Here is a 57,671-nt window from a genome sequence, read left to right on the forward strand (position 1 = left end):
AGGCAACATGTTTTTTAATGTTACTGCCTTATCTATGCTTTTTAAATCTTTTATAGCGTCTTCGATTTTATCCATAGAAAATTCTTCCATTAAACGCACGTGTGGTGCAGATTTAATCCAAAAATAAGAAGATTTTACCTTATGGTTGTTATTTAAAAATACAAGTACAGGTGTGCCTGTTATATAAGAGAAAATCATACCATGCAAACGGTCTGTAACAATGAGTTCTGCTTTTCTAAAATCGTCCCAAATAGAATTTAGGGCACTTATTTTAGCAGTAAACGAAAGTTCTTTACCACCTATATGGGTGTCTCTTTCTTTAACAGAGGTAAATTGCGTATTAAAATAATTTTTTAATGTTTTTTCTTGGCTAGCATCTAGTTTTTTCTCTTTATCGTTTCGTAAGCATATTAAAACCCCTTTTCTGTTGTAAGTAGGCTCGGTTCTGTTAAGAGACAATACAATATCTGGAGTTAAAATGACTTTGTTTTTAGGGAAATGTTTTTTAAAATAATCGAATGTTTTATGTTCTCGCGCTATTAGAGTTAAATCTGGATGACTTGAATAGATTTTTACACATTTATTTAAGGCGTTTTGCCCTGCTTTTGATGTATTAAAATCTATGGTTTGAGGAAATGATATTATTTTATTTCCTTTTAAATTACTAATTACCGCTTGCCTAAAAGCTTCTATAAGTGGGTAGAGGTCCCCCATATTTCCGCCACCAACAGTGGTTACAATATCCCCTTTTTTAATCACTTTTTTTACTAAGGCTAAACCTTCTGTAGTCTGACTAATAGGGATTTCTGTAACAATGTAATCTGGAAAATGTTGTTTTAAATATTCGCTTTGCGCATAAGTAATAGCCACATCGCCTAGGTTACCATAGTCTGCAGCTAAAAAAATATAAATTTGCTTAGCTTCTAGATTATCTATTTTTAAAGAGAATTGTTCTATTTTTTTAAATTGATGGTAAAAAAGATGCATTTTTATTTTAGCATCAATAGATACCATTTTTTTGAGTGTTGAAATCATGACTTATTTATATTTTATGATATTAATTAATACTAATTAATTATAGCTTAAAATCTTTTCTTCAAAAGAGAATTTAAAATAACTAGAAAGTTATATTTAAATAAAAAGATTAAAACTTTCTTTTTGATACCACAAGAGTTTGAAAATTTATAATGTTTAAAGCAAAATTTATATAATTCATGGGTTCTTATTTTTTTTAATTCGCTTAGGGGATTTAAAACCTTAGTTTTGTTTTTGTAAATATTATTAAAAATCTGGAAAAGAGAGTGTTCTATGTAGTTTCGAGAGATTTCTAATAAATAAGCTGGTTCTAATAAATTAAATTTATTGTGAACAGCTAATCTTGATTCAAATTGGGAATAAAACTTAGGTAAAAGGTTATGTTTATAATTGGCTTGAGTTAGAGAGTTAGTGTTAAAAACATAATTATAAAAATGGTCATTTATACTGTAAAGTCTTTTTGCACTAAGCAAGCACCTTAAATTAAACTCAGAATCTTCACCCAACAAAATAGATGGGTTAAAGGTTAGGTGGTGTTTGCTTAAAAAGGCTCTTTTATAAAAATATGTGGTGCTAAACCAAAGTAATTTATTTTTAACAGTATCTCTTTTTAGTTTATCTAAAATATAATCTCTAGTTATGATTTTATTTTTAGGAAAAACTGAGTTTCTTTTTTCGCTTCTATCATTATAGATGTATTTATATCCAAAATTTAGCAAATCAATGTTCTGCTTTTCAGCTAACTTATAAAGAGTGTTACAGGTTTCTGCTTCTATATAGTCGTCGCTATCTAAAAAAAAGATATAATCGCCTTTAGCTTTATTTAAACCATAGTTTCGAGCGGAAGATAGACCTCCGTTTTCTTTGAAATAATATTTAAACCTTTCGTCTTTTTTGCTATAGATATGACATAAACTTTCAGAATCATCAACAGAACCATCATTAATTAGAATGAACTCAAGATCTTTGAGAGATTGGTTTTCTAAAGAGCTAAAACAACGTTCTAAAAAGCTATAAGAGTTGTATATTGGGATAATTATAGAAACTTTAGGATTCATTTTATTCAATATTTGCATTATAATAAATTAACCTTGAATATTTTATTATTTGGTTTAAACATTACCTGAAAATAATGTGCTTTAAAAGTTTATCTGCTAAAAAGATTTGTTTAGATTTTAATAAGCAAGATAAAATAAAACCTAACCCTTTTGATTTTCTATATAAATGATAGATAATATATTCATTTTCAATAAAAAAATCTTTTAATAAACTACTTGTTTTAGTTAGGTCATTCTTTTTTTTACCTGCATATATCGAATTTATAACTCTACCACAGACATAAATTAATTGTTTTTCTAAAATTTTTTTGTTTGCATCTGTGTTTTCAGGTACATACTCTAGTAGTTTTGATTTTATTTTATGGAATAGATATTTATCATTCTCAAAATTAAAATTGATTTTGCTTAACCCATTGGGTGTATCTCTATAATAATAGCCAACTTTATTAATGGTTTTTATAGAATTACAATATTTTAAATATGTTATATTGAATAAAGCATCTTCACCAAACGCTATTTTTGGGTCAAACTTAATATTATTATCACTAATAATCTTTCTTTTTAATAATTTAGACCAAGGAGCAGAATAATAAGGGTGTAAAGAGTAATTATTTAAAAAATTTATTTGATCCATTTCCGTATCTAAATAACTTATAATTTCATTGCTTTTATTATCATCAAACCTTACTACCTTTTGAAGGATGAAATCATTTTTATTATTGATGCTTTCACAAAAGTTTTTTAAGAAGTCTAAATGAATATAATCATCACTATCAACAAAAGTAATCCATTCTCCAGTCGCATTTTCTAAACCCAAATTACGGGCAGAACTTACTCCTCCATTTTTTTTATGATGAACTTTTACTCGGTTATCCTTAATATAACTGTCGCATATAGATCCACTTTTATCTTTTGAACCATCATTTATAAGTAAAACTTCAAAATCTGTAAAAGTTTGGTTTAATATACTTTTAAGACATTGTTCTATAAAATTCTGACTATTATAAACAGGGACAATTATTGATATTAAAGGCTTTTTCATATTAAACATTTAAACTCTTAACTAAAAAAGATGTAGATAGTTTCTTTTGTTCTTCTAATATTTTATTAACCTCATCATAATTTATTTTAGTATTTAAAAGGTTACTATTAACATCTTCCGCAGAAAGAACCAACCTATTTTCTAAATTAAATTTTTTCAATAAAGAAGAAAAACGTGTTACCCCTCGAGATTTATTTCCTATAGATATAAACTGTTTATTAAAAATAATACAGAATACGGTGCCATGAAAAGAATCTGTTACTACATATTTTGCATCATGAAACCCTTTTATCCATTCAAAAACAGAAGGATATTTATAGGTTTTTAGTTTTGAAATAGGCATTTTTGAAATGTTCTTACCATTTACAGTAAAAGGTTTTAATTTATAAAGTTTGGCTATTTGAGACGATACACTAAGTTTTAAATCGTTTTCATCTAAAAAGTATTCTAATAAAGTGCCTTTGCTATCTGGTGTGTTTTCTTGTTCTATTAATTCGATGTATTGAGCCTTGCTAATAAGCATTGTAGGATCTAAAACGTGTTCTGCATCAACTTCAAAAAGGTTTTTGGTTAAGTCTTGTGCAGAGTCTTCTCTAACTGAAATAGAATTAAATTTTTTTAATAAAGATTTTACCTCGTTAATTATACTATGGTCTTCCCATATGGCTTTTCCATAAGATGCTGCGTACGATATTTTCTTTATAGAAGTATTTGTTATAAAGTCTAGAAAGTAATTGTATTTTAAGTCGCTACTATATTCTAACCTCCAAACTTGGTCGCTACCAACTATTATGGCATTGAACCCCATATTGTTAAGCTCTTCTAGCTTTTCTGGAGTATTAATTATTTTAGTTTTTGGTTGTATATAGCGGTTATTAAAATCATGAACAGGAGCTTCAACTTTAGGTTGATATTTTTTAAGATGCGACTTTCCATTTATTAAATTATATATATATATTTTAATTTTTAAACTTAGCGATTGTTCAGACTGCTTATGCTTAATATCGATTAAATGGGCATCATGTCCTAAGTCTTTAAGATGTTTTTGAAGTGCATAGGCTTGTAATAGTCCACCATAATTTTTATGTAAGGGTAATGTTAAAATTCCTATTTTCATTTTTTTTGTTTTAGTTATGCTACGTGAATTTTTAAAAATATTATATATTGCATGGTATTTTTGTAAAAGTTTTACTTTATTCTTTTATTAATATTTTGATTAAAAGCATCGAAAGTTATTTTATGACATGTATTTTTTAATACAGAGAATTAAACTTGCTTAATAGTAGGATTATAGTAGCAGGAATAATTTTAAATCTTTTAACTTATCGTAACATTTTATTAATTCCATTAAAGTTTTTTTAATCCTAATTTTAATCTTAAGTTTTGAATTCTATGATACCATCTAGTCTTTCGTTTTAATCTTTTTTTATAAGGTAAAATCTCTAGATCAAATAGCTCAGATTTTTGGGTGTTTTTCCATATTTCTAAACTTGCCTTTCTTATTGTCATTCGAGCATTTTGAACAATTTTGAACTCCATAGGAATAGACTTTAACATTCGTTTTCTTTTATAAGGTAATATGGATTTTGATTTTTTTAATTTATTTAGTCGAAATGATTCTCCTAATTGCCTGTGCTTAAAACTTCCAGCTTGGGAAGCTTTAAAAGAATCTAGGCTTAAAGTAGTGACAGAAAGTTCCTTTTTTAAAATTCCTTCTTTAATTATTTGATCTGCAAATTGAGTTCGAGAAACTATTACACTGGTGCCTTTTCCATCTTTTGTATAAGGGTCTAACCAAGCATCTCCTAAAGATATATCTGCTAATTCTGTTGTTACATCATCACAAAAATCGCAAGCATTTGCTTTAAATAAACCAGTTCCCCACATATCACCAACAGTCTTCATTTTCATTTGGTAAAATTTATTTTCTTGATTAAAAGCTCCAAAAGAATAATCAACAGCATTAGAAGCAGGATCTTTAATTCTGTATTCTTGTTTTGAATAACTTCCCTCAATTCCAGATTTTTGAGCTAAGTAATCAGAGAAGAAACTACTTTTAAGACCACCACAAATAATACCAACTATAAATGGAATTTTTTCTTTGTACTCTGGTTTGTAATGCTGTTTTAAACGAATGGCTTTTGTAAAACAAGCAACGCCAGAAACAGCCACTTTACCGTCCTTTTGATCAATTTCTTTAAATAAATTTTCAAGTGTTACTGGAATATAGCGCGTTTTTGACACTTTTAGAATATGTTCAGCTTCATTGAACCATTGGTAAGCATAAGTTCCATTAACTTGTTTTACAACAAATATATGATTAACAATTTTTCGTCTTAATAATTGTTCAAATATATAGGTAGCAAGTCCTCCGGATGATGATTTTTCTCTATTGGCTTTTGAGTAACCAACATAAGTATTTTCGAACTTGCCTATTTTATCATCTATATTTTTGGCATCTTTCAAGAAAATGTTAGCCAAATGATCTTCGTCTCGTACGCTGTCTTCTGGCGAAGTATTGAAAGGACAAACTTTGATAGCTGTTTCATTAAAGGAATCATCTAATTTAGGCACTAAAAAACCATATTGATTCCAAATCATTTTGGATGATTTTGATTCAGAAACACAAATTCCACAACCAACACACAAATCATTGTTTACTATGTCTGCTATACTATTATTCATTTCTTCTTAGAATTTTACGTTTAAAATTAGTTTTTAAAAATTGTCTTTCCTCTTTATTCATACCTAGTGTAATAATAAAACTAATTGTAAGGATGGTAATAATTAGAGTTTTAAATATGAATAGAAAGAAATTAGTATTTTCTATTAAATATGAGCCAGAGGGATAAAGAATAAAAATTATACCCAAAACGACTAAGGCAATTCTTAAAATCACTTCTTTATAAAATGAAACAATCTTAACTTTCATTAAATTTTGAATAAAATACAGTCTAACGAATAATGAGATAATGGAAATACTAATAAAACTCCAATAAAAGCTATGAGGAGTATGTGTTGTTTTTAATATAATCCAAGCTATAGGCAAGTTTAGAAAAATTAAGCTACCTACTACAACTTGATATCTTTTAATTTTTCCTGTTGCTTGCAATCCACTCATAAGAGGATTAGAAATCGTTTCAATTAAAGAATAAACCAATGCTAACTTTATAAAATCAATAGCATAAAGAGGAACTTCTTTTAACCAAAGATTCATTACATAATCGATATTATAGAGAAAGGGTAATACCAGAATGAGCATTCCAAAAAATGAAAATTTTGCACTCTTATACATCAAGTTTAATGATGCTTGCGTATCTCCTACAGAATAATTTTTTACAATTTGAGGATTAACAGCTGTTTGAAAATTACTTACAAAACTCCCAATTATACCTTGCACCATCATAGTTAAACTGAATGCGGCATTCGCTACAGGACCAAAAAACAAATTTAGCAAAATATTACTCCCTTGGTTTCTTGCTACTGCAGCTATATTTCCAAATAAATTCCATCCAGAATAGCTAAGCAGTTCTCTATAGTAGGTTTTGTTATAATAGAATTTAAAAACTGATTCCTTGAATTTCTTTTTGCAATAAATCTTATAAGCCATTCTTATTATAAAGGACACACTAAAAATTAAAATTGCATAAAGCATCAAGCGGTCTGTATCTGATCGTACCAAAACTAAAACGACAATCAACTTTAAAATAGTTTCTAAAATACTTACATAAGCATATACTTTCATGTGCTCCCGTGCAACCAATAATGCGTTATAAGGCACTTGAATTATATTAAGTAAAAAAGTAAAAACAGAGAATTGATATACCCAATTGGCAGTAGCCATTCGTCCAGCAGGAATCTCTAATTTATAGTTTAGAAACCATAAACCTATGGTTTCAGCTAATAGTAAAACTATAAATGCAATTAAAAAATGAATGTTTAAAGTGGCATTAAACGTTTTTTGTAAGCGCACTAGGTCATTCCTACCAATATCAAATGAAAGATACCTTTGTGTAGCAGATGCCATTGCAGAGTTTAAAAAACCAAACATGGTTACTATACCTCCAACAAGACCATAAATTCCATAATCAACCACACCTAAAGCATCCAAAACCAGTCTGGAAGTATATAAACCAACGCCCATAGTCAAGAACATTCTGAAATACAGAAACATTGTGTTTTTTGCAATTGTTGTTGAGCTTGACATTTATTTATATTTGTTATTATAATTTACCATTAACACTCTCTTTTATAACACCTTTAACATCGTATAACACACCATTTTTATTTAATTTAGACGTTAAATCTAAACCTGTAAATTGTTTATGCGAAACTGCTAAAACAATGGCGTCAAATTTTTGGTTCGCATCAATATGCGATGTTGCTTGGATGTTGTACTCTTTTTTAACGTCATCAATATTTGCCCAAGGGTCTGTGACATGCACAGAAGTCCCGTAGCTTTCTAGATTCTGAATTAAATCTACAACCTTGGTATTTCTAACATCTGGACAGTTTTCTTTAAAGGTAATACCCAAAACAAGTATACGTGCCCCTTTTATTTGTATGTCTTTTTCAAGCATTAATTTTACCACTTGCGAGGCTACATATTGCCCCATACTATCGTTTACACGACGACCAGCTAAAATAATTTCTGGATGGTAGCCAACTTCTTGTGCTTTTTGTGCTAAGTAATACGGATCTACACCTATACAATGGCCACCAACTAAACCGGGCTTAAAAGGTAAAAAGTTCCATTTTGTACCTGCTGCTTTTAAAACTGCTTGTGTGTCTATATTTAACAAATTAAATATTTTAGCAAGCTCGTTAACAAAGGCTATATTAATATCGCGTTGCGAATTTTCTATAACTTTTGCTGCTTCGGCAACTTTTATAGAAGGAGCAAGGTAAGTGCCTGCGGTAATTACACTAGCGTATAGGTCGTTTATTTTTACACTAATTTCTGGTGTGGAGCCCGAGGTTATTTTTAATATTTTATCTATAGTATGTTCTTTATCTCCGGGATTAATACGCTCGGGAGAATAGCCAACAAAAAAGTCGGTATTAAATTTTAATTGGCTTGCTTTTTCTAAAATAGGCACGCAGTCTTCTTCTGTAGCTCCAGGATATACTGTAGATTCGTAAATAACGGTGTCTCCTTTTTTTAATACAGAGCCCACAGTATTACTTGAATTGTAAAGTGGTGTTAAATTAGGTCTGTTATTTTTATCGATGGGTGTAGGCACTGTTACTATGTAATAGTTACAGTCTTTAATATCGTCTAGATTAGAAGAACAAAATAAGCCTAAATTAGCATCGGGTGATGTTTTTATTACTTTTTTTAAAAGGTTGTCTTCTATTTCTAAAGTAACATCTTTGCCTTGTTGTAATTCTGATATACGTTTTTTATTAATATCAAAACCAACAACAGCATATTTTGTAGCGAATAGTCGGGCTAGTGGTAAGCCCACATAACCCAGACCTATAACCGCTATTTTATTTTTTAACATCATGTGTTATTGACCAATTGAAGCGTATTCAAAACCTATTTTTTCCATTTCAGCTTTGTCTAGTATGTTCCTACCATCAAAGATGAACGCCGGTTTTTTCATGTCATTGTAAATTCGTGTCCAATCGTATGTTTTAAACTCATCCCATTCTGTCATAATGGCAACAGCATGTGCATCTTTTAAAGCTTCGTATGGGGAGTCTGTTGCTTGTATAAGCTTACTGTTTTCTTCTTCAGAGCGTGTGTTAAGATAGTTTAAATCTGATTGCATTTTCTCGTTAGATACTTTAGGATCGAAAACAGATATATTTGCTTGCTCGTTTAATAAGTGATCTGCAACATAAATAGCAGCAGATTCTCTTGTATCGTTGGTGTCTTTTTTAAACGCCCAACCTAAGAAACCTATTTTTTTACCAGATACGGTATTGTAAAGTGTGCTAATTAAGTTATCTGCAAAACGTCTTTTTTGATGATCGTTTAATATAATAACTTGTTCCCAATAGTCTGCTACTGCTTGTAAATTATAGCTTCTTGCAATATAGACTAAATTAAGAATGTCTTTTTGAAAACAAGAACCTCCAAAACCTACAGACGATTTTAAAAACTTAGGACCAATTCTAGAATCCATACCAATAGCTTTTGCTACTTCATCAACATTGGCTTCTGTTTTTTCGCATAACTCAGAAATGGCATTAATAGAAGAGATACGTTGCGCTAAAAAGGCATTGGCAGTAAGTTTTGATAACTCTGACGACCAAACGTTGGTTCTTAAAATTTGAGATTGTGGTACCCAACTTCCGTATACATTAGCTAAACTCTCTATAGCTGCTTCAGATTCTCCACCAATTAAAACACGATCTGGATTTAATAAATCTTGTATTGCTGTACCTTCAGCTAAAAACTCAGGGTTTGATAAAATATCAAACTTAACACCGCTTCCTGTATTGTCTAAAATACTTTTTATAGCTTGTGCTGTTCTTACTGGAAGTGTCGATTTTTCGACTACAATTTTATCTGTTTTAGCAACCTTAGCAATATTTCTAGCACAAAGCTCTACATATTTTAAATCAGCTGCCATACCTTTACCTTTACCGTAGGTTTTAGTAGGTGTGTTTACAGATATAAATATCATTTCTGCCTCATCAATGGTTTTATCTATTTCTGTAGAAAAGAATAAGTTTTTACCTCGAGTCTCTTCAACAATTTCTGCTAAACCAGGTTCGTAAATAGGTAGCTTTGATACGTCTGGATCGTTCCAAGCATCAATTCTTGCTTGGTTAATATCTACAATGGTTACTTTAATGTTTGGGTTTTGTTTAGCTATTACAGCCATAGTTGGTCCTCCAACATAACCAGCTCCGATACAACAAATTTTTGTTACAGTCATTTTTATCGATTATAAATTTTTCCAATACCAAGTAATCGCTTCGTTTAAGCCATCTTTAATATTGTATTTTGGATTATAGTTTAATAATTTTTTTGCTTTATTTATAGAAGCGAGAGAGTGGGGGATATCTCCAGCTCTGTTTTCGCTATGTTTAATTTCTATTTTTTTAATATCTGCATTAAAGGGTATAAGGTTTTGCTTTATTAAGTTGGAAAGCTCTAGCAAGCTTGTTCTTTCTCCGTAAGCTACATTATAAACGGTGTTTAATGCGTTTTTATTTTTAGTAGTTAATGCCAAAATATTCATTTGGATTACATTATCTATATATGTAAAATCTCTAGAGTAGCTTCCGTCTCCATTTATAACAGGAGACTGGTTATTTATAAACTGTTTTACAAAAAGAGGAATTACTGCTGCGTAAGCTCCATGTGGGTCTTGGCGTTTTCCAAAAACATTAAAATAACGTAAGCCAATAGTATCTAATCCATAAGTTTTATTAAAAACATCGGCATATAGCTCATTAACATATTTAGTAATAGCATATGGAGATAAGGGTTTACCTATAACATCTTCGTTTTTTGGAAGTGCTTCATGATCTCCGTAAGTAGACGAGCTTGCTGCATAAATAAAACGCTTTATTTTGGCATCGCGCGCAGCAACTAGCATGTTTAAAAAACCAGAAACATTAACATCGTTTGTTGTTACTGGGTCTTTAATAGACCTAGGTACCGAGCCAAGAGCAGCCTGATGCAATATAAAATTAACACCTATACAAGCTTTGTGGCAATCTTCAATATTCCTAATATCTCCTTCGATAATTTTAAAATTTTCATCATTTAGAAAAGGCGCAATATTGTCGCGTTTTCCTGTCGAGAAATTATCAAGGCAAACAACTTCTAATCTATTTTTTAATAACGTTTCTATAAGGTTAGAGCCAATAAATCCTGCACCACCAGTTACTAAAATTTTATTGTTAGAGAGTGTTTTAACTTGGTCATTAGTCATTACTTGGGTTTGTTGTTAATAGCTTTGGCAAATATGTAAAAAAAATATTTAAACACAAGTTATTATTATACTAAATGGTCTTTTTAACGATTAAAATCAAAGCTCTAAAAAAAGAAAGATTTTAATCGGTAAAAAGTGATGTATATCTATAAAAACAGATTATTATTTGTAATAACCTTTGTACCAATCTACAAATGCTTTAACACCGCTAGCTATAGATGTGTTGGGCTTATAGTTATAGTCTCTAATTAAATCGTCTACATTAGCCCAAGTACGCTCTACGTCTCCTGGTTGAATAGGCATCATGTTTTTTTCTGCCTCTGTGCCTAGGTTTATTTCTATTTCCTTTATAAAATCTAAAAGTTTTACAGAATTGTTATTACCAATATTATAAACTTTGTATAAGTCGTTTTTTTCAATTCTTTCTTTGTTAGGATGTTCAAGAATTCTAACAACACCTTCAACAATATCGTCTATATATGTAAAATCACGTTCCATTTTTCCGTAATTAAATACTTTAATAGGTTTGTTGTTTACAATAGCATCTGTAAATAAAAACATAGCCATATCTGGTCTTCCCCAAGGCCCATAAACGGTAAAGAAACGAAGTCCTGTAGTTGGTATTTTAAATAGGTGGCTGTAGGTATGAGCCATTAATTCGTTGCTTTTTTTAGTTGCAGCGTAAAGGCTAATAGGGTTGTCTACATTATCTGAGGTTGAAAATGGTATTTTTTTGTTTAAACCATAAACACTAGAACTACTAGCATAAACTAGGTGTTTAATTTTGAAATTTCTACAGCATTCTAATAAGTTTAAAAAACCAACTAAATTAGAATCGACATAAGATTCTGGGTTTTCTAAACTGTAACGAACACCTGCTTGTGCAGCTAGGTTACAAACAACATCAAATTTTTCGTTTTCAAACAGTTTAGGTAGTTCTTCTCTGTTTTCTAAATTCATTCTAACAAACGAAAACGATAGGTCTTTTTTACTTTGGCAAGCTTTATTAAACTCAGACGCTTCATTGGTATCTATTCCTAATTCTTTTAATCTGTTATACTTTAAATTGACGTCGTAATAGTCGTTTATATTATCAAGACCAACAACGCTATGTCCGTTATTTAAAAGTACTTTTGATGTGTAAAAACCTATGAAGCCAGCAGCTCCTGTTACAAGTATTTTCATGATTATGTTTGGTTATGTTTATGTAAGACTAGTTTAATAATGAGTTTGAGAAATGAATAGTATTTGAGGCAAAGATTAAAAAATCAATTGATTGGAAGATTAAATTATGAATAAATATTACGTTTTTTATAGAAAAAGGTATTAAAAAGAAAAAAAATAATGATTTTTAGTTTAACAGCTTAAGTTTTTAAAAATAATAAAAATTTTTAAGGTAAAAACGAATTGGTAATAATTGTTAATTTGAAAAAAATTTAACTTATAAATTAAAAATATCTAAAAAAGAAGTTTTAAAATAATTTATTTGATAATTTAAATATAAAATGATGTTTGTTTTAGGTTTAATTAGGCTTTATTTTTGTTATTATATAAGTTGTGCTTAGGTGCTTTTAATAAAATCGCTTTAATTTGTAAAATATTGTTTTACAGTAATTTATATGTTTGGTTGACCGTAAAACGAAGCTTTATGTACTTTTTTTTATTTCTATGCGTTAGACGTGTAGTTAACCGATTTTAATCACTGTTTTAGCGAAATATCAAGATTCTTTAATTATTAATTTAAAACAATCACTAAATTTGCTTCAGAATTTAAAAAATTAAATTGATTAATAGCAAGAAATTAATTTAATACTATTGTTTTGTAAAGTGCTATCTTTTATTTCTCCCTCCGTTATAAAAGCTGCTTTCTAAATAAAATTTAACATGTATTAAATGTAAAAAATTTAATTTGATTTTTGTTAATTTCACTGCACAAAGGGGGAATTCACGATAAGAAAATTTAAAATAATAATTAATATAACGTAAGCGTTGTAAATTATATTTAATAAATATTTTATGTTAACTAAAACAAAAATATACTTATCATCACCACACATGGGTGGTTCTGAACAGGATTTTGTAAACGAGGCTTTCAGAACAAATTGGATAGCTCCATTAGGCCCAAATGTAAATGGGTTTGAAGACGATATTAAAAAATATATTGGAGGCGATAATTACCATGTTGCTGCATTAAGTTCTGGTACAGCAAGTATACATATAGCTTTAGAATTATTAGGAGTTTCTGCTGGAGACGAAGTACTATGTCAAAGTTTTACATTCTCTGCTTCTGCAAATCCTATTGTTTATTTAGGAGCTAAGCCTGTTTTTATTGATAGTGAAGTAGATACTTGGAACATGTGTCCTGAATTATTGGAAATAGCGATTAAAAATCGATTAGAAGCCAATAAAAAACCAAAAGCAATTGTTGCGGTACATTTATATGGAATGCCTTATAAAGCAGATGAAATTATTGCAATATCAAAAAAATACGATATTCCTGTAATAGAAGATAGTGCCGAAGCTCTTGGTAGTACTTATAAAGGAAGACATTGCGGAACATTATCTGACATAGGTATTTTTTCTTTTAATGGAAATAAAATAATTACAACATCTGGTGGAGGTGCTTTGGTTTCAAATAATGAAGATTACAAAAAGCAAGCTATACACCTTTCGACTCAAGCAAGAGATAATGCACCTCATTACGAACATTCTTCTGTAGGTTATAACTATAGAATGAGTAATGTTTTAGCAGGCATTGGAAGAGGACAAATGGAAGTTCTAGATGATAGAGTTCAGGCTAGAAGAGGTGTTTACGATTTCTATAAAGCCAATTTAGAAAAATTTGATGACATTGAGTTTTTGGAAGAACCAACAGGTTTTTACTCTAACAGATGGATTACTTGCATAAAAACAAAATCTTACGAACAACGAGAAAACATAAGATTAGAACTATTAAAAGACGATATAGAATCTAGACCTTTATGGAAACCTATGCATATGCAACCGGTTTTTAAAGATTGTTTATCGTTTACCAATGGTACTTCAGAAAAATTATTTGATATAGGTCTTTGCTTACCAAGCGGATCTAATTTAACACAAACAGATTTAGATAGAATTTTAAACGTAATTGCTAAAACCCCAAACTTATCATGATCAAGAATTACTTTTCGTTTTACTCTCAGAAATATGCTTCGAAATGGCTGGTATTAGGTATAGACCTAACTATAGTATTACTAACTTTTATTATGGCTTATTTAGTAAGGTTCAACTTTACTTTAGGCTTCGAATTAAATCAGTTTTTAGTACAAATCCCTTTTTTATTAACCATTACTTTATTTAGTTTTTTACTAGTTGGTTCTTATAAAAGTGTTATTAGACATACCGGATTTACAGATGTTGTAAACGTTTTTAAATCGGTATCGTTAATAGCTACTAGTAGTGTTTTATTTGTTTTATTAAACCAGTCTATTAATATACTACCAGGTTTTACTATTCCAATATCTATTATAGTAATTCATGCTTTGTTTAGTTTTGTAGCTTTAAGTGGTAGTCGTTTAATTTTTAAGTTTTCCTACAATAACTTAAAATGCAAATTATCTGCATCTAAAAATATTTTAATTTATGGAGCAGGAGAGTCTGGTATAATAACATATAATGCTTTATTAAGTAATACTAATACTAAATTTAATGTGGTTAGCTTTATTGATGATGACATTAAAAAGAAAGGAAAACACATTAATGGTGTAAAAATTATACCTTTTTCTAAAGTTACTACTGATTATATACAAGATAATTTTATTAAAGAAATTATTGTAGCATCTCAAACTATTGAAGCTAAGAACTTAATTGAGTTGGTTGATAGTTTAACAGATTTAAACGTAGAGATTAAAAAAGTTCCTGCCATTGAGAAATGGATTAATGGTGAATTAAATTCTAATCAAATTAAGCAATTCCAAGTTGAAGATTTATTAGGAAGAGCACCTATTCAAATAGATAATCCAAATTTATTAAATGAATTTAATGGAGAAACTGTTTTAGTAACAGGAGCTGCAGGGTCTATTGGAAGTGAGTTGGTTAAACAATTATCTAATTTTGATGTTAAAAAACTTATTCTAGTCGATCAAGCAGAGTCTGCTTTATACGATGTACAACAAGAATTAAAACAAAACGGTAAAAAGAACTATACTGCTATTGTTGCCGATATTCGTGATGGATTGAGAATAGATAGTATATTTCAAGATCATAAACCAACAATGGTTTTTCATGCTGCTGCTTATAAACACGTACCACTTATGGAAGCATCTCCATACGAGGCTATAAAAATAAATGTAAACGGAAGTAAGCTTTTAGCAGATACAGCTTCTAGGTATAACGTTAAAAAGTTTGTGTTTGTTTCTACAGATAAAGCTGTAAACCCTACAAGCGTTATGGGAGCAACTAAGCGTATGGCAGAAATGTATATTAGTTGTTTACAAAAAGAAAGTAAAACAAAGTTTATAACAACACGTTTTGGTAATGTATTAGGATCTAACGGGTCGGTTATTCCTTTGTTTAAAAAACAAATTGAGAATGGTAAGGCTTTAACGCTTACTCACAAAGAAATTACAAGATATTTTATGACTATACCTGAAGCTTCACAGCTTGTATTAGAAGCAGGAACGATGGGTAAAGGAGGTGAAATATTTATATTTGATATGGGTGAATCTGTTAAGATTTATGACCTAGCTAAAAATATGATTAAATTATCTGGATTAAGATTTCCAGAAGATATTGACATTAAAATTACAGGATTACGACCTGGAGAAAAGTTGTATGAAGAGTTGTTAGCTAATGGAGAAAATACACTGTCTACATATCATAAAAAAATAATGATAAGCAAAACTAGAGATTTAGATTATAAGCAAGTAAAATCTGAGATAGAAGAGCTTTGTATAACTAACCGTTTTCAAAACAACAATATTGTAATGAAAATGAAACGTTTAATTCCTGAATATAAATCTAATAATTCTGATTACGAGAAGTTTGATAAACGTGTACAAACGTATAAAAAAGCTAAAAACATAGCTGGTTCTAATAATAAGAGCAAGACATTAGGTAGCATATAATTTATATTTATTGTTTTTTTAGTAACTTCATCCCCAAACTAATTTTATAGAATGAAATTTCTCTTACCCAAAAGCAGAGCCTTTTGTATATGCATATTACTCTCAATAGTTTTAAGTTCGTGTTATACTAAAAAGGATATTGTTTATTTTCAAAATGCAAAAAACTTTGAAACTATTGTAGATACTGATAGTTTTAAGGCAAAATTAAAAATAGGCGATATTTTACAAATTTATGTGTCAACGATAAATCCAGAAGTTACTCGCCCTTATAATTTAGTTGCAGAAAGTGGAGGACAAGGTAATGGGCAACTTATCGATTATTTAATAGATGCAGAGGGAAATATAGATTATCCCGTTCTTGGAAAAATAAAGCTTTTAGGGTTAACAATAGATGAAGCTAAAAATTTATTTAAAACTAAGTTTTCTGAAGGTCAACTTCTTAAAGATCCTGTTATTTTAATTCGGTTACAAAATTTTAGAGTAACTATAAATGGTGCTGTAAATAGACCAGGTGTTTATAATGTTTCAGGAGAACGTGTTTCAATACTGGAGGCTTTAGGTTTAGCAGGAGATTTATCGATTAAAGGAAGACGTGATAATGTTCTTGTTATAAGAGATTTTAATGGAACTAAAACTTATACGCGTGTTGATTTGACAAATAAAGAGGTTTTTAACTCTCCTGTGTTTTATCTTACTCAAAACGATATTGTTTATGTAGAGCCTAACAATTCTTCAATTAGTAATGCTTCTGGAGATTCTCGTGTTGGAACTATTATAAGTATTACTTCATTTATTTTGACAACAAGTCTTATCTTTTTAACAAGAAACTAGTATTATTTTATTATGAATAGCGTTAACGAAGTATCCTCAAGATTTGATTTAAAGAAGGTTATTCTTGTATACATAAAGCAATGGAAATGGTTTATAGCTAGCATTCTGCTTTTTCTATCTTTGGCTTATGTCTTAATTAGATATGCTACTCCACAATATGAAGCCATAGCAAATATAATGCTAATTAGTGAGTCTGATAAGACATCTCCAGGTGCTGCTTTTAGTGATATAGCAATGTTTTCGGATAACGAAGATGCTAAAATAGAAGATGAAATTGTTGTTTTTAAATCAAGGGGGTTAATTAAAAGTTTAACTCAAAAACTAGATTTAAGTTTAAAATATTTTACTTCGGGGCGAGTTTTAGAAACGGAACTTTATAGAAACAATCCGATTACTGTAAATTTTATAGCTCCAGATTCTATTATAAATGATATATATTATAACATACACATAGATGTTATTTCTGATAGTGATTTTAATTACCGCATAGATGAAGATGACGAGCCTACTAAAGCAGCTTTTGGAGAAGCTATACCTACATTTTTTGGAGAGGTAATTGTTACCCCTAAAACAAAATCTGTTAACACTTTAGCAGGAAAATCTTTTAGAGTTGAATTGCAGCCATTAGATTATGTTGCTAAAGTTTTAAGAGAGAGAATATATGTGTTTCAGTCTGCAAAAGCATCTAAAATAATAACCATTGGGTTAGTAGATCCTATAGAAAATAGGGCTAAAGATATTATAAATGCTTTGATATATGAATATGATATTTATACTTCACAAGTGAAAAATAAAAGGTCTGAAAACACTGTTAATTATATAGATGAACGTATAAGTTTAGTGGCTTCAGACTTAGTTAATGTTGACGATAGTATTGTTAATTTTAAAAGAGGTAATAAAGTAACAGATGTCGCCTCTGAAGCAGGTCAGTTTTTAGCATCAAGTGCACAAAATGAGCAGGAATTAGATGCTATTAATACTCAGAAAAGAATTTTAAGTTATATGAAATCGTCCTTAAAAAAGGATGCTACTGGATTTAAAATGCTTCCGTCTAATTTAGGTATGGGCGATAGTGATTTAAATGCACTTTCAAGAGAGTATAACGAATTATTAAATAAAAGAAAAAGTTTATTAAAAACAGCTGGAGAAAAAAACCCACTGGTTATAGAGCTAGACCAAAACTTAGTAAGCATTAGAGAGAGTTTGTCTCAGAGTATAAATAACTCTTCAAATTCTTTAAATATAAGAATGAGTAGTCTTCAAAATCAATCTAATCGTATAAATTCTAAAATATTATCGGTTCCTGGTCAGGAGAGAAAATTACGTTCTATAGAGAGAAAACAAGGAATTAAAGAGCAGTTGTACTTATATCTATTACAAAAAAGAGAAGAGTCTGCGATTACCTTAACAGCTACAGCTCCAAATTTAAAGATTGTAGATGAGGCTTTTGGTTTTGGTATACCAGTATCTCCTAATGCAGCAGGTTTATATGTAGGTGCTTTATTTCTTGGTTTGTTTATTCCTTTTGGGGTTATATATGTTAAAGAACTTCTTGATACTAAAATTCATAACAAAGAAGATTTAATATATGAAATTAACGAAATTCCTATTTTAGGAGAAACGCCTAGATTAAAACGATCTGATAAAAACTTAGTAGAGATAAGCGATAGATCTGCTCTCTCAGAATCTTTTAGAATTATAAGAACCAATTTTGATTACATAAGAAAAGGTCGAGAAGTTAAGCAATATAACAATGTTGTATTTGTTACATCGACTGTAAATGGAGAAGGAAAGTCCTTTTTTAGTATGAATTTAGCTTTAACCATGGCTAGATCAAAGAAAAAAGTATTAATAATTGGTGCAGATATTAGAAACCCTCAAGTTTTTAAAGGATTAGAAAAGTCTGTTGATAACAAAGTAGGGCTTACTGAATATTTGGTAGAAAAATCTATAAGTACAGAAGATATTATAAAAGAGCATACTATAAATAATATTAAGCTAGATGTTCTTTTATCTGGAAAAATTCCTCCAAATCCAGCTGAAATATTGATGAATGGAAGAGTTAAGGAATTATTTGATACAGTCTCTAGTCAATACGATTATGTTGTTGTTGATACAGCTCCAGCTATGCTTGTAACAGATACATTACTTATTAGTGAGTATGCTGGACATACAATATACGTGTGTAGAGGTGGTTATACAGATAAAGAGTTACTTCGTTTTACTAAGGAGTTACACCAAGACAAAAAACTTAATAATATGATGCTTGTTGTTAACGATGTAGATCAATCTAATTTAGGATATGGAGGGAAATACGGATATTACGTAGATACTGGTAAAAAGAGTTGGTTTAAAAGGGGTAAAGCCTAAATCTAAATATACAAACTTATAAAAAAAACAAAGGCTGTAATTTTAATTACAGCCTTTGTTTTTTTTATTGCTTATAATACTCGAAGGCGTCTAGTATAAGTTGATCTTCAACTTTACAATCAATTAAAGTTTCTCCAATATTTTTTAGCAAAACAAAATTGATATTACCATGGTTGTTTTTCTTATCGTATTTAAGTAATTCAATTATTGGTGCGTAATCTTTATTTTCAATAGTTATTTTACCGTAATAATTAGAAAACTGTTCTTTTATACTATTAGTAGTTTCCATTGGGAAACCAGAAGTTTTAGAAGACAAATAACAAGCCAACACCATACCAACAGCAATAGCTTCTCCATGTAATAGCGTTTCTTTTTCTGGGCTGCTTAAAAAATATGATTCGATAGCATGTCCTAGAGTATGTCCAAAATTAAGTGTTTTTCGTAATCCGTTTTCACGAGGGTCTTTATCTACAACATCTTTTTTAATTAAAACAGATTCATAAATTAAAGTATCTAAGTTGTTAATCGTTAAAGCATCTAAATTTGCAAATTTATTCCAATAAGTTTCTCCGGTAATTAAACCATGTTTTAGCATTTCTGCAAGGCCAGAGCGTAGTTGGTTTTCTGGTAAAGTTTTTAAATAATTGGTATCTATTAATACAATATCTGGAGTGCTAATTACACCAATTTGATTTTTTAAATGCCCTAAATCTACACCTGTTTTTCCACCAACAGAAGCATCAACCATAGATAGAAGTGTTGTGGGTATATTTATATATGCAATACCGCGTTTAAAAGTAGATGCAACAAAACCACCTAAATCGGTAATTACACCACCACCAACATTTATTAGTAAGCTTTTTCGATCTGCATCCAATTCAGATAAAGTTTCCCAAACGCCAACACATGTGTCAATGGTTTTATTAATTTCTCCATCTTCAATTTCAATTATTTCAATAACAACATTTGTTTCTAGCCTTTGTAAAAAGTAAGGCAAACAATGTTCGTGGGTATTGTTGTCTACTAAAATAAAAATTTTCGAAAAGTTGTTTTTTTTAAGGTGTTCATTTATAGATGGATAACAAACATCGTTAAAATGTATAATACCGTTATTAGCTGTAATAGAGTTCATTAATATGCGAAATTATTTTTAAGGTTGTGAAATTAAGGAGTTTTTAGATAAAATGGTAACTTCGTAGCAATTATATTCATATATTAAAATGATTAAAGAACAAATTTTTGAAAATACAGAGATTGCTTTTTCTCTTAAATCTGACTCTGAGTTAGAACGTGCATATTTTTTGTTTAAAATGATATCTATAGAACCTTTGGTAAGAATAGGTACTGCAGCAACTAATTTTGCTTTAAAAGCACATTTACCAATTGAAGGTTTAATAAGATCTACGGTTTTCGACCATTTTTGTGGTGGTGTAAACGAAGAAGATTGTTTGCAACCTATTAATAGAATGTTTGAAAAAGGTGTTTGTTCTGTTTTAGATTACTCGGTAGAGGGTAAAGAAAACGAGAAAGAGTTTGACTCTGCCATGGAAAAAATATTAAAAATTATTGATTTCGCAAACGAAAGAGATGCTATTCCTATAGCTGTTTTTAAACCCACAGGTTTTGGTAGGTTTTACTTATATGAAAAGAAAGGTAGAGGAGATGCTTTTACTACTGCTGAACAGGAAGAATGGAATAGAATAGTAGATAGATTTGATCGTGTCTGTAAAAAAGCTAAAGAAAGTGATGTTGCGGTTTTAATTGATGCCGAAGAAAGTTGGATGCAAGATGCTGCAGATAACTTAGTTACAAATTTGATGCAAAAGTACAATACCGAAAAGGCGATTGTTTTTAACACGCTGCAAATGTACAGACATGATAGATTAGAGTTTTTAAAAGCACAGCATAAATTGGCTAAAAATAATGGCTTTTACCTAGGATATAAAATTGTTAGAGGGGCATATTTAGAGAAAGAAAACGATAGAGCAAAAGCAAATAATTATGCCTCACCAATGTGTAAAAATAAATTTGCTACAGATCAGAATTTTAATGCAGGTTTGGAGTATATACTCAACAATTTAGATGAGATATCTATTTTTGCAGGAACACATAATGAAGATAGTGCTTATTTATTAATGAAATTAATGAAAGCGCAAAATTTAAAAAATAATGATAGTCGTATTTGGTTTGGTCAACTTTATGGTATGAGCGATCATATAAGCTATAATTTGGCAAATAAAGGCTATAACGTCGCTAAGTATATGCCTTTTGGCCCTGTAAAAGATGTAATGCCATATTTAATAAGACGCGCAGAAGAAAACACATCTGTAGCTGGGCAAACAGGTAGAGAATTGGCGCTAATTGTAAATGAGAAAAAACGAAGAAAATTAGTGCGTTAAAAAGGGTGTTGTTTACTAATTTTAAAATATTTAAATAGCTAAATAAGCATATAAAGTATAAATGTTATAATAGGTATAGAGTGGGGTTTTATCGATTAAATTTACAAGTAAAATCACTTTACCGTATAATTTAATAGTTTATATAGTATTTTTTTGTGTGAGGTTTTAAATGTTTAATTTTAAGTTGATTAAAATGAATTCCCCAATGAAAAACCTAATTAACTTTTTTTGCTTTATATGTTTACTTGGCTTAAATAATACTAAGATTTATGCTCAAAAAACAGTCAACAATTCTAAAGATAAACCAGAGAATTATAAAAAAAGAAGTCCTATATACGATTATTCAGAGCAAAAGTTGAATAATATAGACACTATTCCAGATTTTGTTTCAAAATCAAATAAATTAAAAATTACTGGTATTATTTACGAAAGCGATGGTGTAACACCTGCTAAAGATGTAATGCTTTTTATTCATCAAACCGATGAAAACGGAAATTTCGAATTAAAAAGACAAAATAAAAAGCGTTATGTGCATCACAGAGGTTGGGTTAAAACCGACTCTGATGGGCGTTATACTTTTTACACTTTTGTGCCAGGTTCTTATATTTACGGTAGTGACTTTAAACAAATTCATCCCATAATTAAAGAACCAAGCAAACCAGAATACAAAATAGAAACCTTTCTTTTTGACGACGACCCTTTATTAACAGAAGATTGTAGAGAAAAAATAAAGAACACCAATGGGTTAAAGAGAATTTTAAAACTCGATAAAAAGGAAGGGTTATTTGTTACCGAAAGAGATATAATTCTTGGAAAAGAAAATATAGTTGATTAATAATTAACCTTTAACTTCATTTGCAGGTCTTATATCTACAGAAACACTCATTTTACTATTTCCAGAACCAAAAATAACTCCTTTTAACGGTGGTAAATCATAGTAATCTCGGCCATAAGCTACAATTATATGTTGGTCTTTTGGTATTTGATTATTTGTAGGATCGAAATCTACCCAACCAAAACTAGGTATATATACCGAAAACCATGCATGCGAGGCATCTGTTCCTACTAGTTTTTCTTTGCCAGGAGGCGGTAAGGTTTCAATATAACCACTTACGTATCGGGCAGGTAAACCTACAGATCTAATACAGGCAATAGCTATTTGTGCAAAATCTTGACAAACACCTTTTTTCTCTTTCATAACCTCATCAATAGGTGTGGCAACTGTACTAAATTTTGGGTCGAATTTAAACTCATTAAATATACGCTCCATTAACTCGTTAGCAGCTTCAAAAACAGAACGATCTGGTTTAAAGGATTTTATAGCATATTGGTGTATATCATCAGAAATTTTATTTATGAGTACAGAATCTAAAACAAATTGCCTTACATCTAAAACTTCGGCATCTAATGTTTTTAAAGCAGCTAAGGCATCATTTAATGTTGTTTCTTGGCATGCTTTAGATGTATAAATATCTGGTTGTAAACCATAGTTTCTTTCAACTAAACTTTTTGCAGTTACAATTAATTCTTTATGCTGTTGTTGTATAGAAAAACGCGTAATTGAATTTTTAAAAAAATCGCTGTCTTCGTGTAAACTACTTGGGTTTGGTGTTATTTCTAGCGTATGCTTTACCAAATCTTGCCCAATAAAAGATTTTGGTTTTAGGTTTGCAATATTGTGACAGTAAGTAACATTGTTGTTGTACTTATAGCTTGTAGTATGTATTATTGAAAAAAGCATTATGACAAGTAATTTTGTTTAACTAATTGCTTTTGTTGATCTGAATGATTAAAATACGTGTCTGTAATAACCATAAATGTTTTATGTAGCAAATCGCTTATGGATGCTAGAAAATCGTCTAGATTGGTTCGCGAAATATGATCACTATTTAGTTGAGAAAGTGTTTTAGCATTTACTGTTTCAATTAAATTACAGGCATCTAAAATGGCTTGTTGAGATTTGGTATATTCAGTATCATTATTTTTTGTTGGTAATCTAAAAATATCTTTTTTCATTCTGAATAATTGATATTTTAAAGATCTAGCATAAGATTTATCTAATAAAACTAAATTTATTACATTTTCGATATTTAAGTACGATTTGAAGCTGTATCTATAAATATTAAGACTTTCATGACTGTTTAATAGCGATTCTAAAATGTCGTATTCTACATTTTCTTCTTGATTAATTACTAGTAAGGCTCTAGATTTTTCTATAGTTAGGGTTGCTTGTTCAATTTGTAATCCTATAAAATAGAGTAATAAACCTTGTTCTACTAAAATACTTTCCTCTATTAAGCCCATAAAAGCAATAAGCTTGGTAATAATATTGTCTAGCAATTTAGTAATTTTATGGATGTTGTTTTTGTGCTTTTCATCAAATTTATTCCAAGATTTTTGCATGGCATCAAAAACCACCCAAATATCTTTAGACCATAAGTTTCTTAGCGTATAATATGAATTGTTAAAAGCAGAAATGGAGTGTGCTAAGCTGCCAACACTGTTTTCGTCGAATAAAACAGTAGTAAGTTCTTTCATGGGATTTTCTAACGCCTTTTCTTTGTTTTTGCCCGTAAAGCCAGGGAAAATAGAAGTAAGATGTGTAACCGATTGAAATAAAATACAAAGTGTTTCAGAATCTGAATCTCGTTTAGAAAACTCAGAATTTGCCATTTGGTTTAAAACCATCCTTATATATCTAGCTGTAACCAAGGTACGCGATAAATAGCGCCCAGACCAAAATAAATTTTCTGCAGTATTGCTAGGTAGGTTATCTATACTTGTTCGTAAACTTGTTGTAGAGTGGCTCCAATTGTAACGCTGTGTGTTATTTTTTTCTATAGCATTATCATCTGTAACCCAAAAGTCTTTACTTGTACCACCACGCTGATAAGAAACACGACTATTTTCTCCTTCGGGAGCAACGCGCACTAAACCACCAGGCATAACGCTATATCCTTCGTCTTTAGCTACAGAAAAGGTTCTACACATAACTTTTCTAGGTTCTAATCTGCCTTTTGAAAAATTTGGTGCAGTAGAGAAATAAATTTTTTCTTGTGCCACAAAGCGGTATGGTTTTGCTAAAATTCGTTTTTTTAATTCTTCTAATTCTTCATCACTTAAAAATTCGCAAAAATAAATACTTTGTCTGTTTGTTCTATCTATGGGTTTAACTACAAATCGTTTTAAGTTGCCTAAAACAAAGTCGAGTTCCTTTTTTTGTCCACACCACCAAGATGCTATTTGGGGTAGTTTTAAGTCTTCGTTTAAAAAATACTTCGATATAGAATTCATAAACGGTATTAGCCCTGGGTTTTCTAAAACACCGCTTCCTACAGGATTAATAATGCTTACGTTTTGTTGTCTTACTACATCCAATAATCCTGCGACACCTAAATAAGAATCGCCTCTAAGCTCCAACGGATCTACAAAAGCATCGTCTACACGTCTATAAATAACATCTACTTGAATTAAACTTTTTAATGTTTTAATCCATACTTTATCATCTCTTACAACTAAATCGTTTCCTTTAACTAAAGGGTAACCTAAAAAAGAAGATAAATATGCATGCTCAAAATACGTTTCGTTATGCGGACCCGGAGTTAATATTACTATATTAGGATTCTCTTTTTTATTAGGATCAGAATTTATTAATAGTCTATTAAAATCTTTAAAGAAATTAAAAGGTTGCTTAACGTTAATACCTTTAAAAAGCTCTGGTAAAACACGACTTGTAGAAAATCTGTTTTCTAAAGTATAGCCCATGCCAGAAGGTGCTTCGGCACGGTCGTTAACTACCCACATTCTTCCGTCTGGACCTCTTGCAAGATCTGCAGAATGAATTAATAACTGTTTTGCAGTTTTGTATTTAATTTGATCACAGTTTCTTAAAAAACCACGATGTGCATATATAATTTCTGGCGGTACAATACCATTTTTTATTAATTCTCGTTTACCATATATATCTTTTAAAACTAGATTTAATAGCTCTGCTCTTTGCTTTAAGCCTTCTTCTAGCGTATGCCATTCTTCCTGATTAATTACAAAAGGAATGATATTAAGATTCCAAGGACGATTTAATCCAATGGGGTCGTTATATACATTGTAGGTTACCCCATTTTCTGCGAGTAACCAATCTATATCTTTTTGTTTTTCTACTAAAGTATCTTCACCAACTTCTGTAACATTACTAAGCAACTTATCCCAATTGGAATTAGTTGTCATGTTAGATTTTAAAACTTCATCATAATTTTTAAAATCTTTGAAATAATTATTAAATAATGTATTAACCGGTTTTGCCATTAATTATTTTTTTAACCTTAAATCTAAAGTATTAGGGAATTCAGGGTTAACCGGAATTTCTTCATATTTAAATTTCTTTGAGCTGCCTTGTTGTTTGGAAACATTTCTACTAACAGTGATAGATTCTCCTTTTTTAACTTTCTTAGCAGGCTTAATTTCTCCTTGTGTATGTCCAAAATCCCAAAAACGATTAATTCTTCTCGATTCTGCTTCAAAGCTGTTAACTGGATATGTTTCGTACGATCTACCTCCTGGATGCGCTACAAAATAGGTGCAACCACCAATAGAGCGTTTATTCCAAGTATCAACAATATCAAAAACCAAAGGTGTGTCTACGCCTATTGTAGGGTGTAAAGCTGAGTAGGGATTCCAAGCTTTATAACGAATTCCTGCAACATATTCTCCTTTTATACCAGTACTTCTTAATTGAACTTTTACACCGTTGCAAGATAAAACAAATCTTTCATCTGTAAAATTATTTACTTTGACTTGTAGCCTTTCTACCGACGAATCGACATATCTTGCTGTTCCGCCACCAGTCATCTCTTCTCCAAGTACATTCCAAGGTTCTATACCAGATCGTAACTCCAGATGAATATTATTTATATTTACCATGCCATGCAATGGAAACCTAAATTCGAAAAAGGGATTAAACCAATCTTCTTTAAATCTATATCCTGCTTTATTTAACTGGTATACAATGTCTTTAATATCTTCTCTTACAAAGTGTTCTATTAAAAATTTATCATGTAATTCTGTTCCCCAACGCACTAAATCGTGCTCGTAAGGTTTTTTCCAAAACCAAGATACTAAGGTTCTAACCAATAAGTTTTGCATTAAACTCATTTGCGGGTGTGGTGGCATGTCAAAACCTCTAAGTTCTAATATACCAAGTCTTCCTGATGATGAGTCTGGTGAGTATAATTTATCTATACAGAATTCTGCTCTATGCGTATTACCTGTTAAATCGGTTAGTAAATGCCTAAACAATCTATCTGTTAACCAAAAAGGGACTTTGCCATCTTTGGGTATTTGGCTAAAGGCTATTTCTAGCTCGTAAAGGTTATCTTGTCTGGCTTCGTCTACACGAGGAGCCTGACTTGTTGGGCCAACAAAGGCTCCAGAAAACAGGTACGAAAGTCCTGGGTGATGTTGCCAAAATGTTAGCAAACTTCTTAATAAACTTGGTTTTCTTAATAGCGGACTGTCTTTAGGTGTTGTACCGCCTAATGTAACATGGTTTCCGCCACCTGTACCTGTGTGTTTACCATCTAGCATAAATTTTTCTGTACCAAGTCTTGCTTTTTTGGCTTGGTTGTAAATAGTAAATGTATTGTCTTTAAGATCTTGCCAATTACTTGTTGGGTGTACATTTACTTCAATAACACCAGGGTCTGGTGTTATTTTCATAGATTCTAATCTGTTGTCTTTTGGTGGTTCGTATCCTTCTAAAATAACAGGAATTCTTAATTCTTTTGCTGTAGCTTCTATAGAAGAGAGTAAGTCTAAAAAGTTTTCGGCACCATCTAAAGGTGGTAAAAAAAGGTGTAATTTACCTTCTCTAATCTCTGCACACAATGCAGTTCTTACAAAATAGTTAGGTAGTTTTTTATTTGGTCCTTTTTTTAAGAATTTTTCATGTCTTTTGGCTACCACACGTCTAAAACTAGGCAGTCTTTTTCTTTTAGAAAATAAGTCGGGTTCGTAATTAGGAAAAATTTCGTGTTCTGGTTTTTCCATTAAAGAATTTAGAGGTAAACGCAAGCCTATAGGAGAATTTCCTGGTGTTAAGAATAAATGGTTTCTTCTAAAGGTCCAAGCACTAGAAAACCATTGGTCTTGGGTTTTATTTAAAGGTAATATGTAGCCAACAGGTTTCGATGTTCCGCTTTTAAGTATTTCGCTTATTTTTTTCTCAGCTAACGAGCTGTCTTCATCTTCACTAGGATTAAAATCTACAGGTAATTTACCTTGTTCCCAAAGGAAATAAAAAGCATCTTCAAAGGTTGGAATAATGTGTTCGTCAGATATTCCTAAATAATTAGTTAGTGTTTTTAGAAATAAAACATCGGCATTTTCTGGTATAGTAACATCGTCTGTAAGCGCAGCTAATAGCGTATGGTCAAACCATATCTTTCTGCCATCTTTTCTCCAGCATAACTCTGTAGACCATCGAGGCAAAGGTTCTCCTGGGTACCATTTACCTTGTGCATGATGTAAAAAGCCTCCTGGCCCAAATTCATTTAATAAACGTTTAGACAAATCTGCTGCAAGCGCTCTTTTATGTTTGCCATCGGCATCTGTATTCCACTCGGCCGACTCCATATCATCTATAGAAACAAATGTAGGTTCTCCTCCCATGGTTAGCCTTACATCGTTGTTTTGCAATTGTTTTTCAACTTTGTGTCCTAATTTGTCAATAGCATTCCATTGTTCTTCTGTATATGGTTTTGTTACTCTAGGCGATTCAAAAATTCGTGTTACCTTGTTTTCGAATTCAAATGTAGTTTCGCAAACATCAGATAATCCATAAACTGGAGCAGCACTTTCAAAAGAAGGTGTGCAAGCTAAGGGTATATGGCCTTCGCCAGCTAATAAACCAGAAGTGGCATCAAAACCAATCCAACCAGCGCCAGGTAAATATACCTCTGCCCATGCGTGTAAATCGGTAAAATCTTCTTCAGGGCCAGAAGGACCGTCTAACGATTTTTCGTCAGATTTTAGTTGTACTAAATACCCAGAAACAAAACGCGCTCCAAACCCTAAACGACGAAGTGTTTGCACAAACAACCAAGCGAAATCTCTACAAGAACCCGTTTTATGTGTTAAGGTTTCTTCGCAGGTTTGTACACCAGGTTCCATTCTTATATTGTAACTTAAATACTCGTATATTTTTCTATTAATATCTATTAAAAAGTAGATGGTTTTTCGAGGTGTTATGTCAATAGATTTTACAAAATCTTTTAACAAAGGGCCTTTTTCGGTAACTTCTAAATAGGGTAGAAGCTCTTTTTTAATGGTATCTGTATATTTAAACGGAAATTCTTCAGCAGATTCTTCTACAAAAAAATCAAAAGGGTTTATAGTTTTTAAGTCGGCTATAATTTCTACATCTATAGATAATTCTTCTGTTTTATCAGGAAAAACAACACGCGCTAAATAATTTCCAAAAGGATCTTGCTGCCAGTTAAAAAAATGATTTTCTGGCTTAATTTTTAAAGAGTAAGATTCTATTGGTGTTCTGCTATGCGGAGCAGGTCTTAACCTAAAAATATGTGGAGACAGTTTAACAAAACGGTCATATTTATATGTTGTTTTATGTGATATTACAATTTTTAATGCCATAGATACAATTTTTTTCGAATGTTATGAACGGTGTGAAATTAGTTAAATAGAAATTAAAACAGTTGCAATTTTATATAATTATAGGTGTTTTAAATAAACTCAATATTAAAGAATTATTAATTCTCTGTATAAATTTTACCATTATATATAGAGTTGCTATTTTTATTGTATTTTAATGAAAATACAGAAAATTTTGACAGCATTTTTTCATTTTATGACAAAATAAGATGTTGAATATTTTTTAATAAAAAATAATTATTGATGAAAATAAATCATCGATATGCTAAAATAGCAAATAATTATATAAATTATTAACATTTTAGCATGTGATTTTCTGTTTTATTTTATTAGATTTACCAAAAAGAAACTCATTTTGAAAGTAAAAACTATGCTACCTATTTTTTCGTCGTATGAATTTGATTCTAGGTTTTATGATGAAATTTTTAAAACAAATAATGAAGTAAGGGAGGTTTATAAAACGCTATTTAATTTATTTAGTAAATATGATGTAAACGATTTTGCAAACCTTAACGATAAGGCTAAGGATGCATTTTTTAATCAGGGCATTACATTTCAGGTTTATGGCGATAAAGAAACTAAAGAGAAAATATTTCCTTTTGATTTGTTTCCTCGAATAATAGGTAATAATGAGTGGTTAGAAATAGAAAAAGGTGCTTTGCAACGTAGTAAAGCGTTAAACCTATTTTTGTGGGATGTATACCACGACCAAAAAATTATTAAGCAAGATATTGTCCCTATAGATTTAATAAGCTCTTCTGCTAACTTTTTAAAAGAAATGGTTGGGTTTAACCCTCCAGGTGGCATATATAATCATATTTCTGGAACAGACTTAATTAAGCACAAAGACGGTAACTATTATGTGCTTGAAGATAATATTAGGTGTCCTTCTGGAGTAAGTTATGTTATTGGAAATAGAGAGGCTTTAAAACGAACTTTATTTGGAGTTTTTAATCACTATAAATCTTATAATGTATCAGATTACGGTCAGAATTTATTAGATATTATAGAATCTGTTAAGCCAAAAGGTGTAGATATGCCAAAATGTGTTGTGCTTACACCAGGGGTTTATAATTCTGCATATTACGAGCATTCGTTTTTGGCAAGACAAATGGGAGTAGAGCTAGTTGAAGGTAGAGATTTATTTATTGAAAACGATTTTGTGTACATGAAAACTATAAAAGGTTTAGAGCGTGTAGATGTTATTTACAGACGTGTAGACGACGCTTTTATAGATCCAGATGCTTTTAATAAAGATTCTGTTTTGGGTGTTAAAGGTTTATTTAAATCGTATTTAAAAGGAAAAATTTGTTTGGTAAATGCACCAGGCACTGGTGTAGCAGACGATAAGGCTATTTATACTTACATGCCAGAAATTATAAAATATTACCTTGATGAAGAACCTATTTTAAGTAATGTACATACCTACCATTGTAGTAGGCCAGACGAATTTAAATATGTTTTAGAAAATATAGATAAATTAGTAATTAAACCAGTTGACGAGTCTGGTGGTTATGGTATTTCTATAGGAAATAGATTAACCAAAGAAGAGATTGAAAAAGTAAGAACTACTATTAAGCAAAACCCAAGAAAATATATTGCACAACCTATAATGTCTTTATCTACACATGCCACATACATAGAGGAAGAAAACTCTTTTGAACCTAGACATGTAGATTTAAGAACTTTTACACTTTTAGGAAAAGATAAAGATTTTGTTTTAAAAGGCGGACTTTCTAGAGTTGCATTAAAAAGAGGTAATTTGGTTGTAAATTCATCGCAAGGTGGAGGATCTAAAGATACTTGGGTATTAAAAAAATAAAACAATTTTATGTTAGCAAGAGTAGCCAATAATTTATTTTGGATGGGGCGTTATATAGAACGCTCAGAACATTTAGCAAGATATTTAAAAGTAAATTACTTTTCGTCTTTAGACGCTCCAAACGAATTGTCGCAATCGCGAGAGTTTGTTTTACGATCTATGCTTTTCGTAGCAGAAGAAGAAGAATTAAAAAATCCTAAAACGCATATAGAGCAAGATGTTATTTATAACATAGGTTTAAATCCAGAAAAGCAATATTCTATTTTAACCTCAATAAAAAATGCACAGCAAAACGCAAGTGGTGCACGAGATTTAATATCTACAGAGTTATACGAAGCCATAAATACACTTAATAGAACCGTAAATAACTATTCGCCAGATGTATTTGTAAAAAATGGATTGTTCGATTTTACAACCATGGTAAGTACTCAGGTTACTTTGTTGCGTACAAAAATTAGAGCTACACTATTGCATGACGAAGTGTATGCTATAATTATGCTTGGTATTTATATAGAAAGAGCCAATCAAGTTATAAGGATAATAAATTCTAAATATAACGATGCTTTAATAGAAAAAGTAAATTTAGGCGAGTCTGTTAACACAAGTTACGAGTGGACCACTTTACTTAAATGTGTTGAAGTATACGATATGATGCGAAGACATTATAGAAAAGTACCAACAAGTCATTCTGTTTTAGAGTTTTTAATATTAAACCCAAAATGCCCACGTTCTATAATGAATTCTCTAAATAATATTAAATGCTATATAAATGTTATTGCAGGTAACGAGAGACCTCACCCAGATTCTGCTGCATTTTTAATAGGTAAATTAACTGCAGAATACGAATATAAAACTATAGACGATGTACAAGGCAATTTAAAATCTTTTATAGAAACACTTGTAGACGATTTAAGCTTAGTAGGCGAAAAAATGGATAAAGATTATTTTAGTATATATTAAATTAGTTATTCGTTTAAAATATAAAACAGCCATATAATAATTACGTTATTATATGGCTGTTTTTTGTTAGGCTAAGGCTGTAATTTGTATTTAAATATTAATAGAACTTAAAAAAAAAGGGAAAAACACCCTAAGCGAATCAGCATATAGCCTTTACTTTCAGATGTTTAATTTTTTAAACTTTGTTAAAACTAGAATTTTAACCTTTTTAAGACTTAAAACAAATGAAAAAATTACAAAGTATTTTAAACCAAGACCATTCAAAAAAGACAAAGAAAGAACTTGTCGATTTATTAACAGGAATTAGCGAAGTTTTAGGAGACGATTATTCTAAAATTAGTGGGATTCAAATTAGTGAATTGCCAAAAACTAAAAATGAAGATTTAGTAGCAGTTATAAACTCTTTTAAAGAGAATTACGATGCCAAATGGGAAGCTAATATTTCTAATTCATCAGAATTACTTAATGCTATTTTTGCTCAAATGGAAAAAGACGAAAATCAGTTTTCTACGTTAGATGCTGCTAATGCAGATTTTGCTGCAGAATTAGGTAGTATAGATTTCGAAAACTTAATTGGAGGCCCTTTAAATGCCTGCGTAACTGCGCAAGCAAATGCATCATTATCTACCGTAAATTTTATTAAAGAAGTAGGTTTTACAGACGATGGCGATTTGCGTATGGTAGATTTTTCATATAAAAAAGAAGTGCCAGATCCAGACAATCCAGGTTCTACCTTAAAAGAAGATGTATCTCTTAATGTCCCTTTTGTATCTGTACTTAATGTGCCTAGTTTGCGTATAGAAAACTGTACGGTAGATTTTAATGTAAAATTAAACTCTGTTTACACCAAAGATGTTAGTAGCGAGTTTGGTATAGATGCAAGTGCTAGTGGTGGTTGGGGGCCAGTTAAATTTAAAGTATCTGCCTCTTATAAACGATCTTCTAGCACAGGCGTAAGAGTAGAAAAAGAATACACCATGGGTGTTAAGGTTGTGGCTACAAACGACCAGATGCCTGGCGGATTAGAAAAAGTATTGGGTATTTTATCAGAATAAAATAATATGGTAAAACTATCAGACTACATGGACTATCTCAATGAAGAGATAGTCCAAGCTAGAAAAAAGGCAGACGAGCAAGCTGTTATTATTGCTAAAGAATATGCAAAGCATCCTTATTTAAAATACTTTAGAGTGCCTCGCTTTACTATGCCATCGGTAAAACTTAGTATTCCAATTAAAATTTCGGAATTAGACTCAGATACAAGCTATAAATTCGAAATGGATGACAATCAGTTTCTTAAAGATGTTAATACTAAAATAGAATTAGTCAACAAGGAAAAGAATTTAAAGCTTGTACCCATTAACAAAAATACGCTTAAAGGCGATAACTTAAAAAGTGTTATAGCAGATTTAAAAAAAGGAAATACCAAGCCTATTACAAAGCCTAATGATAATCTTTTAAAAGTAGATTTAAAAAAACCGGTTTTAGACTTAATTAAAATAAGAAATTTTAATGTATCTGCAGATGTAGCATCAGTAGAAAATGCAGAATTGGAAAAAATATTAAAAGAGTCTTTAGCCAATAGATATAAACCTATTTCATCTAAGTTAAACAACATCTATTTCGATCCTAATACAAGCGACGAAAAAGATAAGGGGAAAATATTGTTAACACTTAATGTTGAAATGGTTGAAGAAGGTATTAGGATACATAATGCAAAAGACGAAAAAGGTAATAAAATTGAAGAAATAATTTTTGAATAATGACGGTACTCATTCATTTTAAAAAACAACATTTAGAAGGGTTTAATGATGAGTTAATTTCTTTAAATGAAAAATTTATTAAAAAAGATTTCAATTTAGATAAAAAGTTAATGCAGTTGTTAAGCAGTACTCAAGAGTATTATAGGCAAGTAGGCGAGAGTACTGCAGAGGGTAACGTAAGTCAGTTAAAAATACATTTAGATCTTGCTGTTTCTGGCATAGATCCTCTAAGTTTAGAGCGTGTAAAAACCAGACGACGCGATTTATTACGTACAGCATGTTACCATTGTTTATCTAGTTTAAGTAATATTTTAGAGCACTCCTTACAAACTATAGAAGGCCTTTTACTTAATGCTTCAGAAACTATAAACCAGTTACTGCTTTCTGCATTTCAGTCTAAATTAATAACAGAAGATCTTATAAAAAAAACAGATACCATAGAGAAATGTACAGCTTTATGGAGCAGCCTTAAAACAAACGAACAAATTGCGCTTATCGATAAAAAATTAAAATTAGACATTCTTCAAGAAGATATTAGCATTTTACTCGATATAGCATTTTCAAAACTTAATAATTAAACTATTTACCAGCCATGAAAAATTCAAATAAATATATTATTCAATTAAAAGATGATAGTAAATCGAGTATTAGAAAAACCGAAAAAGACTTGAGTATTAAATTTACATCGTCTGCAGAACTAAGTTCGGATGTGCGAGCACAAGATGTTTTAGGCTCTGGAAACGGATTGTTTTTAAAAAATTTAGGATTAGCCATAGTTGAAGATTACGAGGTTGCAAAACTTCATAGTGTTACTACTGCAGCGTCTAACCCTATAATTTACTGGGAAGAAGATCGTGTCTTTAATCCGGTAGTAGAACTCGATTTAATTAGCGAAATGAAAGACCAAATGCTAGGTTTATCTAATAAATTAGGTGAATTAGAAGCGTTTATTAAAGAAAATAAAAAAACAATTGTAGATAAAAATTTTACATGGGGACTCGCAGCCATTGGCATGGGGTTAAATAACTTTACAGGCAAAGGGGTAGATATTTGTATACTAGATACTGGTTTTTATGCCAAACACCCAGACTTTAAAGATAGAAATATAAGTGGAAAATCTTTTGTTTTTGGAGAAAAATGGGATGTTGATGCTCATGGTCATGGTACGCATTGCACGGGTACCGCAGCTGGTTTTATATCGACAAAAGATAAAAAAAGATATGGTGTTGCTAGCGAGGCTAATATTGCTATAGCAAAAGTGTTAAGCGATTCTGGTAGCGGATCTACAAGTGCTATTATTGATGCTATAGATAATAGTTTAGAAAAAGGCCATAAAGTACTTTCTATGTCTTTAGGGTCGCCTGTTCAAATAGGAGAAAAACCATCGCCTATTTTTGAGCAAGTAGGCCGAAAAGCCTTAGAACAAAATAGTCTAATTATTGCAGCAGCAGGGAATGATAGTAACCGGCCAAGTTTACCAAGACCCGTTAGTAGTCCTGCAAATGCAGAGTCTATTATGTCTGTTGCTGCCTTAGACGAGGCATTAAAAGTAGCTAGGTTTTCTAACGGAGGTATTAATGCAAGTAATGGTGGTTTGGTTGATATTTCTGCTCCGGGTGTTAATGTATATAGCTCATCGTCTAAAAATGCTGGTAATGGCGATTTGTATAAAACTATGAGCGGTACAAGTATGGCAACACCACACGTAGCTGGTTTGGCAGCCTTGTATTGGGAAGCATTTCCTAATTTATCGGCCGAAGGCATTTGGTTAAAATTAGAAAAGCGTGCTAAGCAATTACCAAATCAATTATTAAGAGATGTTGGTCAAGGTTTGGCACAAATAATATAGTTTAGTAATTTTAAGTATAATTAAAAGGTAAAATGTTACATGAAAATCTATATGGCAACTTTAAAAGAAAATGTGGTTTTAAATGCCCATATTCTTAATTATTTTGCAAGTATGGGGTTTACGGTAATTAATTATCATCCAAATTTAAAAATACTAAAGCTTCAAGCTGATAAAACATTAACAGAAATGTCTTTAAAGTATATACTATCAATTGAAGAAGATAAAAGTTTCAATTTATAACTACGTTTTAAAAACACCTATATAAGTGTTAGATTTTTTATAATTAAATCTAATAAATTATATATTAATCTCTTCCTAAAATTAATTAAGCTATTTATTAATCTGTTTTGATTAAAAGAGATACGTTTTGTGCTGCACATAAAATTCTGGCAGTAAAGGCAAAATACCAGAAAATAACTTTAATAATTTTACTATGAAACCTATTAAAATTTTATTACTCCTAGCAACTAGTTTTGTATTAACATCTTGCTATTCTGTAAGGTTACGAAATGTAAACGGAGCACCACAACCAGACCCTTTTTCTAACAGAGACGATTACTATCGCGGTATGGCAGTTGTAGAGCTTGACACTGTTATTGGTGTTTCTTTAACAGGTAAAGATTTTACCTATTTAGTAAAAGAAAAAGAGGCTTGCGAATCTGGGAAAATAAATATTATAGAATATCGAAATACATTTGGAGGCGTTTTATTTAGTGCCATAACTTTTGGGAGAAAACGAAAAGTGAAGATTAAATATGTATGCGAAAAACCACAAAACTAAAACGTTATGGCAACTACAAAATCTAAGTTATTAAACAGCTGGAATACTTTACATCAAAATGGTCCGTTCGATTTAAAAGTATTATACCAAACAAAATTAGAAGGCGAGCGCATTATGCCTAAAAAGGTAGACCGCTATAACGATGTAGCTCTCGAAATACAAAGACTATTACAAGAGGCAAAGCAGGCAGGCGAAGGTTTTCGCGCTTATGGCTCGGCATGGTCTATGAATAATATTGCGAGCCATAAAGACCGCATGCATTTTAATGGATTTATGAATATTTCTATGCCAATATTGGATGCTAATTGCCATCAAGATTGTGCTTATGATGCTTCTAATTTGTTTTTATTTGAGTGTGGTAATACCATAAAAGAAGTGTCAGAAACTTTAGCAGAAAACGGAAAGTCTTTAAAAACAACAGGAGCTAGTAATGGGCAAACTATAGCAGGTTGTATTTCTACAGGTGTACATGGTTCTGGTATCGATACAGGTGCGGTGCAAGATTATGTTGTTGGTTTAAATCTTATTGTGGGGCCAAATGCAGACGATATTGTTTATATAGAACCCGATTCTAAACCTGCATTAAGTGATGCTTTTGCGCAAACTTTAAACTCTAGAGTAATACGAGACGATGCATTGTTTTATGCTGCTTTGGTTGGCTTAGGTGGTTTTGGGTTTATTCATGGTGTGGTTATAGAAGCAGAGCCTGTATTTCTTATAAAACGCTATGTAAAAAAAGTTAGTAAAACCATTGCTTTTGAAATGGCTAATACTATGGATTTTAAAAACTCTACATTTACAATTCCTGGTGAAACTGATGCAGATGGTAAAGGTAAGCGTCCATTTCATTTTAAGATTTTTATAAATCAATATAGCGACGAAACAGATTGTGTTATAGAAATGATGTTTAAAAAGCCTTACCAAGATAGTTACCCAGATCCCTTTCCAGATATAAAAGAATCTTTATACAGAGATTTAATTTATCTCTTTGTAAAACTAGCCGAGAAATTACCTAAAAGTATTCCTTGGTTAGTTAAGCGTTTAAGAAAAACAATTTTACCCGCTGTAAACGAAGAAACAATAGGTATGCTTAAAGAGATATTTTGGGATGCACCATATCAAGGTCCTGCGTTTGCGTGTTCTTTTGGAATTGATAATAAACACTCTGAAAAAGCCATGAATTTACTAGGGAAGTTAACCCGAGAAGAAGGGCCTATACCAGGTATTTTTGCATTACGTTTTGTAAAACAAACTAAAGCTACTATTGGTTTTACTAAATTCCCTATTACCTGCATGATCGAAATTGATGGTGTACTTTGGAATGAGACTAAAAAGATAATGAGTTTAGAAAAATTTTCTAGACGAATGATAGAAGTTTTAAAAACTAATAATATACCTTTTACTATTCATTGGGGGAAAAATAGTGATTGGAAATGTCCTGGTTTAGTAAATTATATGTTTGATGATAAAGCTGATGATTGGATAGCGCAACGTAAAAAATTATTATCGCCAGAAATGCAAGAGTTATTCTCTAATACCTTTTTAAAAACTGTTGGTTTAGGCTAAATATCAAAATTTAAAAATAATTAAAAACGATTATAGTGGTAAACACTAAAAAATTTATCGATAAAATAGGTGTTTTAGTAGCGTTAATATTCCCAAACTTCTATTTTATAATATATCATCATAAGCTTCTTTCGTACAAGAAACTCTTTTTTTTATATGTATAAATACGCAGATACTCTTTATAACGAATATCTGCGCTCAGTATTTACTTAAACTTTATACGTGTTATAATAGGCATCATCTGTTTATATAAATCCAGCCTGTTTTTGGTTTGCTGTTATCTTTAAGGTCAAGAACATAAAAATAAGTACCTACAGGTAGTTTCTTATGTTTTTCTATTATTGCTCGTCCGTTAGATGTTCCATCCCAGCCATTAGCATTAGTATACCCTTTTTTGCGATATACAATATAACCCCAACGATTATAAATTTCTAGCGTATTGTTAGGGTGTCGCTCTATACAATCAATATGTAAAGTTTCGTTAATACCATCTCCGTTTGGGGTAAACTCATTGTAAACAAAATAACATTCTGCATTTACAATGGCAGTGTCAGAATTGTTTGCTAAGTTGCTATCCATACCACCTTCTATACTACTTATTGTTGCTATATTTAAATAATCACCGAAGCCTAATACTGTAGCTACAATTTCTAGCATATGTACATCGCCTCCGTTTAATTCAGGAATAGTCCATTCTCCATTAAAATCATCATAAAGGCCAAGGGTTGAAACAAAAGACTCAAACTCATAGCCAGATGGTAATAAGTCTTCTACGATAATATTAGTAGCAGTTACAGAGCCTTCATTTGTTATAGTTATAGTAAATGTAACTAGATCTCCAACAGCAGGATTGCTATTATCGACAACATTTGTAATGCTTAAATCTGAAAGACCAGCAAATATACTAACTGTTGGATCTTCGAAATCTCCATCGTTATCGATATCTATATTGGTATCGTTCGTAGAATCATCAGAATCTTCGTAAAGCGTAATAGAGGTGTTTATAACTGTTCCTGTAGCATAAGCGGTATTTTCAACACGCATCGTATCAATGTCTTCAGCGGTAATAATATATTCTGCAATTGTTACAAAAGACTCGCCCGGACTTAAAATACTTATTGAAGCAGGACCTGTAATAGTGGCTAATGGGTCTGTTACTATAACATTTAATAGGGTTACAGAACCAGAATTAGTTACCGTTATGGTATAGGTTAAAACATCTCCTATATTTTCATAAGTTGAAGAGTCAACTGTTTTAATAATATCTAAAGCTGTTGTTTGTTGTAAGCTAGTTACAGTAACATCGTCTGGATCGCCATCACCATTGGTATCACTATCCGTTGGATTGTTAGGATCATCAGAATCATCTGAAACCAAATCACCATTAGGATCTTGTGTAGTAACCACTGCAGTGTTTTCAACAAATCCAGCATCTAAATCGTCTTGAATAATAGTATGGTTTGCTGTAACTGTTACAGATTCACCTAGGTTTAAGCTTGCAATTACACTAGGCATAACACTTCCTAAATCGGCATTAGCATCTGTAATGTTAATATTGGTTAGTGTTACATTACCGGTGTTAGTGACTACAATGGTATAGGTTATAACTTCACCTAAACTATCCCATAAACCATCTGGTGCTAAATCGGTAGCTTTCGTTAAAGATATACTTGGTGACTGGTTAATAGCTGTAATTGTATCATCATCACCATTTCCGTTGCCATTGGTATCATTATCTGTTGGGTTGTTAGGATCATCAGATACATCAGAAACCGAATCGCCATTTGGAGCGTTTGCATTTACAACAGCAGAATTTGTAACCGAACCAGCATCAATATCTTCTTGAGTTAAGGTATGCGTAGCAAAAACTGTTATAGTATCTCCAGGCGATAAAATGGTTATGTTTGAAGGAGAAATACTTCCCGCATCTGCATTATCATCTGTAATAACAAGATTTGTTAAAGTAACGTTTCCTGTATTTTCAACTACTAAAGTGTAAACAATAACTTCACCAACTGTATCATAACTTCCATCGGTAGCAGCAAGTGCTTCTTTTGTGATTTCTAAACGACCAATTCCTGGTAGTGTCGTAACCGTATCGTCATCGGGATTTCCGTCGTTATTATCATCTACATCGTTTGTGTTATTAGGATCGTCAGAATTATCTGTAATGCTATTTCCATTTGGATCTTGACCAGTAACCGTAGCTGTATTAGTAACATTACCAGAATCTATATCGAACTGTGTAATGCTATACGTTGCAGTAAAGGTTGAGTTATCAGTATCTAGTGGAGCTAAATCTATAGGTCCGCCAGAAACAGTAACTAAAGGATCTGTAATGTTGATACCTGTAATTGTCATGTTACCAGAATTTGTAACAATAAAAGTATAAGTTATGGTTTCGTTTACTTGGGTAATACCATCGCCATTTTCATCGTTAAAGACTCCAATTTTTTCTAAACTTAATTCTGGGTTACCTAATAGTGATGTTACTGTAGGATCATCTGGATCACCATCACCATTTAAATCTTCGTTAATTGGATTGTCTGGATCATCAGAGAAATCACTTATATCTGTAACCACAGTGCCATCAACATCAGTTCCGGTTGCAATAGCAGTATTTGTTAAGTTGCCGCTATCTATATCCTCTTGTTGAATGGTGTAAATCGCAGAGAATGTTGTGTTATCTACTTGAGCAGGTGCCAAATCTATTGCGTTGCCTAAAACAGTAACAATAGGATCTGTAACTACAACATCAAATAGTGTGACATTACCTGTATTTCTTAGAATGAATACATAAGAAATAGTTTCACCAGTTTGCGGAATTCCATCACCATTTTCATCATTAAAAGTTCCTATTTTTAACAGCGTAAGTTGTGGCTCTCTTAATAACGATGTAATAGTTTCATCGTTATTAGTGGTAGTTGTAGGATCGTCTGAAGTATCGGTTACAATATCTCCATTAGGCGCATTACCACTTGTAGTTGCTACATTTTCAACAAAGCCATTATCTACATCATCTTGTGTTAATACATAGATAGCTGTAAAAGTTGAGCTGTCTGTTTGGTTAGGATTTAATGAAATTGGTCCGCCTGAAACCGCTACAATTGGATCTGACACTGTGATATTATTTATAGTTACATTTCCTGTATTAGCAACGTCGAATATATATTGAATGGTTTCACCTTCTTGAGCTAAACCATCTCCATTGGCATCTATAAAGATTCCTGTTTTAGATAATGTTAATTCAGGATTTGATATTAACGTTGTTACGGTGTTATCATCTGGATCGCCATCACCATTGGTATCATTGTTTGTCGTGTCGTTAGGATCATCCGATGTATCACTAACTGCGTTTCCAGAAGGATCTTCACCATTAACGGTCGCAGAGTTTGTAATGCTACCAGAATTTATATCTGCTAATGTAATAGTGTAAACCGCATAAAATGTATTGTTGTTAATTTCTGAAGGTGCTAAATTAATTGGACCTCCGTTAACGGTTACTAAAGGATCAGAAATAGAAATGTTAGATATAACGACATTACCCGTATTTACAACCGTGAAATTATAGGTTATGGTTTCACCAGTTTGCGGAATACCATCTCCATTTTCATCATTAAAAACTGAAACTTTTTCTAGTTCCATTGCAGGTGCTTGGTCTATGCTTGTTGTTGTTATATCATCCGGATCACCATCGCCATCTGCATCATTATCTGTTGGGTTATTCGGATCATCAGATGTATCCGTAATAGCATTTCCAAAAGGATCTTCACCAGTTACAGAAGCTGTATTATTAACTTCACCTGAATTTAAATCTGTTTGCGTAATAGTATGAGACGCATTAACAATTACGCTTTCACCTGGCGCTAAATTTGAGATTAGGGCAGGAGTGATACTTCCGCTATCGGCATTAGCATCGGTTACAGTAATGTTAGTTAAGGTTACATTTCCGGTGTTTGTGATAACTAATTCGTAACTAATAACTTCGTTAAGCGTATTGTAACTACCATCTGTTGCAGGTAATGTTGCTTTTGTTAAAGTTATGCCTCCTGAATTTGGTAAGCTTGTTATGGTATTATCATCAGGTTCACCATCGCCATTATTATCAATATCATCTGGGTTATTAGGGTCATCAGATGTATCTGAAACGCTATTTCCTAAAGGGGCTTCACCATTTACGGTTGCTGTATTAGAAATACTACCAGCATCAATATCGTCTTGGGTAATACTGTAAGATGCAGTGAATGTTGTAGTATCTATTTCATTTGGATTTAAGTTTATTGGACCACCATTAACAGTTACTATAGCATCGGTAATTGTAATATTTGAAATAGTTACATTCCCTGTATTTGAAACACTAAATGTATAATTAATTGTTTCACCAACTTGAGTAATACCATCGCCATTTTCATCTACAAAAACGCCTGTTTTTTCCAAGCTCATTTGTGGATTTGGGGCTAAAGTGGTAACGGTAGCATCATCTGGATTACCATCGCCATTAAGATCTTCATTTGTAGTATTAGCAGGATCATCTGATATATCTGAAATTGAATCCCCATTAGAATCTTGACCAGAAACTGTAGCAGAATTAGAAACCGAACCTGAGTTAATATCTGCCAATGTTAGACTGTAAGTTGCTATAAATGTTGTGGTATCAATCTCATTAGGTTCTAAATCTACTGGTCCGCCATTAACTGTTACCATTGGGTCTGTTATGGTAATACCTGTTATAGTTGTATTTCCAGTATTTTGAACCGTAAACATATATGAAATAGTCTCATTAACCTCAGGGAAACCGTTACCATTCTCATCGTTAAATACCGCAGTTTTAAGAAGACTAATTTTAGCGTTTTGAGTTAACTCGGTTATTGTAGCATCATTATTGTCTGTAGTTGACGGATCATCTGAATCATCAGTTACAGAAGTTCCACCTGGTGTATTTCCTGAAGCAGTAGCTACATTGGTTACGCTTCCGTTATCCACATCATCTTGTGTTAATGTATAAGTTGCTGTAAATGTAGTATTATCATTTTCGGTTGGTGCTAGTGCAATTGGACCACCAGTAACAGTAACAATAGCATCTGTAATTGTGATATTAGAGATTGTGATATTTCCTGTATTGATAATATTAAATGTATATGCTATCGTTTCACCTGCCTGTGCAAAACCATCGTTATTAGCATCAATAAATACACCTGTTTTGAAAACCGTTAATTCTGGTGATTCTATAAGTGTAAAGATTGTTGAATCGTCTGGATCACCATCGCCATCCACATCATTATCTGTCGTATCATTTGGATCATCTGAAGTATCTGTAACAGGGTTTCCGTTAGGGGCGTTTCCTGAAACTGTTGCAGAATTGGTAATGCTACCTGCATCTATATTTGCCTGTGTAATGGTATATGTAGCAGAAAACGATGTTGAATCTAATGCATTAGGAATTAAATCTATTGGTCCGCCATTTACAGTAACCAACGGATCTGAAATTGCAATATCCGTAACGGTTACATTACCTGTGTTTTCAACGGTGAAAATATATGTTAAAGTTTCATTTTCTTGAGGTACGCCATCACCATTTTCATCATTAAACACCACTTCTTTTAATAGAGATAAACTTGGTGTTTGTATTAATGGTGTTACAGTACTATCGTTAGGGTTTGCTGTACTTGGATCATCTGAAATAGCATTTACAGAAGTTCCACAAGGATCTATAGCTGAAACAGAAGCACTATTAATAACTTCTCCAGCATCTAAATCGGCTTGTGTAATTTCGTGTGTCACAATAAAAGTAGTGCTACCAAAGGCTGGAATAGAAGCTACTGATGCTGGAGTTATAGAATCTGCATTTGTATCGGTTAGTGTTACGTTGCTTATTTCAACTTCGTTACTGTTTTCTACTGTGATTTCATATTCTATAGTTTCACCAACAGTATCATAATTGCCATCTGCAGCAGATAAAGCTACTTTTTCTACAACTAATTCGGTTTCTGGACTAACAGTAACTGTATATGTATAAGGGTTTCCTTGACATCCATCTGCACTCGTTGGAGTAATAGTATAAACAACTGTTTGTACCGTTCCAGACGTGTTAATTAAAACATCTGTAATTGTAGAAGTAGTGGCAGGTGTTGAGGTTTCGCCTGTAACATTAGTGTTATCAGCAGCTACCCAACTAAAAGTACTATCTGATAGATCTACGTCACTGTTTAAATCATGATTAATCGCAACATTACTACAAGTAACATCTGATGGCTCAGTGGCATTATAAGGCTCTGGGTTTACTGTTATAATAAGTTCAAAAGTGTTACCCATACAGCCATCAGTATTATAAGGTGTAACCGTATAAAGTACATCCTGTGATGCTCCGCTAATGTTTGTTAAAATATCGTTTATTATCGTTCCATTTCCATCAGCAGGACCTGTTAGATTAGCATTTGGTGTGACAATCCATTCGAAAGTTACTCCTGATAATGATGTTAAATTTGTTAAATCGTAATTTAAAGCAACATCGCTACATGCAATTGCTGAGGTATTTTCAATGTCTAAAGTTGAAGTTACATCAATATTATAAGTATAGGTGTAAACTGATGTATTACCTGCACAGTCTACGTATGTGAATGTATATGTTTTTTGTCCGTCACAAACGGGATCAGCGCTTTCTGTGATAACAGCAGTAATATTTGCTCCACAGTTATCTAAAACTACAGGAGCATCTGGTTGAACCGCATCATCTATACTATTTATATTACTACTTTCATTAGCAGGTACAACTGGATTTATTGTGTAATCTATAATATAGGTATAAATATAATCTTGAGTATTTCCAGCGCAATCGGTATATGTGAACGTGTATATTTTATTTCCTTCGCAAACAGGATTGTTATTTTCTGTAATAACAGGTGTTATGTTATTTCCACAAACGTCTATTACTGTTGGTGCTGTTGGTTGAATAGCTTCCGCTAAACATTCTATAGTACTTGTATCGTTAGGGTTTTGAATATTAAACTGAGGCGTGTCAATCGTATAAATGAATGCCCAAGTATCTGTATTACCAGCACAATCTGTGTATGTGTAGGTATAAGTACGAGTCCCTTCACAAGTTAATGGATCAGGATTTTCTGTAATAACAGCAGCAGAAGGTGTTAAAGTGTTTCCACACACATCAGTTACAGTTGGTAAAGTGAATGTTTCTGTTGCATCAGCAATACAATCTACAGTTTCAGCACCATCGGCATCTGCAATGGTAAATTGTGGCGTATCAATCGTGTAGACATAAGCCCAATTAGCGGTGTTGTTAGCACAATCTGTGTATGTATACGTGTAAGTACGAGTCCCTTCACAAGTTAATGGATCAGGATTTTCTGTGATAACTGCTGCAGAAGGCGATAACGTATTTCCACAAACGTCGGTTACTGTTGGTAAAGTAAATGTTTCTGTAGCATCAGCAATACAATCTACTGTCGAAGCGCCATCCACATCTGCAATGGTAAACTGTGGTGTATCAATGGTGTAAACGTATGACCAATTTGCTGTGTTGTTAGCACAGTCAGTATAGGTGTACGTATAAGTACGAGTCCCTTCACAAGTTAATGGATCAGGATTTTCTGTGATAACTGCTGCAGAAGGCGATAACGTATTTCCACAAACGTCGGTTACTGTTGGTAAAGTGAATGTTTCTGTGGCATCAGCAATACAATCTACAGTTTCAGCACCATCGGCATCTGCAATGGTGAATTGTGGCGTGTCAATCGTATAAATGAATGCCCAAGTATCTGTATTACCAGCACAATCTGTGTATGTGTAGGTATAAGTACGAGTCCCTTCACAAGTTAATGGATCAGGATTTTCTGTAATAACAGCAGCAGAAGGTGTTAAAGTGTTTCCACACACATCAGTTACAGTTGGTAAAGTGAATGTTTCTGTTGCATCAGCAATACAATCTACAGTTTCAGCACCATCGGCATCTGCAATGGTAAATTGTGGCGTATCAATCGTGTAGACATAAGCCCAATTAGCGGTGTTGTTAGCACAATCTGTGTATGTATACGTGTAAGTACGAGTCCCTTCACAAGTTAATGGATCAGGATTTTCTGTGATAACTGCTGCAGAAGGCGATAACGTATTTCCACAAACGTCGGTTACTGTTGGTAAAGTAAATGTTTCTGTAGCATCAGCAATACAATCTACTGTCGAAGCGCCATCCACATCTGCAATGGTAAACTGTGGTGTATCAATGGTGTAAACGTATGACCAATTTGCTGTGTTGTTAGCACAGTCAGTATAGGTGTACGTATAAGTACGAGTCCCTTCACAAGTTAATGGATCAGGATTTTCTGTGATAACTGCTGCAGAAGGCGATAACGTATTTCCACACATATCAGTTACAGTTGGTAAAGTGAATGTTTCTGTAGCATCAGTAATACAATCTACTGTCGAAACACCATTGGCATCTGCAATGGTGAATTGAGGTGTATCAATGGTGTAAACGTATGACCAATTTGCGGTGTTGTTAGCACAGTCAGTGTAGGTATACGTGTAAGTACGAGTCCCTTCACAAGTTAACGGATCAGGATTTTCTGTGATAACTGCTGCAGAAGGCGATAGCGTATTTCCACATACATCAGTTACTGTTGGTAAAGTGAATGTTTCTGTTGCATCAGCAATACAATTTACTGTCGAAGCACCATCGGCATCAGTAATAGTAAACTGTGGTGTATCAATGGTGTAAACGTATAACCAATTAGCTGTCTGACCAACGCAATCTTTATAGGTGTAGACATAGGTTATTGTGCCTTCGCAAGTCGCAGGATTTGGGTTTTCATTTATAACTATTTGATATGGGTCTAATGTTGTTCCACAAAAATCAGTAACATTTGGAAGCGTAAATGTTTCAGTAGCATCTGCAACACAACTTACTGTTGAAGCACCATCAGGATCTGTAATTGTGAATTGAGGCATTTCAATGGTATAAATATATGCCCAAGTATCTGAATTTCCAGCGCAATCGGTATACGTGTATGTATATGTTCTAGTGCCTTCGCAAGTTAGCGGATCTGGATTTTCAGTAATAACAGCAGCCGAAGGCGTTAGGGTATCACCACACGCATCTGTTATTGTAGGCATCGTAAAAGTTTCAGTAGCATCTGCGATACAATCTACAGTTGAGCTTCCATCAGCATCACTAATAGTAAATGTAGGTATCGTAATTGTTATTGTTTGTTCAATATCCATACTGTTATTACAAGCGTCGGAAACCGTATATACTCGAGTAACAACTATCGGGCAAGTACCAGATGCATTATCAACATGCGAAACATTTAAATCTGCATCATCATTGAAATCGTCTGAAACTGTCAAACCTAAGGCCTCTAATTCTGCTACTGTAGTTACAGCAGTTGGCGCATTTGAAGCTAAACAACCTTCCTCAGACAGTTCTGGCAAAGTACCAGAGATAGTCGGACTTGTAACGTCTATATTAACGACAGAAACGGGCGAATATGTGGTTGTACAATTGCCACTTTGAATTAAAGCTCTAAAATATGTGGTCTCTGTTAATGGACCAATTGTAGTTCCTGCTAAAGTTGTAGACGTTTCAGATATTGTATTAATGGCACTAAAACTAGCACTTTCAGAACGTTCCCAATTAATTATATCTCCAATTGAATTTGTAATAATAATATCCGAAGGTGTATCTCCAGTACAGATGACTTGATCATCACTAATGTCACCACCATTACTCTCCGGATAGACAATAGCTTCTATATTAAATACTTCTCCGTCACAAGCAGAACCATCTGCAATTGTGGTAATATATGTGATGGTTACTGGGTTTGCAGTTGTATTTGTATAAGTGTCTGAAATATTGGCAATACTTGCTGTAGTTCGACTTGGTCCTGGAGGTACATTTGCTGCATCAGATGATGTAACTGTATAAGTAACCTCAAAACTTAACCCAATGCTCAATGCTTCATTTGAACATACTTCTGAAAACAAATCAGGAAATGGAGGATTAACAATTTGTAATTGAATTTCCACACGGTCTGGATTAATACATCCCGTATTAGAATCTTCAATCTCTGCGTAAAACGATGTTGGAGCATCGGTTGGCGGTGTAGGTGTATTCACAATAGGATTTGCTACGACATTTCCACCGCTTTCGGCATCATACCAAACCACGGTAGTATTTGGGTTTAAAGTTACCGCATCATTAGCATCAAACTCCTGCGTATTACTACCATCATAGCATTCTATAAGATTAAAATAGTCTAGCAAAGTAGGGAATACGTTGACTGTTACGGTTGCTGTATCTGTTAAAAGAGAAGAACATCCGGTTGTTGTGTTTTCTATAGAAATTAAATTGATTGTAATATTTGAAGTCGCGTTGGAGAATATAACTGTTCCATCACCTAATGCATCTAAAATTGTAGTTTCATTAGCATTTCCATTAATGTTATAAGTGACTTCAGCATTAGGAATCCCAGAAATATAGAACTCGGCATTTTCAGCTTCACAGATATCTGTATTTGTTGTTAAAGACGTAATTGTTGGTAAAGGGTTTACGGTAACTGTAAACGGATTTGAACTTGCAGATGTACAACCATTAATGTCTGTTATCGTGTATGATATATTTGTTGTACCAGAACTAATTCCAGTTACAATTCCACTAACATCTATAGTAGCTACACTGTTATCGGACGATGTCCAAATAATTGTTCCATTTGTGCCCTCTGTTAAAGTTATGGTATCATTAATACAAACTTCATTATGACCTGTAATATCGTTTGCAATAGGCAAATCATTTACAACGATTGTTCCCAAAGCACTTACTGTATTACATCCGCCTGTTAAAGGAATGGAGTAATTATATGTACCAGTAACCGTTGGTGTACCCGAAATTGTAATAACATCGTTGCTCCAAGAAGCTGTTACACCAGCAGGTAAATTTATTGGGGTTCCAATTCCTGTTGCAATTGTGGTATTATGCGTAATATCTGTTAAAGTATCATTTATACAAATATCTGGAGTACTTGATGGGGCAGAAGCTGTATTACATGGGGTAATTGTAACATCTTCAGATAAATCATCAGTAATGGCGTTAGTTTCACTTGCAATACCATCAAAGTTGTAAGTTACTGTGTTTGTTACTGTTCCAGATGCATCATCTTTAGCTCGAGCGACAATATCTAGAGAAAATTTTTCTCCCGGTTGAATCGTACCAATAGTCCAATCTGGATAAGAAAAAGTAGTTCCTGTTCCAGGAGTTGCACTAACAAAATCGAATTCTGATGGTAAAACATCTGTAATAACAAAATTTGTTACTTCGTTAACAGAAAAGCTTTGAGCAGTTATTGTAAAGGAGACATTTGTTCCTGCATCTATGGGGTCTGCATCATCAACTTTAATAATTTGAATTTCAGGATCGCAGCTAAAGAAAGATATGATTGCCGAGTCGTATGTACAACCTCCAAAATCTGTTACTCGAACAAAATAGTCTCCCACACCTGTAAGGGTAGGGTCAAACGTTGCAGGATTTCCATCACTATCTGTAACGATATTCCCATCATGATACCACTCATAAGCAAAGAAACTACCAGATGTTTCTTGTAAAGAAGATCCAGGAAAACAACCACCTCCAGTTATATCTACTTCAACTTCTGGTACCGTATCAAAACCAGAAAAATAACCAGCTAATCCTGCATTACTTCCTAACGACATAAAAGTACCAACAGCAATAGGACCTGGAGTAACCACCGAAATTTCGCCAGATAATCCAGAAACGTAAAATGACTTCCAATCTGTAGCACTTCCACCTTCTAAAACAGCAGTAGAGGCAGGAGTTGCAATTTGAACCCCATTCTGATAAATTTCTACATCGCCATCGTCAGTTAAAACAGATGCAATAATAGTTAACGCCGATACATTAGAATTTGCACCTGCTATTCTTTGTATTTGAGGTATTTCACTCATAGAATCTGGTAATAAACAATTTACAGGAGCAATAAAATTCATTCCTATAGTTTGGATTCTGTTTACTTGACCTGCAAGACATTGAAATGCGTAAGCGTCTTTAGATGTTGTAACATACATATTTGCTCCAGCAGAATTTCCTGAATAATTAGAACCAGGAATTTCTACATACTCGCCATCATCAATAGTATCAATTAACACACCATTTGCAAATACTTGGGTTCCGTTAGATATAGCTACAATTATAGGGAATTCAGTATTGTCATTGGCATCACCATTACCACGAATAAAAACGTATTCTTTTCCTAAAATATTGGTAGGAACAGGCTGATCTATCCCAACGTCGCGGGCCTGCGAAGCCGAATTAATACCTACATTTAAACCGCCATTAGCAATTGCAATAGGTTGTGTAGACGTAATTTTAGCACCCAACCAACCATCAATATTTGCTAAATCGGCAACAGGGTTTGCATTTGTTCCTGTTTGATTTCTAACCGCTTCTAAAACAAAAGTTTCACCAGCGTTTAAAGGGATAGTTATAACATCATCTGTTAATCCATAAGGTTGTATACCATCTCTAAAAGCACAATTTGCATCGTAACCAGAAATGGTCACTGTCGTGCCATCAACAGTACCCATAATACCTAAACTTGTACTAGAATTTATACTAGTATGTTTGTTAGCAATGCCTCCCCAACGAAACTCAGTACCTAGTGCTTGCTCCCCTTTACAGGTTAACGAACCTGCTTGAGCTCCAGAACGCCCCCTATAATTTACATAAAATTGTTGGCCTCCAGGAGCTTCAAACCTAAGTCCAGAATTTATTAAAACAGCTCCAGTGTTTACGTTAGTTACTAGAGTAATATTGTTATTACTATTTGCTAAGCCATCTCCAGAATCAATAGTATATGGAGCACCATTAGAAAGACTCGGTATAGTTAACCATGGTGTTGTAGAAATACCACGATATACATTTACTGGGAATGCTGCAGCCTCTGGTGTAGAAAGGTATATGGCTTGTTGTACAATGGCAGCATTGCTTTGGTGTGTAGCGGTATTGCTTCCTCCAGACGTTTGCTTTAATGGTGGTAAATAATGTTTGCTAGATAACTGAGCAAAGGATGTTTTTATAAAAAAGCAAAGTAGTAATAAGAAAAGTAGTTTTTTATTCATAGTAAAAAGGGGTTCTGTTTTACAAATTAAGCATTAATAAGCAAAATCTTATTTGGATTATATAGTTTTATATTAGACATCGATAAAAAGTAATTTATTCGGTTTAACCTATGAATAAGTAGGTTTTTACATCTAAACAGATGGTGTTTGTCAAAGTTTGTAACTGATGATAGTCCCATGTAATACTTAGGTTTTAATTAACAGTTTCTAACTTTATAAATTATAGTCATTTATTAACTTTGTATAATTAAAACGCATAAAACATTATTGTTTTATTTTTTATAGTACAACATTTTATGATAGCCAAAAACACCTTGTATTCTATATTAGATCTTGCTTTAGTTTCTAAAAATTATACTCTAAAACAAACCTTTAATAATAGTTTAAAGCTAGCGCAAAGTGCTGAACTATTTGGATATAAACGCTATTGGTTAGCAGAACACCATAATGCCGAAAACATTGGCAGTAGTGCTACTTCTGTATTAATTGGTTATGTAGCAGAAGGTACAAAAACCATAAGAGTAGGTTCTGGAGGTATTATGCTTCCTAACCATTCGCCATTAATAATAGCTGAACAATTTGGAACTTTAGGAAGCTTATACCCAAACAGAATAGATTTAGGTTTAGGAAGAGCTCCTGGTACAGATCGTGAAACTGCAGAAGCTATACGGTCTGATTTTATGGATGCTGCGCACGCATTTCCTAACGAATTAGAAAAAATACAAGATTATTTTGCTATAGGAAACTCTACAGCCAAAGTAAGAGCCACAGTTGCAGAAGGTGTTAATGTTCCTATTTATATTTTAGGTTCTAGCACAGATAGTGCACATTTAGCAGCGAAAAACGGGAAGCCTTATGCCTTTGCGAGCCATTTTGCAACTACACATTTATGGAATGCTCTAGATATTTACCGAAAAGAATTTAAGCCCTCTTTTGAGCAGGACAAGCCTTATGTAATTGTTGGTTTAAATGTTATTATAGCCGATACCGATGAAGAAGCAGAACGATTATCAACCTCATTAATCAAATTAATTCTTGGTTTATTTACAGGAAAAAGAGAACCAGTGCAACCACCCACGGAGATGACTAATGACTTGAGAGGTATTTTGCAAAATCCCCAAGTGCATCAAATGCTTAAATATTCTTTTATTGGGAGTAAAGCTACAGTAAAACCTCAAATTAGAGAGTTTATGGAGCAAACCAAAGCAGACGAATTTATAGCTGTTACCAATATTTATGATGTAAACGACCGAATTAAATCCTATAAATTATTTGCTGAAATTATGGATGAATTAATTGGTTAATTAAATTATAATGAAGTCTGTTTTTTGATAATAAACCAACAGTTATAATCATTACAACAAAACAGAATTTAAAAGTATATTTGCACATAGAAAATACAAATTTAAGCGCATTTGTTTAGAGCTTAAATATTAAAATATATTTAAAATGAATAAAGAAAATTTTATGCAAGAAGCTGTTAATGCAGCTTTAAAAGGCATGCAAAATAATGAAGGTGGACCTTTTGGATGTGTTATAGTTAAAGATGGAAAAATTATAGGAAAAGGAAATAATAAAGTAACCTCAACAAACGACCCAACAGCTCATGCCGAAGTTACTGCTATTAGAGATGCTTGCAAAAATTTAGATTCTTTTCAGCTTGATGGGTGTATTATTTATACCTCTTGCGAACCTTGCCCAATGTGTTTAGGTGCTATTTATTGGGCTAGACCAGATAAAGTATATTATGGAAGTAGCCAAGCAGATGCTGCTAATATTGGTTTTGATGACGAATTTATTTATAAAGAAATTCCTTTACCATACAATAAACGAAGCATTCCGTTTGAGCAATTATCTCCAGAAATTGCAATAAAACCATTTGAGGCTTGGACAAAAAAGATAGATAAAACAGAGTATTAATAGAATCTATTATAATAAAAAAAGGCTAGAAGAAATTCTAGCCTTTTTTTATTATAATTTTCTGAGATTAAATCGTACTATAAAACTTATAATTAAGGTAATAATTAAGGTTGGTAGCATTAAATATAGCCAACTAAAACCTCGTTTTACTGTGTAAAATTTAGCTTCATGTGTATTCCAGTCAATAACATTAGCAGGTTCTTTATCAAAAATTTTGGTATAAAACCCTAAACGTAAATCTTCATGGAATTTTCCAAGTGCTTTTAAAAATTCCAAATGGCTAATCATATCTGTTCCAGCCAAACTATTAAAACTTAATTGTGCATGCATGGTTGGAATAAAAAGTGCAATGTTTTGGCTAACTGTGTTACGTTTCATTACTTTTTCCATCATTTCTTTGCTCGTGTCTTCAGCAGTTAAATCTCCCATATGTTGCATACCGTAGTACCAAATCCAACTAAATTCGTCTTCTGGCACAGGATATTTTGCAAATTGCGGATAGGCTTCTAAAAAACCTGTCATTGTTGCTCCTTTTTCTAAATCCCATTTTTCATGATAACCATCACGTTGCTCTACCATAGCGTCTAGTGCTTCTGGTACCTGGTATGTATTAATTACATAATTGTTTACCATTGCAGGAATTAAAATGGTTAAAACCACCCAAATAGAAATTAAAGCTAAAGCATTAAAACTAGACGATTTTAATAACGATACCATCCATAAACATAATGCGCTCCAAAAACATAAATACAGGACGCTTTGTAAAAATATAGCCCAAAAATTTGAGTTTAACGGTAACTGTAAAATAGCACTTGCCATAAATAAAAGCAACACTAAAACAGCAAAAACAAACAGTATTCTAACCATTAGTTTTTTGAATAGGAAGCTTGCTTTAGCAGAGGTTTGCGAGGCTAAAATACGCCATGTTCCTAATTCTTTTTCTTCGGAATATAGATTGAAAGTCATGGCTATTAACACCAACGGAAACAAGTAGATTATAACAAACCCTAAATCTAAATTTCCCGACATTAATAATGATGGGTTTTCAAAATCGGTATCGTATTTCTGACCTTCTAAAGCACGAATAGTTACCGCTTGTAACAATGGGTTAACATCACTTTGACCAATAGAAATCGCATTAATATTTGCAGGTTTCTTAATTAAAGTGAAACGCAAATAGTATAATAACAATCCTAAATCATCATTATGATATTCTACGTTGTTTTTTATACTTTCTTTTTGAAATTCTTGAGCAGCAACAATAGTGTTTTCTTGTTTTACCAAGTATTGCTTTCCTATTAATATACTAATAACACCAACGCTAATTAATAAAACTAGGCTCACTAAAAAAATCTTCGTTCTAAAAAACGATTTAAATAATAAACTATACATATTTAGATGGCTTTTAGGTTAGTAGATAATTTTGATAGTCCGAAAAAGGCCAAAATCGTCCAAAGCAGTAAGGCTAAAATAGACGTTAACTCATTTTTAAAAACCGTAGCAGTACTCAAAGTTTTATATTCAAAAGGAGGGAAGTCTTTCCAAAATTTACTAGATAATTTGGTTGGTCCTTCTTTTCCTTTGTTAGGAATATAATCCATTTGTAATTTATTCATGGACTGTGCTAATTTAAAACGATAGGTTTCCGCCTTTGCTTTAAAATGAAGGAAGGATTTAAAATCGGTTCCAGAGAATCCCATCGATAAATTCTTGATGGCTGTATACGGATTTACAAAAGCAGAATAACGTTCTACATTGTTTTGCTTGTTATATACGTGGTATAAATCATTTTGATGCTTTAAATATACTTTAGAACTTAAAGCTTCACCTTGTGCCATAATAAATCCTCCATAATTAAACGGGAGATCATTAACATCTGCAACCTTATTTGCTAATAGAACAGAATCTTTTATTGCTTTAAAATGCGGATCGTTAGGATCGTGACTATCTCCAATTTTAGATAAATCGTGTTCTACAGCAGTTTCCATTTCTATTTTAGAAGGCGTTGGATATAAGTAATAACCCATAGCTTGTAGTGATTTAGGAACAATGATTACAAACAATAACCAGATTCCTAAAAGCTTAACTAACGCGCCTTTAGCAGTTTTACTAAATGCCGAAACTGTAATAGTAATAGCACTTAAAATGGCAAAAAAGAGAAGGTAAGATACTAAAAGAACAGCGTAGCGAGCTAAACTCCCGTTATTCAAGCCTTCGTGCAATTCAATAACTACAAAAAATAGAAGCACTATAAATACAGCAAATAGGAAAATTAAAGACAAACTCCACAAACCTAACCATTTACCAAACACGATTTCTTTTCGACTAATACCTTGTCCAATAAGTAGTTTTAGCGTTCCATTTTCGCGTTCTTGCGCAATAGTAGCAAAGCCCAAATAGAAAATTAATAAAGGCACAATAACCTTTAAAAGCATGGCTAAACTAACTTCACCAAAGCGTAGTAAACCTGTAGACATACTAGCTTCGGAAAAATTAACGGTGTTCTGTTTATGGGCTTCTAAAAACACAGCATTACCTACAAAGTTCTCCATACCTAAATCGAAAACACTAAGCACATGTTTTATTCTAAAAGCAAACGAACCGTAGTGCGACATACGATGTGGATGTTTATCAGGATTGTTTTCCCAACTATCTTGAACTTCTTCTTGAACAGCACCACGCGTTACATTTTGGTCATGATAATTTTCCCAGCCACTATAGGCTGAAAATACTAACAAAAACAACATTAGGATAGACGCAACGACCATAACTTTAGATCGGAATGCGTCTTTCCATAACTGTTGTGCCAACAAGTAGATGACATTTTTTCTCATATTTAAAATTTATAAGTCGCATTTAATAACACATTTCTTGGCGCTCCTGGTCCTAATCTAGAAGGATTAAGTCCACCTAAGTAATATGTGTCATCAAATAAATTATTTACTTTAAGGGTTAATTGCATACCAGTGTTTGATGGTCTATAATATAAAGCAGCATCAAAAACGGTAAAGTCTGGTAATAGTATTCTGTCTGTAGCATAGGTTGGGTTATACCAAGTATATTTTTCGTCTACATATTGTACACCAAAACCAAGTCCGATACCTTTTAAAGCTTTATTTCTAAAATCATAACGTCCCCAAAAATTAGCATTATGCTTTGGCGCACCACCAATTCTGGCTCCAATAAATTCTTCTACCGCATCTTCAACAATTACAGCATCGTTGTAACCATAAGAAACAATGACATTAAAATTAGGGGAAATATAACCGGAAACATCCATTTCGAAACCTCTACTACGTTGTTCTCCTCGTGTTGTTAAGTTTTCTAAATCATAAGTATCACCAAGTAAAATGTTTTTTTGAATGATTTCAAAAATAGACACGTTAGCAAATACTTTACCATTTAAAAACTCACCTTTTGCACCAATTTCTTTTAAGCTACTCTCTAAAGGGTCGAAATCTCCAGGAGAACCACCCCAGAAAAAACCTTCGGCAGTAGGCGATAAAGAAACGGTGTTTGTATGTGGTTGAAATCCTTCTAAATAGGTAGTATAAGCGCTAATATCATCCGTAATTTCATAAGTTAAACCTAATCTTGGAACAAAAGCACTGGTTTTAGTTTCTTGCTCGTCGCCCTTATAATCAAAAATATCGCTAAACCATTCATACCTTAAGTTTGCTAAAACAGAGAATTTTCCCCATTTAAATTGATTTTGAATATAGATTCCGTTAGATGTTGTTAAGTTTGCAGGAATAGTTAAATCTGAAAGATTGTAAGCGTTAGTATTTCTTGCACCATTAAAAGGATTTTCTAAATCAAAATGTGGCACTGCAGGAACAGGCATGGTGACACCATCTACAACCATTTGTTGGTAATTATCTGGATTACTTGCATCGTAATTTGCTTGTCCACCACTTACGGTTAAATAGCGTCTTGCACGATTAAATCCAGCTCCTGTTTTTCTTTCCCAACGAGAACCATCATAACCCACTAATATTTTATTTGTGAAATTACTTTTTACAATATCGTAATTAAAATAGGAGCTAAAATTATCTGTTTCCCAGTATTGCTGTCTTTCATCATAACGTAATCTCGCAAGTGTTGTAATTACGTTTCCATCAATATCTACAGCAGTTCCATCCACTCTGTGTTCTGCTAAATCTTCGTCCCAAGTTTGTTTCATAAACTGCGCATTAAACCCAAAATTTTCAGTAAACTTCTTGTTAAAATTTGCCATAAACATAAGCTCTTTAGTTTTGTAATGATCGCTCGAAGCACCAACATTCATGGTAATTGGTGTGCTGTCTAAATCATATTCACCATTAATAGAACCGAAAATTGGCTGACCTCTATCTAAATTACCTTCAGCATTACTATAAATCATTTCCACGTTTAAAGACGTTGTTTCGTCTGGGATATAACTAAAAGAAGGCGCAATTAAAAGCGCATTATTAGTTACAACATCTC

35 protein-coding genes (2 of these 35 only partly in view) are annotated in these 57,671 nt (G+C 32.3%); 17 read left to right on the top strand and 18 right to left on the bottom strand.

Annotation, left to right across the window (positions count from 1 at the left end; translation table 11 throughout):
• The 10 genes from ABD715_RS02815 to ABD715_RS02860 all read right to left on the bottom strand — a co-directional run.
• On the bottom strand, positions 1–1,035 hold the 5' portion of the coding sequence (locus ABD715_RS02815) for a polysaccharide pyruvyl transferase family protein (protein WP_344786552.1). Its footprint begins 36 nt before the window's first position; only the first 1,035 of its 1,071 coding nucleotides appear in the window; its start codon is at positions 1,033–1,035; its stop codon lies off the left edge, out of view.
• 47 nt (positions 1,036–1,082) lie between these two features.
• Complete coding sequence (locus ABD715_RS02820) at positions 1,083–2,093, bottom strand: glycosyltransferase (RefSeq protein ID WP_344786553.1); 1,011 nt, start codon at positions 2,091–2,093, stop codon at positions 1,083–1,085.
• Positions 2,094–2,154: 61 nt separating this feature from the next.
• Positions 2,155–3,135: a glycosyltransferase family 2 protein gene (locus ABD715_RS02825; protein WP_344786554.1), complete on the bottom strand. Its 981-nt coding sequence runs from the start codon at positions 3,133–3,135 to the stop codon at positions 2,155–2,157.
• 1 nt (position 3,136) lies between these two features.
• On the bottom strand, positions 3,137–4,252 hold the full coding sequence (locus ABD715_RS02830) for a polysaccharide pyruvyl transferase family protein (RefSeq protein ID WP_344786555.1): 1,116 nt from the start codon (positions 4,250–4,252) through the stop codon (positions 3,137–3,139).
• 230 nt (positions 4,253–4,482) lie between these two features.
• Positions 4,483–5,820: a Coenzyme F420 hydrogenase/dehydrogenase, beta subunit C-terminal domain gene (locus ABD715_RS02835; protein WP_344786556.1), complete on the bottom strand. Its 1,338-nt coding sequence runs from the start codon at positions 5,818–5,820 to the stop codon at positions 4,483–4,485.
• On the bottom strand, positions 5,813–7,342 hold the full coding sequence (locus ABD715_RS02840) for an oligosaccharide flippase family protein (protein ID WP_344786557.1): 1,530 nt from the start codon (positions 7,340–7,342) through the stop codon (positions 5,813–5,815). Before ABD715_RS02840 ends, ABD715_RS02835 begins: the two co-directional genes overlap by 8 nt.
• 16 nt (positions 7,343–7,358) lie before the next feature.
• Positions 7,359–8,642, bottom strand: coding sequence for a nucleotide sugar dehydrogenase (locus ABD715_RS02845; protein ID WP_344786750.1), 1,284 nt, complete (start codon positions 8,640–8,642; stop codon positions 7,359–7,361).
• 6 nt (positions 8,643–8,648) lie between these two features.
• Positions 8,649–10,028, bottom strand: coding sequence for a nucleotide sugar dehydrogenase (locus tag ABD715_RS02850; RefSeq protein ID WP_344786558.1), 1,380 nt, complete (start codon positions 10,026–10,028; stop codon positions 8,649–8,651).
• Positions 10,029–10,037: 9 nt separating this feature from the next.
• Positions 10,038–11,033, bottom strand: coding sequence for an SDR family oxidoreductase (locus tag ABD715_RS02855; protein ID WP_344786559.1), 996 nt, complete (start codon positions 11,031–11,033; stop codon positions 10,038–10,040).
• 162 nt (positions 11,034–11,195) lie between these two features.
• Positions 11,196–12,218, bottom strand: a complete 1,023-nt coding sequence (locus ABD715_RS02860) for an NAD-dependent epimerase (protein WP_344786560.1) — start codon at positions 12,216–12,218, stop codon at positions 11,196–11,198.
• Positions 12,219–13,049: 831 nt separating this feature from the next.
• Here ABD715_RS02860 and ABD715_RS02865 point away from each other — a divergent pair.
• From ABD715_RS02865 to ABD715_RS02880, 4 genes are read left to right on the top strand one after another with little or no spacing between them, the layout of a single operon-like run.
• Positions 13,050–14,186, top strand: a complete 1,137-nt coding sequence (locus tag ABD715_RS02865; protein ID WP_344786561.1) for a DegT/DnrJ/EryC1/StrS family aminotransferase — start codon at positions 13,050–13,052, stop codon at positions 14,184–14,186.
• Entirely contained in the window at positions 14,183–16,138 is a 1,956-nt protein-coding gene (locus ABD715_RS02870) for a polysaccharide biosynthesis protein (RefSeq protein WP_344786562.1), read from the top strand. The genes ABD715_RS02865 and ABD715_RS02870 overlap by 4 nt, the downstream gene beginning before the upstream one ends.
• 51 nt (positions 16,139–16,189) lie before the next feature.
• The gene (locus ABD715_RS02875; protein ID WP_344786563.1) at positions 16,190–16,969 is read left to right on the top strand and encodes a polysaccharide biosynthesis/export family protein; all 780 of its coding nucleotides are present in this window, start codon (positions 16,190–16,192) and stop codon (positions 16,967–16,969) included.
• 12 nt (positions 16,970–16,981) lie between these two features.
• Positions 16,982–19,339 carry a GumC family protein gene (locus ABD715_RS02880; RefSeq protein ID WP_344786564.1) on the top strand — a complete coding sequence of 786 codons (2,358 nt, stop codon included), beginning with the start codon at positions 16,982–16,984 and terminating at the stop codon, positions 19,337–19,339.
• 64 nt (positions 19,340–19,403) lie between these two features.
• Here ABD715_RS02880 and aroB read toward each other — a convergent pair whose 3' ends face one another.
• Complete coding sequence (gene aroB, locus ABD715_RS02885) at positions 19,404–20,471, bottom strand: 3-dehydroquinate synthase (protein WP_344786565.1); 1,068 nt, start codon at positions 20,469–20,471, stop codon at positions 19,404–19,406.
• Between the two features lie 88 nt (positions 20,472–20,559).
• Here aroB and ABD715_RS02890 point away from each other — a divergent pair, with 88 nt between their 5' ends.
• Both ABD715_RS02890 and ABD715_RS02895 read left to right on the top strand, forming a co-directional pair.
• A complete protein-coding gene (locus ABD715_RS02890; protein WP_344786566.1) occupies positions 20,560–21,738 on the top strand; it encodes a proline dehydrogenase family protein in 1,179 nt (392 codons plus the stop codon).
• Between the two features lie 205 nt (positions 21,739–21,943).
• A complete protein-coding gene (locus ABD715_RS02895) occupies positions 21,944–22,573 on the top strand; it encodes a hypothetical protein (RefSeq protein WP_344786567.1) in 630 nt (209 codons plus the stop codon).
• 3 nt (positions 22,574–22,576) lie between these two features.
• Here ABD715_RS02895 and ABD715_RS02900 read toward each other — a convergent pair whose 3' ends face one another.
• From ABD715_RS02900 to ABD715_RS02910, 3 genes are read right to left on the bottom strand one after another with little or no spacing between them, the layout of a single operon-like run.
• Entirely contained in the window at positions 22,577–23,479 is a 903-nt protein-coding gene (locus tag ABD715_RS02900) for a transglutaminase family protein (RefSeq protein WP_344786568.1), read from the bottom strand.
• Positions 23,479–26,040 (bottom strand): circularly permuted type 2 ATP-grasp protein, encoded by a 2,562-nt coding sequence (locus ABD715_RS02905; RefSeq protein WP_344786569.1) that lies wholly within the window; start codon positions 26,038–26,040, stop codon positions 23,479–23,481. The genes ABD715_RS02900 and ABD715_RS02905 overlap by 1 nt, the downstream gene beginning before the upstream one ends.
• 3 nt (positions 26,041–26,043) lie before the next feature.
• On the bottom strand, positions 26,044–29,385 hold the full coding sequence (locus tag ABD715_RS02910) for a transglutaminase family protein (protein WP_344786570.1): 3,342 nt from the start codon (positions 29,383–29,385) through the stop codon (positions 26,044–26,046).
• A 388-nt stretch (positions 29,386–29,773) separates the two neighbouring features.
• On the opposite strand from ABD715_RS02910, the gene ABD715_RS02915 reads away from it, so the two are divergent.
• From ABD715_RS02915 to ABD715_RS02955, 9 genes are all read left to right on the top strand, one after another.
• Positions 29,774–31,225 carry a circularly permuted type 2 ATP-grasp protein gene (locus ABD715_RS02915; RefSeq protein ID WP_344786751.1) on the top strand — a complete coding sequence of 484 codons (1,452 nt, stop codon included), beginning with the start codon at positions 29,774–29,776 and terminating at the stop codon, positions 31,223–31,225.
• Between the two features lie 9 nt (positions 31,226–31,234).
• Complete coding sequence (locus tag ABD715_RS02920) at positions 31,235–32,185, top strand: alpha-E domain-containing protein (RefSeq protein WP_344786571.1); 951 nt, start codon at positions 31,235–31,237, stop codon at positions 32,183–32,185.
• 224 nt (positions 32,186–32,409) lie between these two features.
• A complete protein-coding gene (locus ABD715_RS02925) occupies positions 32,410–33,240 on the top strand; it encodes a DUF2589 domain-containing protein (RefSeq protein ID WP_344786572.1) in 831 nt (276 codons plus the stop codon).
• Positions 33,241–33,267: 27 nt separating this feature from the next.
• Positions 33,268–33,948 carry a hypothetical protein gene (locus ABD715_RS02930; protein ID WP_344786573.1) on the top strand — a complete coding sequence of 227 codons (681 nt, stop codon included), beginning with the start codon at positions 33,268–33,270 and terminating at the stop codon, positions 33,946–33,948.
• Complete coding sequence (locus ABD715_RS02935; protein WP_344786574.1) at positions 33,948–34,526, top strand: hypothetical protein; 579 nt, start codon at positions 33,948–33,950, stop codon at positions 34,524–34,526. Before ABD715_RS02930 ends, ABD715_RS02935 begins: the two co-directional genes overlap by 1 nt.
• Positions 34,527–34,540: 14 nt before the next feature.
• A complete protein-coding gene (locus ABD715_RS02940) occupies positions 34,541–35,797 on the top strand; it encodes a S8 family serine peptidase (RefSeq protein ID WP_344786575.1) in 1,257 nt (418 codons plus the stop codon).
• A 39-nt stretch (positions 35,798–35,836) separates the two neighbouring features.
• Complete coding sequence (locus ABD715_RS02945; RefSeq protein WP_344786576.1) at positions 35,837–36,037, top strand: hypothetical protein; 201 nt, start codon at positions 35,837–35,839, stop codon at positions 36,035–36,037.
• A gap of 193 nt (positions 36,038–36,230) precedes the next feature.
• Positions 36,231–36,578: a hypothetical protein gene (locus ABD715_RS02950; RefSeq protein ID WP_344786577.1), complete on the top strand. Its 348-nt coding sequence runs from the start codon at positions 36,231–36,233 to the stop codon at positions 36,576–36,578.
• 6 nt (positions 36,579–36,584) lie between these two features.
• Complete coding sequence (locus ABD715_RS02955; protein WP_344786578.1) at positions 36,585–38,144, top strand: FAD-binding protein; 1,560 nt, start codon at positions 36,585–36,587, stop codon at positions 38,142–38,144.
• Between the two features lie 237 nt (positions 38,145–38,381).
• Here the strand turns inward: ABD715_RS02955 and ABD715_RS02960 are convergent, their stop codons facing one another.
• Positions 38,382–51,284, bottom strand: a complete 12,903-nt coding sequence (locus tag ABD715_RS02960) for an HYR-like domain-containing protein (protein ID WP_344786579.1) — start codon at positions 51,282–51,284, stop codon at positions 38,382–38,384.
• Positions 51,285–51,580: 296 nt separating this feature from the next.
• Here ABD715_RS02960 and ABD715_RS02965 point away from each other — a divergent pair, with 296 nt between their 5' ends.
• Together ABD715_RS02965 and ABD715_RS02970 are read left to right on the top strand one after the other, a co-directional pair.
• Positions 51,581–52,588 (top strand): LLM class flavin-dependent oxidoreductase, encoded by a 1,008-nt coding sequence (locus tag ABD715_RS02965; RefSeq protein WP_344786580.1) that lies wholly within the window; start codon positions 51,581–51,583, stop codon positions 52,586–52,588.
• 145 nt (positions 52,589–52,733) lie between these two features.
• Positions 52,734–53,204 (top strand): nucleoside deaminase, encoded by a 471-nt coding sequence (locus ABD715_RS02970; protein ID WP_344786581.1) that lies wholly within the window; start codon positions 52,734–52,736, stop codon positions 53,202–53,204.
• Positions 53,205–53,255: 51 nt separating this feature from the next.
• On the opposite strand, the gene ABD715_RS02975 is transcribed toward ABD715_RS02970, so the two are convergent.
• The 3 genes in view from ABD715_RS02975 to ABD715_RS02985 are tightly spaced (at most 50 nt apart) and all read right to left on the bottom strand, a layout consistent with a single transcriptional unit that may run on beyond the window.
• Complete coding sequence (locus ABD715_RS02975) at positions 53,256–54,548, bottom strand: DUF3526 domain-containing protein (RefSeq protein ID WP_486357903.1); 1,293 nt, start codon at positions 54,546–54,548, stop codon at positions 53,256–53,258.
• 50 nt (positions 54,549–54,598) lie between these two features.
• The gene (locus ABD715_RS02980; RefSeq protein ID WP_344786583.1) at positions 54,599–56,038 is read right to left on the bottom strand and encodes an ABC transporter permease; all 1,440 of its coding nucleotides are present in this window, start codon (positions 56,036–56,038) and stop codon (positions 54,599–54,601) included.
• A 2-nt stretch (positions 56,039–56,040) separates the two neighbouring features.
• Positions 56,041–57,671, bottom strand: partial view of a TonB-dependent siderophore receptor gene (locus ABD715_RS02985; RefSeq protein ID WP_344786584.1) — the 3' portion only. 868 nt of this gene lie beyond the right edge of the window; only the last 1,631 of its 2,499 coding nucleotides appear in the window; its start codon lies off the right edge, out of view; its stop codon occupies positions 56,041–56,043.

This window comes from Postechiella marina, assembly GCF_039538365.1.
GTDB classification, from domain to species: domain Bacteria; phylum Bacteroidota; class Bacteroidia; order Flavobacteriales; family Flavobacteriaceae; genus Postechiella; species Postechiella marina.

Excerpts from the sequence above, each read along its gene's own strand:
- ABD715_RS02865 (WP_344786561.1), top strand. The coding sequence starts at position 13,050 with ATGTTAACTAAAACAAAAATATACTTATCATCACCACACATGGGTGGT.
- ABD715_RS02850 (WP_344786558.1), bottom strand. The coding sequence starts at position 10,028 with ATGACTGTAACAAAAATTTGTTGTATCGGAGCTGGTTATGTTGGAGGA.
- ABD715_RS02905 (WP_344786569.1), bottom strand. The coding sequence starts at position 26,040 with ATGGCAAAACCGGTTAATACATTATTTAATAATTATTTCAAAGATTTT.
- ABD715_RS02820 (WP_344786553.1), bottom strand. The coding sequence starts at position 2,093 with ATGAATCCTAAAGTTTCTATAATTATCCCAATATACAACTCTTATAGC.
- ABD715_RS02965 (WP_344786580.1), top strand. The coding sequence starts at position 51,581 with ATGATAGCCAAAAACACCTTGTATTCTATATTAGATCTTGCTTTAGTT.
- ABD715_RS02915 (WP_344786751.1), top strand. The coding sequence starts at position 29,774 with ATGCTACCTATTTTTTCGTCGTATGAATTTGATTCTAGGTTTTATGAT.
- ABD715_RS02890 (WP_344786566.1), top strand. The coding sequence starts at position 20,560 with ATGATTAAAGAACAAATTTTTGAAAATACAGAGATTGCTTTTTCTCTT.
- ABD715_RS02980 (WP_344786583.1), bottom strand. The coding sequence starts at position 56,038 with ATGAGAAAAAATGTCATCTACTTGTTGGCACAACAGTTATGGAAAGAC.
- ABD715_RS02920 (WP_344786571.1), top strand. The coding sequence starts at position 31,235 with ATGTTAGCAAGAGTAGCCAATAATTTATTTTGGATGGGGCGTTATATA.
- ABD715_RS02860 (WP_344786560.1), bottom strand. The coding sequence starts at position 12,218 with ATGAAAATACTTGTAACAGGAGCTGCTGGCTTCATAGGTTTTTACACA.
- ABD715_RS02950 (WP_344786577.1), top strand. The coding sequence starts at position 36,231 with ATGAAACCTATTAAAATTTTATTACTCCTAGCAACTAGTTTTGTATTA.
- ABD715_RS02825 (WP_344786554.1), bottom strand. The coding sequence starts at position 3,135 with ATGAAAAAGCCTTTAATATCAATAATTGTCCCTGTTTATAATAGTCAG.
- ABD715_RS02955 (WP_344786578.1), top strand. The coding sequence starts at position 36,585 with ATGGCAACTACAAAATCTAAGTTATTAAACAGCTGGAATACTTTACAT.
- ABD715_RS02960 (WP_344786579.1), bottom strand. The coding sequence starts at position 51,284 with ATGAATAAAAAACTACTTTTCTTATTACTACTTTGCTTTTTTATAAAA.
- ABD715_RS02855 (WP_344786559.1), bottom strand. The coding sequence starts at position 11,033 with ATGACTAATGACCAAGTTAAAACACTCTCTAACAATAAAATTTTAGTA.
- ABD715_RS02935 (WP_344786574.1), top strand. The coding sequence starts at position 33,948 with ATGACGGTACTCATTCATTTTAAAAAACAACATTTAGAAGGGTTTAAT.
- ABD715_RS02835 (WP_344786556.1), bottom strand. The coding sequence starts at position 5,820 with ATGAATAATAGTATAGCAGACATAGTAAACAATGATTTGTGTGTTGGT.
- ABD715_RS02895 (WP_344786567.1), top strand. The coding sequence starts at position 21,944 with ATGAAAAACCTAATTAACTTTTTTTGCTTTATATGTTTACTTGGCTTA.
- ABD715_RS02875 (WP_344786563.1), top strand. The coding sequence starts at position 16,190 with ATGAAATTTCTCTTACCCAAAAGCAGAGCCTTTTGTATATGCATATTA.
- ABD715_RS02840 (WP_344786557.1), bottom strand. The coding sequence starts at position 7,342 with ATGTCAAGCTCAACAACAATTGCAAAAAACACAATGTTTCTGTATTTC.
- ABD715_RS02900 (WP_344786568.1), bottom strand. The coding sequence starts at position 23,479 with ATGCTTTTTTCAATAATACATACTACAAGCTATAAGTACAACAACAAT.
- ABD715_RS02970 (WP_344786581.1), top strand. The coding sequence starts at position 52,734 with ATGAATAAAGAAAATTTTATGCAAGAAGCTGTTAATGCAGCTTTAAAA.
- ABD715_RS02870 (WP_344786562.1), top strand. The coding sequence starts at position 14,183 with ATGATCAAGAATTACTTTTCGTTTTACTCTCAGAAATATGCTTCGAAA.
- ABD715_RS02925 (WP_344786572.1), top strand. The coding sequence starts at position 32,410 with ATGAAAAAATTACAAAGTATTTTAAACCAAGACCATTCAAAAAAGACA.
- ABD715_RS02910 (WP_344786570.1), bottom strand. The coding sequence starts at position 29,385 with ATGGCATTAAAAATTGTAATATCACATAAAACAACATATAAATATGAC.
- ABD715_RS02945 (WP_344786576.1), top strand. The coding sequence starts at position 35,837 with ATGAAAATCTATATGGCAACTTTAAAAGAAAATGTGGTTTTAAATGCC.
- ABD715_RS02880 (WP_344786564.1), top strand. The coding sequence starts at position 16,982 with ATGAATAGCGTTAACGAAGTATCCTCAAGATTTGATTTAAAGAAGGTT.
- ABD715_RS02830 (WP_344786555.1), bottom strand. The coding sequence starts at position 4,252 with ATGAAAATAGGAATTTTAACATTACCCTTACATAAAAATTATGGTGGA.
- aroB (WP_344786565.1), bottom strand. The coding sequence starts at position 20,471 with ATGAACTCTATTACAGCTAATAACGGTATTATACATTTTAACGATGTT.
- ABD715_RS02930 (WP_344786573.1), top strand. The coding sequence starts at position 33,268 with ATGGACTATCTCAATGAAGAGATAGTCCAAGCTAGAAAAAAGGCAGAC.
- ABD715_RS02940 (WP_344786575.1), top strand. The coding sequence starts at position 34,541 with ATGAAAAATTCAAATAAATATATTATTCAATTAAAAGATGATAGTAAA.
- ABD715_RS02845 (WP_344786750.1), bottom strand. The coding sequence starts at position 8,642 with ATGTTAAAAAATAAAATAGCGGTTATAGGTCTGGGTTATGTGGGCTTA.